Genomic DNA, 56,837 nt, shown 5'->3' with positions numbered 1-56,837 from the left:
GATACGTGGATGGAGGGCACCGTGTGGACGACACGGTGCAGCAACTACTTCCGTACCGCAGGCGGCCGCGTCGTCACCCAGTGGCCGCGCAGCGCCCGCGCCTTCTGGGCGATGACGCGCCGGTTCAAGCCGTCCGACTTCACCTTCGACGGACCGCTCCGGTGAACCCGGCCGTGGACAGCAGCGTCGAAACCCGTCTCGACCCTGCGCTTCGGCACCTGCTGGACGCCAGGACCAACCTCGCGGGCGACGTGCTCGAGACCGTCCGGGCCGGGTTGAACCGACGCCGTGGGGAAACCGCCCGCACGGTTGACACCACCGGTGTGCAGATCACCGAGATGCCCGCCGACACTGTGGCGGTCCGGCTGTACCGGGGTATCGGTGGCCGCGCTCCGGCGGTGATCTACTGCCACTCAGGGGCATTCGTGCTGGGCGATCTCAACACCGATCATCGGCAGTGTGTCGAGTTGGCCCGCCGCGGCGGTTGTGTGGTGATCTCGGTTGACTACCGGTTGGCACCCGAACACCCCTACCCGGCCGCACTCGACGATGCGCTGACGGTGTTGATGTGGGCGGTGGACAGGGCCGACGAGCTCGGTCTCGACCCGCACCGCGTGGCCGTGGCGGGTAGCAGCGCCGGGGGAGCGCTGGCCGCGACCCTGGCCCGATTGGCCGCTGCGGGGGCCGCACCCGATGTCGCCTTCCAGTTGCTGCACCAGCCGGTTCTCGATGACAGGCCGTCACCGTCGAAACAGGAATTCACCACCACCCCGGGATTCGACGGCCCCGCCTGTGCGCAGATGTGGAGCTATTATGCTGCGGCGCAGGATGTCTGGGCCGCAGCGCCGGGACGCCACGACGACCTGACCGGGATGGCGCCTGCGTTGATCACCTGCTCGGAGCTCGATCCCCTCCGCGATGAGGCCATCGATTACGCCTTGCGGCTGATGTGGGCGGGAGTGGGCACCGAACTACGCGTGTTCCCCGGGACTGTTCACGGCTTCGATTCCCTGGCCCCGGAGTGGGCGGTGAGCCGGGAGTTGTTCGCGCAGCAGGGTTCTGCGCTGCGACGGGCGCTGCATGTGAGTTAGGCGAGCTCCCGCTGGATCGCGGCGTGATACTTGTCGATGTTCGCGGGGTTGACGATCCGGAAGAAGCCGTCGGGCATCGGTGCGTGTCTGGGCGCTTCGACGGTCATGGTCCTGGTGAACAGCGTGACCTCGGGTGCGGGGTGGGTGAGGTGGTACTGGACCGTGATCCGGCCCTCCATCCCGCCGTTGCCCTCCCGGTCGTGGCCCAGGCGGCCCACCGAGGTGAACATCCACAGAGTCGGGCGCACTGCCATCGCGAGATGCCACGTGAAGATGCGCTCGCCGTCCGGGCCGCCTTCCTCCCAGGTGTCACCCACCTTGAGGGGGAGTTCGTCGAGCTTGCCCACGTAGTTGCTGCCGGGGTAGGTCTTGGTCCAGTTCGCCGGATTGGTCACGAAGTCGTACACCGTCTCCGCCGGCTGGGTGAAAGCCGTCGCCGAACTGGTGGTCACGATGCCCACGAGGTGGCCTCTCTGATCGGATGTTGCGGTAGTTCGGCGGTCAGGTCCACGTGTGCCGCATCGAAGCTGAAATACCCGGCGATCGCGGAACTCTCGGGGAGCGGATCCGGGTAGCTCCACGCCACATCGTCGATGACGGTGCCGTCGACGACTGCGGACCAGTAGGCGGCCACACCTTTGTAGTTGCAGTAGCTGGTGGTGGTCGACGGCCGCAGCAGGTCGGTCCGCACGTGCGCGGGAGCAACATACAGTCGCGGGTCCAGCGATGTCTCGAACACCGTGACCGTGTCGGTGGTGTCCACCAGCGCCACGCCGTGGGCAGTGACCGTGAGCCGCCGGGTACCCGGCCGGCAGTCCACCCGGTGGTACGGATTGGGCGGATAGTGCACGAGGGTGCGGCCCTCCTCGATCCAGGTGTCAACCGCGTCCCACGGCACTGTGACGAACCCCGGAGCTTCGGGCAGCGGCGCAGCGGGCAGATGGGCCACCGCGTCGGCGCGGAACGCATATCCGAGGGGGTGGCCGCGTCGGTGCACGAGCAGCACCTGTTCGGTGTCCAGGACGGTCTGGCCACCGCGGATGGCCTGGACCCGGCGCGGATGAGGCTCCACGAACACGACGTCGGCGGTCAGTGCCGGGGTGAACCAGCCCGACGGGTCGGCGCTCAGTGGACCGCGACCGGCGACCAGGCTCATCGTGTCCTCCGTTCCCGTGAAACCGCTCTGAACCGATCTTTACAAATCGAGAAGATAATGTCACGCTCAGCTCATGTCGTGGAATACATCTGGGAGCGGAGTTCGATGACGGTCGGTGCCGCGGCCGCCGGTCAGCCATCCCGGCGTCCACGACGCCGGCCGGCGGTCAGTCGACCGGCGGCACGTCCTCGTCTGGATGTGCTCGCGGGAACCGTCGACGACGTGGTGCACCGGGCCGGCGGCTGGTTGGCCGACCGGGCCCTCGCCGGCTGGGATGTCGAGGTGTTGGTGGCGGTGCCGGAGCTCGATGAGACTGCGGCACGGCCGTTGCGGATTCTCGGCGCGTCGGCATCGAGCTTGCGCCACGAGCCGTCTTCGAACCGCAGCACGCGTGCCGACGCGGTGGCTGTGGCCGCTGACCTGTTCACCATGGACGCCCGGATCAGAGATCGTGTGCTGCACGCCTACGACAGAGATCTTCTGGAAGTCACCGTCTGGGGCGAGGCCATTCCCACCGAATTGAGCGCCCGGTTCGCCAGCGTCGAGCATGTGCTCAGCTCGGCGGCGCAGGCGTTCAAGGCCCACGCCCTGCGCGCCGCCGCGCCTGTCGCGACGCACTCCGTCGGCGGCATCGAGCTGTTCTGCAGCGGCGCACTACGCGGTCTGGCCGACGACCTGATCCCTGCGGCGTCGGGCGGCTGAGCCCGGTGATGCGCTTCGCGTTCACCTACCCGATGCACACCCACCCCTACAACCCGGAGCTGGTCACGGGCGCCGGGGTGGCCGGCGTCGCCGCTGCCGCGGAGTCCGCAGGCTTCCACGGTTTCGGGTTCACCGACCACCCGGCACCCACTCAGCGCTGGCTGGACGCGGGTGGGCATGATGCGCTGGACCCGTTCGTGGCAATGGCCTTCGCCGCCGCCCACACCACGGTGTTGCGGCTCATCCCCAATATCGTTGTGCTGCCCTACCGCAACCCGTTCATCGTGGCGAAAGCCGGTGCCACACTGGATCTGCTCTCCGGCGGCAGGTTCACCCTCGCCGTGGGCGCCGGCTACCTCAAGCGGGAGTTCGCCGCTCTCGGTGTCGATTACGACCAGCGGACCGCGCTGTTCGACGAAGCGCTGGCGGTGATCCGCCGCATCTGGACCGAGGACGACCTCTCCATTGTGGGTCAGGGATTTGCGGCCGGCGGTATCACCGCTCATCCGCGCCCGGCCAGTGAGCCTCATCCTCCGATCTGGATCGGCGGTAACACCGGCGCCGCGCGGCAGCGCGTCGCCGATCACGGTGACGGCTGGTGCCCGTTCCCCGCGCCGCCCGGCCTGGCCGCCACCGCGCGCACCGCGGCGCTGGACAGCGTGGAGCGGCTTTCGGCTGCGGCCGATGACCTGCGGCGCCGAATCGAGTCCGCAGGCAAAGACCCTGCGGCCGTGGACATCACGTTCACCAACCTCCGGGGCGGAGATCCTGGCGCGGACGACTTCAACGCCGCGGCCTATCTGGACGGAATTGCGGAGTTGGAGAAGCTCGGGGTGACCTGGCTCCAGGTGACGGTCCCCGGCGACAGCCGTGATCACCTGGTGGAGACGCTCGCGCGGTTCGGTGAAACCGTGATTGCGGTGCTGGGTTGACGGCCGGGTGTGACCATCACCGGGGCACCGCCAGGCCGCCGCGCAGCTGTGCGAAGCCGTTGCGTACCAACGACTCTGCTGACGGTGCATCCGGGGGAGCGGCGGCCAGGAAGTCCAGGATGGCCGCCATGACCGAACTCGCCGCGTGATACACCAGCCGCGGATAGAGATCGAGGTCCGGCTCTGTGCCGGTGCGACGGGCGATCTCGGACACCATCCTGGTGGTCATCGCGTCGTGGGCCACCAGCGAGCGGGCAATCAGCGGAGGGGTCTGACTCACCAGCCGTACCACGCTGACCGTCCGGTCGACGGCCTCGGCGGAGGTGAACAGTTCGAGCACCGCGGCGGCCAGGGAGTCCAGGACATGCTCGTCGGGATCCCGGGCGTCGAGGGTGTCGGCAACACGGCGGTGCACGTCTTCGAGTAGCGCCAGGATGGCGTCTTCCTTGCTGGAGAAGTAATTCCGGAACGTCCGACTGGAGACGTGCGCGCGTGCGGCGATGGCGTCGACGGTCACCGAGTCCAGCCCGTGTTCGGTGGCGAGGTCGAGCGCAGCCTTGCTCAACGCTGCCCGGGTCTCGGCCTTCTTCTGTTCACGTAGCCCCGTCTTCATCGCGCCGCCACTCATCGGGACACTGTATTCATACCGGTTCCCGATCTGGCAAGTTTGCAGGATTTGGCAAGTTCGGGCGCGTTTCAGATGAGCCGATCCGCCGAGCTTCGCGGCGACGTCGCGGTGCCGACGTTGCGTTCGACACCGTGGACCCGGAGTTCCGGTTCGGGCACGGGTTGCGTCACCGATGATCACTAGACTCGCGGCCATGAGAGTTGGCCGATGAGTTATCCCGGCACACCCCCGCCGCCGCCGACGGAGACCCCCACCTGCTACCGCCATCCCGACCGGCAGACGTATGTCCGGTGCACCCGGTGCGGCCGCTTCATCTGTGGTGAGTGCATGCGATCGGCGGCGGTCGGCCATCACTGCGTCGAGTGTGTCAACGAGGGCAACAAGAGCGTCCGCCAGCCGCGCGGTCAGTTCGGCGGGGTGCGACCCACCGGTGGCACACCGTTGGTCACCTACACGCTGATCGCCATCAATGTGCTGGCGTTCGTGGTGCAGATGGTGTCCCCGGATCTCGAACGGCAACTGGTGCTGTGGGCGCCGGCGGTCGCCGACGGCGAGTGGTACCGGCTCGTGACGTCAGCGTTCCTGCACTACGGCATCGTGCACATCCTGTTCAACATGCTGGTGCTGTACGTGATGGGCCCACAGCTGGAACAGACGTTCGGCAGACTGCGCTTCGGCACGCTGTACGGGATGAGCGCACTCGGCGGTTCAGTGCTGGTGTACCTGCTCTCGCCGCTGAACTCCGCCACCGCGGGCGCCTCGGGTGCGATCTACGGACTGTTCGGTGCGCTGTTCATCGTGGCCAAGCGCCAGCATCTGGATGTGCGGCCCATCGTCGCGCTGATCGGGCTCAATGTCGCGTTCACGTTGATCGTGCCGCTGGTCACCTCGCAGAACATCAGCTGGCAGGGCCACCTCGGTGGGTTGATCGCGGGCGCGCTGGTGGCAGCGGCGTTCGTGTACACGCCGCGGCAGCGGCAGAGTCTGATCCAGGGCGGCCTCGTCCTGGCTCTGCTGGTGGTGTTCGTCGCACTGGTCTGGTGGCGCACCCAATCTCTGTTCGCGCAGTTCGGCCTCGCCTGACCCGTTCCTCTGCCTACGATGCGGTGGCGGGGGAGGTATTGAGCATGGTGCCGAAGAAATGTTGATGTTGCGCAAGGTGCTCGGCTACCGCGTCAGTGTCGAGGCGCTGCTGGAGACGGGACTGTGGCTGGCCATCCCGTATCTGTTGATCGGTCTGGTGCTGACGTTCCTGGATCCGGTGCCCATGCAGGTGATGCAGAGCCAGCTCGAGTTCTATCTGCCTGCCGGGGCGAATCTGGTGGCGTTCGGTGAGTCGACGGTGCTGTGGCCGATCCTGCTGCTGGTGCCGTTCCTCTGCTGAGACGCACCAGATCAGTTCCGGCGCAACACCACTGTCGCGATCGTTCCGGCGACCACGGTGAGCGCCAGCACGGTACCCGCCACCGCCGGCCAGCCGTGACTGTCGAAAGCCACACCGCCCAGCCAGCCCACGGCACTGGAGCCGCCGTAGTAGGCCAGGTTGTACAGCGAAGAGGCCTGCGCTTTTCCGGTCCCGGCCTCGGCGGCGGTCCACCCGGAGGCGACGGCGTGCGCGCCGAAGAAGCCGATGGTGGCGATCACCAGGCCCACCAGCACCACGAGGAGATGACTCGACAGCGTCATCGCGACACCGGCAGCCATCACCGCCACCGCGACCAGCAGCACCGGTTTGCGGCCGAACCGGGTGGCCTCCGCGCCGGCTCGTGAGCTGGCCCAGGTGCCGGCGAGGTAAGCCAGGAACACCAGGCTGACAAGATGCTGCGGCAGGTTGAACGGTGCTGCGGTGAGCCGGAATCCGAGGAAGTTGTAGAGGGCGACGAACCCGCCCATCAGCAGGAAGGCCTGTGCGAACAAGGCCAGTTGACGCGGCGAGCGCAGGTTGGTGGCCAGGCGCTGGACCAATCCGCGCCCGGCCGACGGCACGAACCCGCGCGGTTGGGGCGCCAGCGCGATGAAACCCACCGCGGCGAAGGCGCAGAGCACGGCGACGACGAAGACGCCCATCCGCCAGTGCACCGTCTCGGCCAACGGGCCGGCGACCACCCGGCCCAGCAGGCCGCCGATGGTGGTGCCCGCGACGTAGATACCCGCCGCGCGCGCGGAATGCCGTCGCTCGATCTCCTCGGTGAGATAGGCGATGGCCACCGCGGGAACCCCGCCGAGCGCGAGGCCCTCGAGCAACCGGCCGCCGAGGAGCAGCGGATAGGCCGGTGCGAGCGGCACCAACAGACCGAGCGCGGTGGCGGCCGAGACGGAGATGGACATGGCGCGCACCCGGCCCACTCGGTCGGCGACCATCGACCACGGAATCACCGAGATCGCGAGGCCGATGGTGGCCAGGGACACGGTGAGTGCGGCGTCCGCCGCCCCGATCCCGTACTGTTCGGCGACCTGGGGCAGCACCCCCTGTAGCGAATACAGCTGGGCGAAGGTGGCCACACCTGCGCAGAACAGCGCGGCCAGCAGCCGGCGATATTCGGTGGAGCCTTTCGGGTGCCCGGCCCACTCGGGGCGGTTCTGCGACTGGATCTCGACGGACACCCGGTCCACGCTAAGCAGCGGTCGGCAATGTGTCCAATGTATGAAAGTGATGAAGTTGATGCGCAAAAAGCATGATCAGTCGGGACGTGTCGCGCGGATGAAGGAGGCGAAGCGTTCGGCCGCAGGCGGGAGGTCGTGGTGGGCTGTCCACGCCAGCCCGACGTGTCGTTGTGCGCCGCGGTGAGACAGCGCGACGTACTCGCACATCGGCTCGCCCCGCCCGGGTCGGGGCTCGGGTACCACCGCCACCCCGAAGCCAGCCGCCACCAGGCCTTCGACCGCCGGAATCTCCATCGCCTCGAACACGATCCGCGGCGACACCCCGGCCTGGGCCAGCATCTCGTCGCTCAGTTGCCGGATGCCGAAGCCCACCGGCAGCGCGACCAGCGGTTCGGCGGCGATGTCGGTCAGCCGCACCGCGGTGCGGCCGGCGAAACGATGCCCACGTGGCACGGCCAGGCACAGTCGCTCGACATACAGCGCGTGCCATCCGAACCCGGGGCCCGAGGGACGCGGGGAGGTGATCGCGAGATCGGCCTGTCCGGTCCACAGCCGCTCCGAGATCTCGTGCGCCGCACCCTGGTGCAGATCGAACTCCACGTGCGGCACCTCGGTGCGGAAGCGGCGCAACAGTTCGGGCACATACCAACTGGCCACCGAGTGCAGGAACGCCAGCCGGACCGTTCCGGTGTCCGGGTCGCGCAGGGCGGTGATCCGCTCGACCGCGGCATCCATCTCGGCGGTGCACCGGCGGGCGTGCTCCAGCAGGATCCGCCCGTACCCGTTGAGGGTCAACCGGCGGTTGATGCGGTCGAACAGCGGGGCGCCCACCTGCTCTTCGAGGCGGGCCAGGGCCCGGGACAACGTGGGCTGGCTGATGCGTAACGCGGTGGCAGCCTCGGTGACGTGCTCGGTTTCGGCGAGCACCACGAACCACCGCAGCTCGTCCAGATTCACCGCTGGATGATAAAGCTCACCACGGGTCGTCGGAATCGAACCGGTTCTGCTTGTCGATCGCCGCCGGCGTCGGGCACACCGTGTAGCGCGCTTGGTTCCCGCCACCGCGCCGGGCATCGGCCATGCTCTGGCCGGCCAGCCCGACGAGCTCGTCCAGCAGTTCCTGCGGTGGGCAGTCGGACAGCACCCCCAGCGGTGTGCACACCACACCGATACTCGCGGTCAGTCGCGGCGGAGTGGTGGCCACAGCGCCGCGGATACGCTCGACCAGCGGTGAGGAATCCGTCGAGGAGAACGTGTCGGCCACCACGAACTCGGCGTCCCCGAACCGGCCGACGATGGCGTTGTTGCGGGTGGTCTCACGCAGGGTTTGTGCCACCGCCACGAGGGCGCGTTCACAGGCGATGGTGCCCTTGGTGCTCCGCAACAGACTGAAATTGTCCAGCGTCACCAGCAGGACCACCAGGTAGCGATCGTCGACGCGACCCCGCGCCGAGATCAGCGCCCCGGTGGCCCGGTAGAACGCCTCCCGGTTCAACAGGCCCGTCAGCCGGTCGATCTCGGTGGCCAGCACGTTGATGCCCAGCAAGTGCACCATCGCCTGACACGCGGCCGGGACCGACATGGTGACCACCGAGATGAACACCCATGCGCACACCGCGAACACGGTGTCGGTGACGCCGGCGAGCCGCTGCGCCAGCACCACCGCGGTGGCCAAGGCGACCACGATGTTGAATGCGATGAAGCGCGGCGGGTGGAAGAACGCGACGTAGCCCCCGAGGGCGGCGAATGCGGTGCAGCCCAACATGCCCGCCATCGGATGCGTCTGCACCAGACACGACGCCGCGACGCACAGGCTGCCGATCACCACGAACGCCGCCGAGACCGCCTTGGCCGGCCATCGGCGCCGCAGCCACACCGCGGCCATCACCACACAGGCCGTCGCCACCGCGATGGCCACGGCGCGGGGCACGACGCCCGCAGGCCCGGATGGGCTGAACAGCATCGCGATGTTCACGGCCCCGAGGCCGAGCAAGGTCACGGCCAACACCCGGCATGTGACGGCCTGTAGCCCCCGCGATGCCAGCAGCGATGTCAGCCAGTAGAAGTGATCGGGTTGGCGCCACCAGCGCCGTAGGGCCATCACCGGGTAGCCGCCTCCTCGCCTCGTGCGCGACCAGCCTCTGGACTCGATGTCCGAACGGTACCAAGGGATGCGTTTGGGGTCGAGACCTGCGCAAACGCGCTCGGAGTCAGCTCAGCTGCGCGCGAAGTTCGCGCTTGAGCACCTTGCCGTAGCTGTTTTTGGGGAGTCGTGCGACGAACTCATATCGCTTGGGACGCTTGAACCTCGCGATGCGCTGTAAGAGGTGCGCGTCGAGGGTGGCCTCGAGTGTGTTGTCGCCGGGTCCCTCCGGCACCGCAGCCACGATGAATGCGACCACGATTTCACCCCACTGCGGGTCCGGCGCACCGACCACACACGCCTCGGCGACGCCGGGGTGCTCCAGCAGCGCTTCCTCCACCTCGCGGGGGTAGATGTTGCTGCCACCGCTGATCACCACATCTTTCGAGCGGTCGCGCAACGTGAGAAATCCCCGGGAATCGAACGATCCGATATCGCCGGTATGCAACCAGCCCCGCCGCAGCGCGTCGGCGGTGGCGGCCGGGTTGTTCCAATACCCGGCCATGACGGCGTCCCCGCGGCAGGCGATCTCGCCGATCGCACCGACGGGCGCCGGGTGCCCGTCGGCGTCGAGGATCACCACGCGCATCCCGGACCGGGCGCACCCCACCGAGCCCAGGACGGTGTCGTCGGCGTCCGTGTGGCCGGCCGCCGAAAGCCCGGTGATGGTCATCGGCGACTCGCCCTGGCCGTAGATCTGAGCGAAGACCGGGCCGAACGCCGCCAGCGCCTTCTTGAGGCTGTCGACGTACATCGGTCCGCCGCCGTAGACGATGGTGCGCAGGTGGCGCGGACGCGCGCGCCCCGTCTCGACGAGGCGCTGGATCATCGTCGGCGCCAGGAACGCACTGGACCCAGGGTGGTGGTCGCACAGGTCCAGGAACTCGTCGGGATCGAACGCACCGGAGGGGGGTACCACCTGGCGGGCGCCGCGCAGGACATACGGCGTGATGTACAGCCCGGAACCGTGTGACATCGGCGCACCGTGGATCAGGCTGCAGTCCTCGTCCGGGGCGTCGATATCGGCCAGGTGCGCCACCGTCATGGCGGTCAGGTTGCGGTGCGAGAGCATCGCGCCTTTGGATCTGCCGGTGGTGCCGCTGGTGTAGAACAGCCAGGCCAGGGTCGCCGGGTCGGTCTCGGGTACCTCCGCGGGTTCGGCCGACAGCCGGTCCAGGTAGGCGGCGGAGCCGAGAATGTCGACCCCGATGTCGGTCAGCGGTTCCAGCGCGGCGCCGATCTTCGGCGACGCGAACACCGCGACAGCGCCGGAGTCCTCGAGGATCTGCTGCATCTCCCGCGGGTGCAGCTTGAAATTGATGGGCACCGCAACACATTCCGCGGCCCAGATCGCAAAGAACAGCTCGACGATCTCCGGGCGGTTCTCGCTGGCGATCGCGATGCGCGCACCTGCCGGGACGCGCAATGACCCGGCCAGCCGCAGCGCCCGGTCGCGCAACTCGGTCCAGGTGCTCAGGCAGGTCTCGCCGCGATAGACCGCGCCGCGGTCGCCGAACCGTGCGGCGGCCTGGTCGAGCATCTGGAACAGGTTCACCGCGGCACCCAGTCGGAGTTCAACGCGAAATCGGACAGGTACTTCGTGGAGCTCCAGCCGCCGTCGACGACGATGGTCTGACCGTTGATGAAACCCCCACCCGGAGAACACAGGAACGCGACCGTGCTGGCGATGTCCTCGACGCGGCCCAGCCGCTGGTGCGGTGTCATCTCCGTGTTGATCTTGCGGAAGCGCTCATCGGTGAGCCGGTGTTCGACCATCGGCGTGACCGTGACACCGGGCGCCACGGCGTTACAGCGGATTCCTTCGGGTCCGTACTGGCAGGCGATGTGAGTGGTCAGTGCCGTCAGGCCGCCTTTGGCCGCGGAGTAGGCGCCGCCCCGAAGCCCACCGATCACCGCGAAGGTCGACGTCACGTTGATGATCGCCGACCCGGCGCGCATGTGTGGAAGCACTTCGCGCGCCATCCGGAACGGGGCGCGCAGCATCAGGCCGAGGAAGTAGTCGAGGTCGTCGTCGGTGGTCTCGTGCAACGGTTTGGGGCTGCCCACCCCGGCGTTGTTGATCAGGAAATCGATGCGACCCCATCGCCCGACGGCGGCATCGACGATGCGGGCGGGGGCGTCGTCGTCGGTCAGGTCAACCGCGACGGTGGCGATCCGCTCGCTGTCCCCGACCGCGTTCTCCAGTTCGGCCAGTCGCCCGGCGTCGCGGCCCGTGCCCAGCACCGCGTACCCGGCGTCGGCCAGTGTGGTCGCACAGCCGAAGCCGATCCCGCTGCTGGCGCCGGTGACGATGGCCACCTGTGTCATGACGTGAGTACCTCTCGGATCCGGTGTTTGAGTACCTTGCCGGCGTCGTTCTTGGGCAGTGAGTCCCACACCACCACCTGCTCGGGAGCTTTGAAGGTTGCGAGTCCGGAGTCGCGCAGGACCATCCGCAGCTCGTCGACACCGGGCGCGGCCGCGGTACCGGGAACGATGACGGCGCACGCCCGTTCTCCGGTCCGCGGGTCGGGGATCCCCACCACGGCGACTTCGGCGATGCCGGGGTGTCCGGCCAGCATGTCCTCGATCTCTTTGGGGGAGATGTTCTCTCCGTTCCGGATGATGATGTCCTTGGCGCGGCCGGTAACCACCAGGTGGTCCCCGTCGACCCAGCGCCCCAGGTCGCCGGTGCGGAAAAAGCCGTCGCCTGTGAAGGATTCGCGAGCGTCCTCCGGGCGCAGGTAGCCGGTGAGCATCTGCGGGCCGCGCGCCTCGATCTCACCGGAGCCGCCCAGCCGGACCTCGGCGATTCCCACCCGGCCGTCGGTGTCGGCGCCATGGTCGGTGTCCAGTGAGCCCACCGTCGTCACGGGCACCTCCGTGGAGCCGTACACCCGGGTCACCCTGGCGCGCTCGAAGTAGGCCGCCGCGCGGCGGATCAATGCCGGCGGCACCGAGGCGCCACCGCAGATGAAGACCTCGAGGTCCGGGAGACGGGTGTGCGCGGTTTCGGCGGCGCGGAGCAGTTGGTCGAGGAAGGGAGTGGCGCCGGCCATGTGCGTGCAGCGCTCCCGGGTCATCAGTTGCACGGCAGCCACGGGATCCCAGCGGTCCATCAACACCGCGGTGGTCCCCAGGAGCAGCGGGCATTCGAAGGCGTAGATCGAGCCGCCGATGTGGGCGATGGGGGAGGGCACCAGGAAGCGGTCACCCGGTTTGATCTGCCAGTGCCGGCGTAGCTGACAGATCAGGGCATGGATCGAATTATGGCTGTGCAGAACACCTTTGGGTCGACCGGTGGTGCCGGAGGTGTAGAGGACCATCCTCACGGCGTCAGGGTCCAGCGCCACCGGTGTCGCCTGGGGCGGGGTGTCGAGCAAGGCCGCGAACGGGGTGTGCGTGTGGTGGTTTCCGCGGACCACCACCACCTCGGGCGGGCTCGCCAGCCCGGAGGTCACCCGGCCCGCCATCGCCGCGTAGTCGTGGCCCCGGAACTCCTCGGGCACCACGAGCATCCGGGCTCCGGAGTCCTCGAGGATGAAGGCGAGCTCCCGGTCGCGCAGCGACGGCAGGATCGGATTGACCACCATTCCGGCCAGGGTGGCGCCCAGGTAGACGACGGCGGCTTCGTACCAGTTCGGCAACATGAACGACACCACGCTGCCGACGGGCATTCTGGTTGACATCGCCTGTGCCACAGCGGATGCCTGCCGGTGCAGGTCCGCGCTGGTGAGCCTCTGCTCACCGTCGATCAGCAGTTCGCGTTCCGGGGATCGTGCGGCGGCCTCGCGCAGGTCATCGGCCAGTGTGCGGTGCACCCACAGACCGGCGGCATAGGCGGCCTCTTTCACCTGTGGGGCCTCATCCTCGTACCCGGCGCATGGTCATCGAGTGCCGGTATCGCGACGCGGGGTGGGTGTTGATGGTGACCTGTGCGATCTCGCCGTCGGAGGTGGTGTAGGTGCGACACACCTCCATGGCCGCCGATCCCACGCCGACCTTGAGTTCGACGGCCACGTCGGCGGGCATCAGGACCGCCGAGATCTCCTGGTGGACTTCGATGATGGTGCGGCCGAACATGTCCTCGATCAGCGGGAAGATGGGGCCGTTGTGGCGTTGCAGCATCCGGCCGACCGCGGCGAAGGAGCGGTTGATGTAGTACTCGGTGCGGCACACCGGAAACGATGCGCCCTCGGCCCGACGGAATCCGCGAACCGCGAGCCAACTGTCGCCGGGGGTGAGTCCGGTGCGTGCGGCCAGTTCGTCGTCGATGTCGACCATGCGGTTGGACTCGATGACGAACAGGGCGCCACTGGCGAAGGCCAGCAGATCGTTGATCGACATCACGTCCTGGGCATAGGAACCGGTCGAGGCGCGTGGCACCACCAGCGTGCCCGTCCTGGGCCGCGACGACACCAGGTTGTCGTCGCGGAGTCGGCGAAGCGCTTCGCGGACGGTATATCGGCTCACCGAAAAGCGTTCACACAAAGCGTGTTCGGTGGGTAGCTGTGAACCGACGGGATAGACGCCCTCGACGATCTCCTGCCGCAGGGTCCGGGCCACTTGCAGGTAGCGGGGATCGTCGGCGCGCAGTTCGGTCACTGCCTCACCCGCCGTAACTCGATGACCGAACCTTCACCGTCGGCGGACACGAACAGCGCTCCGTCCGGTCCGGCGGCGATACCGGCGAACGGGCCCTGCGGTCCCGAGAACGGCGGCATGCCCAGCAGTGGTTTCGGCACCACCCCCGGTGGCGGCCCGATCGGCAGGTCGGCGGCGATGGTGTGACGCTCTCCGCTGCTCAACTCGGCGGCGATCACCGCTTTGGCTCCGGCGTCGACGATGTAGAGGGTGTCGCCGCGCAGCAGCAGGCCCTGCGGGCGCTGCAGGCCGTCGGCCACGGTCTCACGTTGTGCACCAACGAGTTTGCGCACCCGTCCGGCACCGGATTCGGCCACCAGCACCGCACCGTCGGCGGTCACCGCCACACCCACGGGATCGACCAGTCCGGTGGCCAGGACGTGTGGACCGTCGGGGTGCACGGCCAGGACGCGGCCGGTGCCGAACTCGGCCACGACGGGGGTGCCGTCGGGGGTCAGCGCGAGACCGTAGAGCTGGTCGAAACCGTCTGCCAGGAACTCGCTCTCGTTCTTCGCGGGCCAGTAGCGGGCGACCTGGCCGCCCGAGGTGGTGACCACGAGTTCACCGGGTCCGGCAACCGCCAGGCCGCGCACGAAGCCCGGATAGCCCGGGGAGAACAGCATTCCGGCGGTCTCGGGAGGGCTGCCCGGTCGTAGCACGTACAGGTATGTCCCGTCGGCCACGTACAGCTCACCATCGGTACCGGCCGCCAGGTCCATCGGCCAGTTGAGCCCGCCGGGCAACACGGTCCGGGTACCGGAATGGTCCAGGATCTCGGTGATCTCACCGGTGAAGTTCGACACGAACAGCCGGCCGTCCACGAACGTGAGGTTGTCCAAACCCGGTGTCAGTTGCGCCAATACGGTGCGGTGACCGCTGCGTGGGTCGATACGCAGCACCTGTCCGCTGTGTACCTGTGTCGAGACGATGTTCCCGTCGCTGTCGAACTTGACGGCATCCGGTACGCCCAGATCGGCGGCCACCCGCTCGGGCTGGCTGTGCCGGCCGGCGCCGGGATCGATCCGCCATATCTCGTTGGCGCCCATCACCGGGAAGTACAGCAGGCCGTCGGGGCCGAACTCCATGGCGTTCGGTGACGGTACGTTGTCCAGCAGGACCCGCGGTGCGCCGCCGGCCAGGTCCAGTTCCATCAGGCGGCCGCCCTCGCGGCATTCGCCGACGAACAGCCGGCCCTGATACACGGTGATGCCATTGGCGGAGGGGATGTCGTCGCGCAGTACCCGTGTGCGGCCGCGTTCGAGCACGCTGACCCGGCCGTCCATCACCTCGGTGGCGATCAGCGTCCCGTCGTCGGCGAACGCCACGTCGTCAGGGGCGGTGATCTCCCCGCCCTTGGCGCTCACGGTGTCCAGTTGGCCGGTGTTGACGTCGAGGGCGCTGATCTGGCTGCCCGTCACCTGGGCGATGTAGACGCGCCCGTCGGGACCCGTGCGCAGGCCGTTGGCGCCGAACAGCCGACTCGGCGGCGTCACGCGCCGGCACGCCCACCCGTCCGCGAGGCGGTAGGTGGCGGCGTGCGCGTATCGAGAGGGAGGGCCGTCGTCCATCGGTCGGACAATAGCAACGGTATTTCGTCCAGACAACAGCCAAGGTTTCACGTGAATCATTGCTTGACGTGCGCCCGAACATAGGAGAATGATGCTCTCCAAATGGAAGCATCATACATTCTGGTCCGGACAAATAGGCCGAGTGGGGCCCGTCATGACGGTTGATCCCTTCGGGCTGACCGGACGCGTGGTGGTGGTCTCCGGCGCGGCGGGCGGCGGGATCGGCACCTCGGTGACCGCTCTGGTGGCCGAAGCGGGCGCCACCGTGGTGGCGGTCAGTCGGTCCAAGGAGAAGCTGGACCAGCACCTCGGACCGCTGATCGACAAGGGCTTGCCGATCGTGCCGGTGGCCGCCGACGCCTCCACCGACGAGGGCATAGGGACCGCACTGGCGGCCGCCGGTGAGGCCGACGGCGAACTGTACGGACTGGTCAATGTGGCAGGCGGCGCGGCTCCGGCCACGTGGATGCCGTCCACCCGGGTGAGCCGGACCGAGTGGCGGGAGCTGTTCACCCAGAACCTGGAGACGATGTTCTTCATGAGCCAGGCGGTGGCCGCGGAGGTACGCGCCGCCGGGCGGCCGGGATCGATCGTGTCCGTCTCCTCCATCAGCGGAATGAACACCGCCCCGTTCCACATCGCTTACGGCACCGCCAAGGCCGCCGTCGTCGCGGCCACCAGGACCATGGCCGCCGAGCTGGCGCAGTCCGGGATCCGGGTCAACGCGGTGGCCCCCGGCGTCACGGAGACACCGGCGTCGGGCACCTATGTCGACGACGACCCCGACCGCGACCGCCGGGCCATCGCGATGGGCCGCCGCGGCACCCCCGCCGAACAGGCGGGCGCCATCCTGTTCCTGCTGTCCGAGCTGTCCAGCTACATCACCGGGCAGACCCTCCTCGTGGATGGCGGGCTGAACCTGCGCTGGACCCACGTCGGCGCCGACAACACCTCGCTGTTCCTGAAAGACGAGAACTTTCGTGCCGCCATCACCCGCTGGGAGGAAGCGTGACCGATACCGACCTGAACATCGAGACGGTGGAAGAGCTCTCGACGCCGATGACCATCGGCGTCGAGGCCTACATCTCACCCGAGTACGCCCGCGCGGAACGGGACAAGTTGTGGCGCAAGGTCTGGCAGCAGGTGGGCCGGGTCGAGGAGCTCCCCGAGGTGGGCAGCTATCTCACCTACGACATCCTGGACGACTCGATCATCGTGGTGCGCACGGGCCCACAAGAGTTCCGGGCGCATCACAACGTCTGCATGCACCGTGGCCGTCGCCTCGTCGACACCCCGCCGGGAGAGAAGAACGCCCTCGGCAGGGCCCGTAAATCCTTTGTCTGCGGGTTCCACGGCTGGACCTACGGTCTGGACGGCGCCTGCACCCACATCCGGGAACAGGACGACTGGCAGGGCACCCTGACACCGCGCAACACCCATCTGGCTCCCGTACAGGTGGACACCTGGGGTGGCTGGCTGTTCATCAACATGGACCCGGACTGTGAACCGTTGGCGGACTACCTTTTTCCCGCGGCGAAGATCCTGGACCCGTTCGGGTTGGAGAACATGCGCTTCAAATGGCGCAAGTGGCTGCACTTCGACTGCAACTGGAAGGTCGCTCTCGAAGCGTTCAACGAGACCTATCACGTCTTCACCACCCACCCGGAGTTCAACCGGTTCGGTGAGTTCAAGGGCTGGGCCAAAGCGCAAGGCAAACACAGCAATATCGGTTATGACGCGCCGAAGGGGCTGGACGAGACCAAGTCCAAGATCCGGCTCGGCACCGGCGACCCGCGTATCTCCACCGCCGAGATGCAGGTCTACACCATGGAGGAGACCAACGCCACCACCACCGAGACGTTGGTCAACGCCGCCAAACGACTGGTGGACGAACTGCCCGAGGGCACGCCGGCCGACAAGGTGCTCGAACACTGGCTGACCTCGGCGCGCCGCGACGACGCCGCACGTGGGGTGATCTGGCCGGTCATCCCGCCCGACATCCTGGGCCAGAGCGGCACCGCCTGGCAGGTGTTCCCGAACTTCCAGGTGGGCCAGGGGCTGACCAGCGCACTGTGCTACAGCGCGCGACCCGACCCGAGTTATGACCCCGACAAGTGCATCTTCGAGGCGGCATGTCTGGAGCTGTATCCGAAAGGCCAAGAGCCGCAGACGGCGTGGGAGCACACCCCGAAGGACTCGCCGAACTGGCTGTCGGTGCTACCTCAGGACTTCTCGAACATGGCCGCGGTGCAGCGGGGGATGAAGTCGGCCGGGTTCCCCGGCACGCTGCCCAACCCGTACCGCGAGCGCAGCACCGTCAACCTGCACTATCAGCTGTCGAAGTACATGGGCACCGGAGCCCCTGCAGAGCTCAAGGAGTAGGCACGTGAAAGTCAACCTCGGTACCGGAGCGCAGAATTCGCAGGACTGGGAGCGGGTGCTCGCCGGAGACTTCGCCAGCCCGCCCGCAACCCCCGACTGGGAGTGCGTCCAGGGCGCTTTGGCACTCGGCGACCTGGCCGAGCCGCTCGGGTTCGACGGCATCTGGTTCCCCGAGCACCAGGGCACGCCCTACGGCATGACCCCCAATCCGATTCAGGCCCTGACGTATTTCGCCGGGCGCACCGAGCGGGTGAGCCTGGGCACGTTCGTGGCCGTGGCGCCGTGGTGGCATCCCGTGCGTCTCGCCCACCAGATCGCCTACCTCGACATCGTGTCCAAGGGCCGCTACACCACCATCGGCATCGGGCGAGGAGTGTCGAAATCGGAGTTCGACGCCGTCGGTGTTCCGCGCGAAGAGAGCCGGCAGCGGTTCAACGAATGCCTTGACATCCTGAAGCTGGCGTTCTCCGGTGAACGCTTTTCCTATGACGGCGAGATCTTCTCCTTCCCCGAGATGTCCTTGCGTCCCGCACCCTTCAGTGACGATCTGTACAGCCGGATCTACAGTTCGTCGTCGACGCCGGAGTCGCTCGAGATCCTGTCGCGCCGCGGCATGGTGCCGTTGTTCGTCGGAAACAAGCCGATCTGGGATGCCGGCCTGGAAGTGCAGAAGGTCAACACCTTCCGCGCCGAGGAAGGCCTGCCGCCCTGCCAGCCGAAAAACGTGATGTTCATGTACTGCGTGCCGGAGACCGGCGACAAGTCGGAGCTGGAGTCCAAGACGGAGGAGTGGATCTACACCGCCAACCGTGACGTCAACGTGCACTACGGTTTTGCCGACGCCTCCAACTTCAAGGGCATCAAAGGTTACGAGTCGTATGCCAACCGGGAGGCCACCGCCACCGCGGTGCTCGCCGAGTCCGTGCAGGGGGATGGCACCGGAGGCGTCAAACCGAAGGAAAAGAAGGGCCCGCCGGGATATCACGCGTCCAATCTGCTGATCGGTTCGCCCGAGGAGATCTTCAAGAAGCTCAAGGCCGCCCAAGAGGCGTGCTCGTTCTCCGAGGTCACCATCGTCCCGCAGTTCGGGAGCATGCCGTATGACGACGCCATCGACTCGGTGAAGCTGTTCGCCGAGGAGGTGCTACCCGCCGTCCACGACATGGAGGCGCCGTTGCACGCCGCGGCACTGCCGGAGAAGGCGCCCGCATGAGTTGTGAACCCACGGACACTCCCACAGACATCGACATCGACGCCCTGCGCGAGAAGTACGCGCAGGAACGTGCCAAACGGCTCCGGCCGGACGGGTCGAAACAGTACGTCGAACTGACCGACGACTTCGCCGGTTACTACGAGACCGACCCGTACACCGAGGTGACGCCGCGTGACCCGATCACCGAGGACATCGACGTTGCGGTGCTCGGCGGCGGCTTCGGCGGACTGCTGTCGGCAGCACACCTGAAAAAGGCCGGCGTCGAGGACGTCCGCATCATCGAACTCGGCGGCGACTTCGGCGGAGTCTGGTACTGGAACCGGTACCCCGGCATCCAATGCGACAACGAATCCTATTGCTATATACCGTTGCTCGAAGAACTTGACTGGATGCCCAGCAAGAAGTTCGCCGACGGCCCGGAGATCTACGAGCACTGCCGGCGCATCGGCAAGCACTTCGGTCTCTACGACTCGGCGATCTTCTCGACCCAGGTGCGCGAGCTGCACTGGGACACCGCGATCTCCCGGTGGCGCATCAGCACCAACCGCGGCGACGACATCCGGGCCCGCTTCGTGGTGCTGGCGTCGGGGCCGTTCCATCGGCCCAAGCTCCCGGGCATCCCTGGGATGCAGGATTTCACCGGACACAGTTTCCACTCGTCGCGGTGGGACTACGACTACACCGGCGGCGACAGCACCGGGGGTCTGCACAAGCTCGCCGACAAGCGCGTGGCGATCATCGGAACCGGGGCCACCAGCATCCAGGTGGTGCCTTTCCTCGCCCGGGATGCCGGAGAGCTGTTCGTCTTCCAGCGCACGCCGTCCACCGTCGATGCGCGCAACAACACCGCCACCGATCCCGAGTGGGTCAAGACCCTACAACCCGGGTGGCAGAAGGAGCGCCAGCGCAACTTCCATGCGTGGACCTTCGAAGGCATGGCGCCGGGACAACCGGATCTGGTGTGCGACTTCTGGACCGAACTGGGCCGAAACACCGCCGCGCGGGTGCTGGCGCTGGAAGATCCGGCCTCGATGACACCGGAGTTGTTCATGTCGCTCCGGGAGGAAGAGGACTACAAGATCATGGAGCGGTTGCGCCGCCGCATCGGTGATCTGGTGGACGATCCGGACACCGCCGAAGCGCTCAAACCGTACTACCGCTTCCTGTGCAAACGCCCGCTGTCCAACGACGACTACCTGCCTGCGTTCAACCGCGACAACGTGACCCTGGTCGACGTATCGGATTCCCGTGGCGTCGAGCGGATCACGGCCACGGGTATCGTCGCCGGCGGCAGGGAATACGAAGTCGACTGCATCATCTACGCCAGCGGGTTCGAGATCACCACCGAGATCAGCCGCCGCTACTCGATCGACGCCATCACCGGCCGCGACGGGCTATCGCTCTACGACTACTGGCGCGACGGGTATCAGACGCTGCACGGTATGACCAGCCGCGGCTTCCCCAACCAGTTCTTCACCGGCTTCACACAAGTGGGTATCTCGGCCAACATCGCCGCGAACTACGAACTGCAGGGTGAGCACATCGCCTACATCGTCGCCGAGGCGCTGAACCGCGGCGTGACCGTGGTGGAACCCACGCAGGAGGCCCAAGACGACTGGTGTCGGACCATCAAGGACAGCGCGGTGGACAACTCCGCGTTCGACGCGTCCTGCACGCCGGGGTACTACAACAACGAAGGCGGTGGCGGCGGCGAGGGTATCCGGAGCCATCTCGGTGAACCGTACGGCCCCGGGTTCTACGCCTTCGGAGACCTGTTGGCGCAGTGGCGCTCTCAGGGAGAGCTGGCCGGACTCGACCTCGGAACCCGATGAGCGAAGCCAGGTACCCACTGGGTTTCGAAGGCAGGGTGGCCGTCGTCACCGGCGCCGGACGCGGTCTGGGCCGGGCGTATGCACTGTTGCTCGCCTCGCGCGGCGCCGCGGTGGTGGTCAACGACTCCGGCGGCACCCTCACCGGTGACGGTACCGATGCCGGGCCCGCGGCCGAGGTGGCGGCCGAGATCGTGGCCGCAGGCGGGGTAGCGGTGGCCAGCGCCGCATCGGTGGCCACCGCAGACGGGGGCGGGGCGATCATCAACACCGCCCTCGAGGCATTCGGACGGGTCGACGTGCTGATCCACAACGCGGGCAACGTACGGCGCGCGCCGCTGGCGCAGATGTCCTACGACGACTTCGACGCGGTTCTCGACGTGCATCTGCGCGGCGCTTTTCACGTGGTGCGGCCGGCGTTTCCGGTGATGCTGGAGCGTGAGTACGGGCGGATTGTGCTCACGTCGTCGATCGGCGGCCTGTACGGCAATCATGAGGTCGCCAACTACGGCGTCGCCAAGGCCGGCATCATCGGGCTGTCCAATGTCGCCGCGCTGGAGGGGGCGCCGGCAAATGTGCGGTGCAATGTCGTGGTTCCCGCCGCGGTCACCCGGATGGCCGAGGGTATCGACACTTCCGCGTACCCGCCGATGGGGCCGGAACTGGTGGCGCCTGTGGTGGGGTGGTTGTCGCACGAGAGCTGCTCGGTGACGGGGGAGATCTTCGTGGCCCTGGCCGGTAGGGTGGCCCGAGCGGTGATCGCCGAATCACCCGGTGCGTATCGCGCGTCGTGGTCCATCGAGGAGGTGGCCGAATCCCTGGATGAGATCAGGGATCTCAGCGCTCCGGTGATCTTCCCGCCGGTGCCGGGCGGCCACGCCGACCACATCCGGTACAGCTTCTCCCGAGCGGCCGAACATGTCTAGCGGCCCCCTGACCGGGGTGCGGGTGGTCGACCTCACCGCAATGGTGATGGGTCCCTACTGCACGCAGATCATGGCCGATATGGGCGCTGAGGTCATCAAGATCGAACCACCCGAGGGTGACAACACACGCTACATCTCGGTGGGCCCGGCGCCCGGGATGAGCGGGGTGTTCGTCAACGTCAACCGCGGCAAGCGCAGTGCGGTCCTGGATCTGCAGACCCCGGAGGGCAAACGTGCGCTGCAGGCGCTCATCGAGTCGGCGGATGTGTTCATCCATTCCATGCGGGCCAAGGCCGTGGCCAAGCTCGGCTTCGCCTATCCCGAGGTGGCGCAACTGAATCCGCAGATCGTCTACACCAATTGTTACGGCTACGGCCGTCGCGGACCCGAGGCCGACCGCCCCGCCTACGACGACACCATCCAGGCCGAGTGCGGGCTGCCGGCGGTCCAGGAGCAACTGACCGGTGAGGTGAACTACGTCGGCACCATCATGGCCGACAAAGTGGCGGGGCTGACCGCGCTGTACGCCACCATGATGGCGCTGTTCCACCGTGAACGCACCGGCGAAGGCCAGGAGGTGGAGGTCAGCATGTTCGAGACCATGGCCTCGTTCATGCTCGTCGAGCACGCCAACGGGGCGATGTTCAGCCCACCGCTGGGCCCTGCCGTCTACCCACGCACAGTGGCCCCCAACCGCAAGCCCTACCGCACCAAGGACGGCTACATCGCCGCGTTGATCTACAACGACAAACACTGGAATGCGTTCATCGCAGCGGTGCAGCCGCCCTGGAGCAGCGATCTGTACGCCACGCTGGAACGGCGCGCGAAACAGATCGACGCGGTGTACGCGTTGGTGGCCCAGACCCTGGCCGAGCGCACCACCGACGAGTGGCTGACCCTGTTCCGGGAGCTGGAGATCCCGGCCGCGCCGCTGCGCACCCCAGACGCACTGTTCGACGATCCGCATCTCAACGCCGTCGGTCTGTTCGAGACCGTCGACACCGCATACGGTCCCGTGCGCTTCCCCGGCGTCCCGACCTGGTTCTCGCGTACCCCGGGCCGGGTGCACGGACCGGCGCCGGAGCTGGGCGCCGACACCGATGCGGTGTTGCGTGAGCTCGGCATCCGTACCTCGTTGTTCGGAGCGTGAGCGTGGACTTCGAGATGGGAAGCGGCGCAGAAGAACTGCGTGGGCAGCTACGCGATCTGGTGCACCGGCACGTGCCCGCCGGGTTCCTCGGCGCCTTCACCGACGATCCGGCGGATCTGGCGGTGGCACAACAGTTCTGCCGCACCCTGGCCGAGCAGGAGTTGCTGTGTATGGCGTGGCCGGAGGAGTTCGGCGGCCGCGGCGCCACCGTGTGGGAACAGACCGTGGTCCGCGAGGAGATGTGGGCCCATCACGAACCACGCGGCGCACAGTACATGGGGGTCAACTGGGTGGGCCCGATCATCATGCGCCACGGCACGCACGCGCAGCAGCGCACACATCTGCCGCCGATCGCCCGCGGCGAGGTGATCTGGTGCCAGGGCTTCTCCGAACCGGAGGCCGGTTCCGATCTGGCGTCGCTGCGCACCTTCGCTCGCCGCGACGGTGACAGCTGGCTGATCAGCGGTCAGAAGATCTGGACGTCGTACGCCACCATGGCGCAGTGGTGCTTCCTGCTGGCACGCACCACCAGGTACGTCGAAGGCGCCGCCAAGAAGCAGCACGGCTTGACGATCTTCCTGGTGCCGATGGACGACCCGGCCATCCAGGTGCGGCCGATCCGCACCATGCTGGGGCCGCACCACCTCAACGAGGTGTTCTTCGACGACCTGCGGGTCACCGACGCCGACGTGCTCGGCACCGTCGACGCGGGCTGGTCGATCGTGCAGGACGTGATGTCGTTCGAGCGGGTGGGGATCGCCAGGTACGCCCGGTGCGAGCGACTGCTTGCGCTGGCGCCCGAGGCCGTGGGTGAGCGTTGGGACGGCCTGCCCGAGGAGTTGCGCGGCCGGTGGGCGCGGATGCTGACCCATTGCCGGCGTGCCCGGTTGATGGCCTACCGGGTGGTCGCCATGCAGGCGCAGGGTCGGGTGAATCCCGGGGATGCCGCAGCGTATCGCATCGCAGTGACCAAACTGGACCAGGACAGCGCCGAGGTGTTGATGGAGATTGCGGCCGGGCTGCCCGCGACCGATCACTTCCGGGCCGAGGTGGAGGATCACTGGCGGTACGCACAGGCCTCCACCGTCTCCTCCGGCAGTATCGAGATGCAGCGGATCCTGTTGTCACGCAGCATGTTGGCGGCGCAGCGGTGAACCTCGAACTGTCCGCCGAGGCGGTGGAATACGGAAAGCAGGCGCGGCGCGCATTCCAGGCCGCCGGAGGTGATCAGCTGGTCATCGAAGCCGAAGCCAAACCGCAACTGCGTGAGACCCTGGTCGGCCCGGCACTTGCCGAGCTCGGTGCGTGGGAGCTGGAGCCGCGCGCCGACGCGGAATCCCTCGAGGCCGCCGCGGCGCTGTGCCGCAGCGCCGGGTACTGGGCGCTGCCGTACCCGGTGGCCGAGCGGTTGGCCCGCCCGGCCGATCTCCAGGTCGACGGTGTGGTGGTGGTGGACGAGGCGCGCGCCGAGGCAGGTCTGGCGGGTCTGGACAACCGTTGGGCCGCAGTCGGTATCGACGGCAGGCGCAGCGTGGTGACGGGCGTACGCGGGACGGGTGCGGCCTTCACCGGCGAGTTGGCGCTCGACCACATCGACGACAACGGCGGCGAGGATCTGAGGCTGGCACTGGTGTTGCCGTGCTGGACCCTGCTCGGCATGCTCGACCGGGCCATCGACGAGACGGTGGCCCATGTCGGATTACGCAAGCAGTTCGGTCAGCCGCTGTCCGGCTTCCAGGGCGTGCAGTTCCAACTCACCGACGCCGAGGTGGAACGAAGCGGGTTGGACATCCTGGCCAAGTACACACTGTGGAGCCTGAACGGCATGTCGGGCCTCGAGGACGCGCTGGCGCTGAGGATGGCCGCCATCGAAGCCGCAGAGGTGGTGTTCCGGGTGTGTCATCAATTGCACGGTGCCGTGGGGTTCTGCGATGAGACCACCGTGTCCTGGCTGTCGCGGTACAGCCAACCGCTGCGCAGGCTGCCGTTCGGCTTGTCAGCGACGCGGGCCCATTTGACCCGGCGACTCGGCCGTCGTGGTCTGACCGGGTTGTTCGTGCCGTGACTGCCGGTCTCGACGCTTTCCGCACACAGGTCCGGCAGTGGTGTCGCGAGCATGTGCCCAGCGACTGGCGCACGTCGCAGACCGGTGCCGACGACCACACCTTCGTTGACTTCCAGAAGGCGTGGTTCGCCGAATTGCACAGCGCGGGTTACGCGGTTCCGCACTGGCCGGCCGAGTGGGGTGGCGGGATGCCGGTGGCCGAGCAGGTCGTCTTGTACCAGGAACTCGCGGCGCATGACGCGCCGCGCCTGGTCCTGGCCTTCGTCGGGATCCACCATGCCGCATCGACATTGTTGATGGCCGGAACCGATGAACAGCGCCGAAAGCACCTGCCCGCGATCCTGGACGGTGAGATCTGGGTGCAGGGCTTTTCGGAGCCGGAGGCCGGTTCGGACCTCGCGAGCCTGCGTACCACCGCACGCCGTGACGGCCGTACTTTTGTGGTCAACGGCCAAAAGCTCTGGGCCAGCGGAGGACTGCACGCCGACTGGTGCCTCCTGTTGGCGCGGACGGACCCGTCTGCACCCAAGCGCAAGGGTATCTCGTACTTCCTGATGGACATGGCCACACCGGGTGTCGAGGTGCGGCCCATCCGTAATGCGGTGGGCGATTCGCATTTCTGCGAGATCTTCCTCAACGACGTCGAGATCCCCGAGACCAACCTGGTGGGCGCGGAGAACGACGGCTGGCGGGTGGCGCAGGCGACTCTGGGCGCCGAGCGGGGCATGACGATGCTGGAGCTGGCGGAGCGGTTGGGGCATGCGGGTTTCCGGTGGCTGGTCGAGTTGTGCCGAATCCACCAAGCCGATGATGCGCGGGTACGGGATCGACTGGCGCAGTTCGATATCGAGATCACCGGTCTGCGCGGGCTGACCCGCCAACTCGTACAGTCCGAGGGTGGCGGGCCCGCGGACGCGTCGATCGTCAAGTTGTACTACAGCGAACTGCTGCAGCGGCTCACCGATTTCGGCACCGAGATCGGCGGTCTGGACGCTCACACCCACATCCGCAAACCACTGTCGAGCGGCTGGGAATCCGGCGCCTGGGCACTGGATTTCATCGGGTCCTGGGAGTGGACCATTCCCGGGGGCGCCAGCGAGATCCAGCGGACCATCATCGGCGAGCGTGGGCTGGGCCTGCCGCGAGAGCCGAGCGCGGTATGACCGAGTTTGCCGAACTGCATGACGAATTGCGCTCTGTGGCAGCGGATTTGCTCGCCAAAGAGGAAGCCGGTGTGACCTGGAAGCTGCTGGCGCAGGCCGGCTGGACCGGGTTGGAGGTGCCCGGACTTCTCGACGGCGCGGACGCCACGTTCCGGGAGACCGCGGTGATCCTGATCGAGATCGGGCGGGCCGCCGCGCGTACGGGTTACCTCGGTGGCACGCTCGCGGTGGGGGTGTTACTGGCGGCTCACCGCAACGGTGTGCGCGACGAACTGCTGGCCGGCATGGCCGCCGGATCGTCGGCGGTGGCGGTCGCCCTCGGCGATGACCACCAGAATGCCTGCTTCACACCAGGTTTCACCGTGGCGGAGTCATCGGCGGGGTGGCGGGTGCAGGGCAGAGCCCGATTCGTTCCCGATGGCGGCGCCGGCGTCCTGTTGCTGGTGACGCAGGACCCGTCGGGAGAACCGGTGGTTGCGGTGGTGCCGTCGGGCAGCCCGGGCCTGACCGTCACGGCGCAACCGGTGACCGACCAGACGCGCGATCTGCGTGTGATCGTCGCCGAGGGGGTGACGGTGGAGGCGCGGTCGGTGTTGCGGTTCGCCGGTGACCCGCGAGAAGCCCTGCGGTTGCTGGCCGCCCGCGCCGCCACTGCGGTGGCCCTCGACAGCCTCGGCCTCAGTGAGGCGATGCTCGCGCGCACGGTGTCCTACGTCGGTCTGCGTCAACAGTTCGGCCGGCCCATCGGCTCCTTCCAGGCCGTCAAGCACGCCTGCGCCGACATGCTGGTGCAGATCGCGGTGACGCGTCAGCTGGTCCAGGAGGCAGTGGAGGCCGTGGCGAGCGCGCGCCCGGACGCCGGCGTGGCGGCGTCGAAGGCGAAAGCGTTCGCCGGTGAATCGGCCGTCGAAATCGCCGGTAAGGCACTGCAGTTGCACGGTGGCATCGGGTACACCTGGGAAAGCGGCGTGCCTGCGTACCTGAAGCGGGCGACGCTCAACCGTGCTCTGGCGGGCTCGCCGGCCGCGCACCGGCAGCTGATCGCGCAGCAGTATCTGGATTGACAGATCAAGGGTTGACCGGAGACCTCAGGTGTCGTAATACTTAGGTGTATGCCTAAGCAATCCGGCGCCGTGATGACGGGTGAACCGCTGGACGGTGTTTTCCACGCGCTTGCGGATCCCACCCGCCGCGCCGTGATCGAGAGGCTGAGCCGGGGCCCCGCGTCCACCTCGGAACTGGCCCGGCCGTTCTCGATGGCGTTGCCGTCCTTCACCCAGCACATGACGGTGCTGGAGCATGCCGGCCTGGTGGCGTCGAACAAGGCGGGCCGGGTCCGGACGTACCAGCTGACCGCTGACCATCTGGCCACAGCGGAAACCTGGCTCTCACAACAGCACTCGCGCTGGGAGCGCAGGCTCGACCAGCTCGATGAATTTCTGACCCGTGGCGGGTCTACCTGATCGACCGCCACCTGACCAAGGAGTAATTGCCATGACCGAACTTCGCCCCGTCGACGTCGACCCCACCACCGACCTGGTTCTGGACCGGTTTGTCGACGTGAACCCCAGGGCCGTATGGGACGCCTGGACCATTCCCGACCAGCTGGTGCAGTGGTTCACCCCGGCGCCGTGGTCGACGGTGGCGGTCGAGGTGGATCTGTGGCCCGGCGGGAAGATGCACACCGTGATGGCCTCGCCCGAAGGTGAGCAATACCCGTCCACCGGGTGCTACCTCGAGGTGGTCGATGGCCGTCGGCTCGTCTTCACGTCGGCGCTGGGGCCGGGGTACCGACCGGTTCCGGTGCCGGAGGGCGAGTTCCACTTCACCGCGATCATCGACATCGTGGCCGAAGGTAGTGGCACCCGCTACACCGCAACCGCGCTGCACGACAGCGAATCCGCGCGCAAACAGCATGAGGCAATGGGCTTCGCCGACGGTTGGGGCGCCGCCCTGGACCAGATGGTCGCGCTGATCAAGGCGCGTTGACGGCAACGGGCCCTCACCTGTGCAGGTGAGGGCCCGCGCCTGGCGGCGAAGGGGGTTACGCCGCCACGTCCTTGTCGCTCGCGTCGGAGCTGTCGGAGTCGGAATCACCCGTTTCGTTGGCCGAATCGTCTGTGCTGTCGGCCTTTTCGCTTTCGTCCGCCGGCTCTTCCTCGCTTGCCGGCTCCTCTTCTTCGGCGGCGGGCTCTTCCTCGGCTGCCGGCTCTTCCTCAGCGGCCGGCTCCTCCTCGGCTGCCGGCTCCTCCACCGGGGCCTCCGTTTCCTCGGCCGGCACCTCGGCCTCGTCGGTCACCGGTTCCTCGACCGGCTCGTCATCGACGACGGGCACGGCGGGCTCAACGCCGGACGGTTCGGGTGCAGCGGCCTCGTCTGCGGGCTCGGAGACCACGGCCGGCGCGGCGCCGGGCACATCCAGGGTCACCGTTGCCGCGGGCTCGGTGGTGAGGGCGGATACCTCATCGGTGGCCGCGGTTTTGGCCAGCGACGAGTTGGCGCCGAGCGCACCGGCGATGGCGCGCGGGAGGGTGATGAACAGGCCCTGGACCAGACCACCGGCAAAACTGTCCAGAGACAGCAGACCCGGGAGGAAGCTGCCGTCGGCGGCCTCGAAACCGTTGAGCAGTGCACCGGTCATGACCGCCGGGATGTTCACCACGGCGGTGACCGCGGCAAGCAGGTCCCCGGCCTCGAGGGAGTCGAGGACATCCTGGGCCGTGGCGCCGAGCGCGTTGATCGGGTTGATGATGGGCCCGAGAACACCGGTCAGCAGAGGCAATGCCGTGGTCAGGCTGAACATCGCGGTGACCACGTCGGCGGCGTTCTGAGCGATCTTCGACGGAATGTCGAGCACGCCCGACTCGAACAGGGGCAAGCCGAACCCCACGATGATGGTTCCGGTGATCAGGGCCCCGGACAGGGCGGAGACGGCCCCGCCGATGTTGCCGGCGGCGAACAGTTGCTTTGCGCGCTCGATTTCGACGGCTGCCCCGTACGGGTTGTCCGGGGAGAAGTACTCACCGAGACCGGCCACCACACCGTTGGCGGCGGCGGCCAGGGTTTCGATGTACCCGATCTGGTTGGCCGCGAGCTGCCGGAGGATCGGCGCGGGGTCGGAGAGCCAGTTCTGGCCCAGCGCGCCGGCGTTGTCGACCGCCTTCGACAGGACCTGAACCCACAGCTCGAGAGGATTGGCAAGTGACGTCAGATCGACGGCAGCCGTCGAGATGGCCGGAACGGTGACATCGGAGAGCGGAGTGCTCACCGGCGACAACGGGCTGATTGCCAGAGCGCTCGCTCCGACGACGGCGACACCCGTTGCTAGGTACGACCGGGCTGCAACGTACATGGACTCTCCTTGACGAGAACGTAAGAAATGGGCAGCCGGAATCTACTCCACAGTAAGTTGACAAAGAGTCGCTTTTCGTAAAAACAGATTCGCCTTGGATGACGACTGTCAAGTCGAGCAAATGCGTTTGCGGCATCGGAAAGCTAGCTGTTCAGACGCACTGCAACCAGGTTGGTTGCGTTTTGCAAAGCTTTGCCGGTCGCGGACATTTGTCCGTCGGTGGATCGAACGTCCACCCGGGGACTGGCGTCTGCGTCAATATCACCGCAGGTGGTGCGGTGCGGGAACTCATCTCTCGTGGTAGTTCACAACACAAGGACGAGAAGGTTGCCACGAACCAGGGGTACACGGCCCTGCGTCGCCGCGCCCCGGGAGTGGGGGCTGGCAAAACCGGCACGTCGTCGGATCGAGGGCCGCCCGGTTTCGCCGCCAGAGTGGCGCTGCAACCGGGTGGCATCCACTGCCACTTCGAAAGCAACCGTTGTCAAAAGCGGGCGCGAGCGCGCGTGTTCGTACGGGATCTGCGGCGTGCCGCCGTACAGACACGCGCGCTCGCGGAGAGTGGGGTGTCGTCGCGAGAGGGGGACCTTCAGAAGATGTTCTTGTGGGGGACGTCGGTCACCAGGCCGCCGTCCATGACGAACTCACTGCCCGTCGCGAAGGAGGACTCGTCGCTGACGAGGAACACGATGAACGTCGCGACTTCCTCCGATTTGCCGGGCCGGCCGAGCGGGGCCGTCACCATGTCGTCGGGGAAGTGTTTGGTCATCGGGGTGCGGATGAAGCCGGGGTGAATGGAGTTCACCCGGATGTTGTCGGGGCCCAGCTCCAGTGCGGCCGACTTGGCCAGGCCGCGGACCGCCCACTTGGACGCGACGTAGGGGTGCACCATCGGTGCGCCCCGCAGGCCTTCGATCGACGACACATTGATGATGGACCCGCCGCCGGCGGCTTTCATCTGCCCGACGACGGCCTGCATGCCGAGGAACGTCCCGGTCAGGTTGACGTCGATGACCTTCTGCCACTTGGCCATATCGAACTTGCCGATCTTGCCCAGTGCGACGATGCCGGCGTTGTTGACCAGTGCGGTGAGCCCGCCGTAGGTGTCGACAGCGGTCTTGACCGCGGCGTCCCACTGCTCGGCGTCGGTGACGTCGAGGTGGACGTAGCGCGCTGATCCCGATTCTGCGGCACACAGCTCCGCGGCCAGCGCTTCCCCCTTCTCGTCGAGGATGTCGCCGATCACCACCTTCGCGCCCTCGGCGACGAGCAACTTGGCGTGTGCGGCACCCATGCCCTGTGCGCCGCCGCTGATCAGTACAACTTTTCCGTCCACGCGTCCCATGAGGCGTCAGGCTACCCGACCGCGGAAAAACTAGAACATGTTTCAATTCCGTGCCTGAGCCCGCATACTGCCAATCATGACCATCCGCGTCGCACTCGTGGGCACCGGCAATTGCGGCCGCATCGCCCTGACCCAGCTGATCGAGGACCCCCGCTTCGAACTCACCGCGGTGGGGGTTTCCACGGACGACAAGCTGGGCATGGACGCGGGCGACCTCGCGGGCCTCGACGTGACGACCGGAGTCGTGGCCACCAGAGGGCTCGACGGGGTACTGGCCACCAGACCCGACTGTCTTGTCTACTGCGCCATGGGCGACACCCGGCCCATCGAGGCCACCCGGGACGTCACCGCTGCGCTGGCGGCCGGCATCAACGTCGTCGGATCGGCGCCCGGTGGGTTGCAGTTCCCCTGGGGGGTGATGCCGGACAAGGCCATCCAGCGTGTCGAAGACGCGGCGCAACAAGGCAATTCGACAGTGTTCATCACCGGCGTGGACCCGGGTTTTGCCACCGACCTGATGCCGTTCGCGCTGGCGGGCACCTGTCAGCGGATCGAGCAGATCCGCACCATGGAGATCGCCGACTACGCCACCTATGACGGCGAGGTGGTGATGAAGATCGTGATGGGCTTCGGCAATCCGATCGACCAACCGGGCATGCTGCTGCTGCCCGGGGTCCTCAGCGCGGCCTGGGGGACGGCGCTGAAGATGTTGGCGGCGGGGATCGGGGTCGAGCTCGACGAGATCACCGAGAACTACGAGTTGGAGCCCGCACCCGAGGACATCGAGACGGCCCTCGGCGTCATCGAGAAAGGCACCGTGGCCGCAATGCGCTTCGAGATCAACGGTATGGCCGGCGGCAAACCGGTGGTGGTGGTCGAACACATCACCCGCGTGCGGGAGGATCTGCGGCCGGACTGGGCCCAGCCCGCACAGCCGGGTGGTTCCTACCGCGTCGAGATCACCGGCGAACCGTCGTATGCCGTCGACATCTGCCCCACCAGCAGCCGCGGTGACCACAATTACGCGGCCATCCTGGTGGCGGCCGGCCGGATCGTGAACGCGATTCCCGACGTCGTCGCAGCTCCGCCGGGGATTCGCACCACGCTGGACATGCCGCTGGTTACCGGGAAAGGCGTATACCGAAGTTAAAGCAGCTGACTGTAAACTGTCTTCTCGTTGGACGAGAGGATGGTTTCCATGACAGCGCCAGGGACACTCAAGCGGGTCATCACCGGTGCCTCCATCGGCAACGCCGTCGAGTGGTTCGACTTCGCCATCTACGGCTTTCTGGCCACCTTCATCGCCGCGAACTTCTTTCCCAGCGGCGACGAGACGGCGGCACTGCTCAACACCTTCGCGATCTTCGCCGCGGCCTTCTTCATGCGCCCACTCGGGGGCTTCGTGTTCGGCCCGCTCGGGGACCGGATCGGCCGGCAGCGGGTGCTGGCGATCGTCATCCTGCTGATGTCGGCCGCCACCCTGGCGATCGGGTTACTGCCCACCTACGCCACCATCGGCGTGGCGGCGCCCCTGCTGCTCCTGCTCCTGCGCTGTCTGCAGGGCTTTTCCGCCGGGGGTGAATACGGCGGCGGCGCAGTCTATCTCGCCGAGTACGCGCGCGATGACAACCGTGGCAGGACGGTCACCTTCATGGCATGGTCCGGGGTGGTGGGTTTTCTGATCGGATCCGTGACCGTCACGCTCCTGCAGGCGGGGCTGTCCGCCGAGGCCATGGACGCCTACGGCTGGCGCATCCCGTTCCTGATCGCCGGCCCGCTGGGGCTCGTAGGGCTCTACATCAGGCTGAAACTCGACGACACCCCGGAGTTCACCGCCCTCAGCGAATCCGACGACGTGGCCGCATCACCGCTGCGGGAGGCAGTGCGTGACGCCGGCCCGGCCATCGTGCGGGTGATCGGATTGTTCATCCTGTTCAACGTCGGCTACTACGTGGTGTTCACCTTCCTTCCGACGTACTTCATCAAGAACCTGGAGTTCAGCAAGACCCAGGCATTCGCCTCGGTGACGGCCGCCAGCCTGGTGGCGATCGTGCTGATCCTGCCGTTCGCCGCACTGTCGGACCGGATCGGCCGCCGGCCGCTGTTGCTCGGTGCAGCAGTGGGTTTCGTGGTACTCAGTTACCCGCTGTTCCTGCTGATGACGTCGGGTTCGGTGGCGGCGGCCATCGCGGGACACTGCGCGCTGGCCGTGCTGGAATCGATCTTCGTCTCGACCGCGGTGACAGCGGGGGTGGAGATGTTCGCCACCCGGGTCCGCTACAGCGGCTTCTCGATCGGCTACAACATCTGCGTTGCACTGTTCGGCGGAACCACGCCGTACGTCGTCACCTGGCTGACCGACCGCACCGGCAACATCCTGGCCCCGGCGATCTATCTCAGTGTCGCGGCCGTCGTCTCCCTGATCACCGTGCTGACCATCAGGGAGACAGCGAAACAGCCTCTGCTGCAACGGCTTTAGCCCAACGGTAGTCCGCCTTTCCCGCAGGGGAGCGCACCACCTTCGGGGTGCGGACGAATGCCTTGGGGACCTTGTACCCGGCGATGGTGCGCCGGCAGACCTCGATGAGCTCGTCGTCGGTGACCGAGGTGCCGTCGACCAGCTGGACCACGGCGACCACCTCGCTGCCCCAACGCTCGGACGGCCGCCCGGCCACCACCACGTCGTAGACGTGAGGGTGCGCGGCGATGGCGCGCTCCACCTCTTCGGCGAAGATCTTCTCGCCACCGGAGTTGATGGTCACCGAATCGCGGCCCAGAAGTTCGATGCGGCCGTCCGCCAGGGCGCGGGCCCGATCGCCGGGAACCGACCAGCGCACACCGTCGATTGTCGGGAAGGTACGCGCCGTCTTGGCTTCGTCGCCCAGATAGCCCAGCGGGATCAGGTCGCGCCGGGCCAACCATCCTTCGCCGTCGCCGGGGGCCAGTACCCGGCTGAAATCGGCGGCCACGACGGCGGTGTCGGCCTGCGGGGTGAACACCGGTGAGGTGCCGGAGTCGTCGCCCGCTTCAGTGTTCGCGAGTGTGGTCATCTGCTGACCGGACTCCGACGAGCCCACCGCGTCGATCAGCAGGACATGCGGCAGTGCGGCCCGGATCCGGTCCCGCACGGTCGGTGACATCGGCGCTCCGCCGTTGGTGATGGAGATCAGGCCGGACAGGTCGTAGTCGCCGGTCTCGATCTCGTCGATCAGCGGTCGCGCCATCGCATCACCGACCACCGGGATGCTGAGCACCTTCTCCCGCTCGACCAGCCGCAGCACGTCGGCCACGCGGAAGCGCTCGACGTCGTCGGGGATCGCGATCCAGCCGCCCATGGTGATGATGTTGTAGGCCGCCCACTGCGCCGCGCCGTGCATGAACGGCGGCAACATCAGCAGCGACATCGCCCCGGCGGCCGCTTTCACCCGCTCGGCGATCTGCTCGTAGGACGTCAGCGCCTCGCTGCTGCCGAAGGGCCGGCCGCCCATCGCGGAGATGAAGATGTCGTGCTGCCGCCACAACACGCCCTTGGGCATGCCGGTGGTGCCGCCGGTGTAGAGGATGTAGAGGTCGTCACCGGTCGGGGCGGGCATACCCTCGGCAGGTGCCGGCGTGGTTACGATCGACTCGTAATCCACGGCCCCGGGCAGCAATTCGTTGCCCGTGTGATCGGCCACCTGGATCAGCACCTTCAGATGCGGAAGCCGGTCCCGGATGGCGGCCACCCGCGGCGCGAACTCGGCGTTGTAGACCACCGCGGTGGCTTTCGAGTCGTTGAGCAGGTACAGCAGCTCGTCCTCGACGTAGCGGTAGCTGACGTTGAACGGCGCCACCCGGGCGCGATACGCGGCGACCATCGACTCCAGGTACTCATTGCCGTTTCGCAGGTACAGCCCGATGTGGTCCTGTCCGGATTCGTGGCCGCCCAGGTCGCTGCGCTCGGTGTGGCAGCCCAGGCCCACCGATGCCAGATAGTGCGCCACACCGTCGATGCGGCCGTCGAGTTCGGCATAGGTCAACCGCCGCCCACGCCAGAGCAGCGCGGTGTGATCCGGGATGGTGCTGGCAACGGTGGCGAAAACGCTCGACAGGTCGAAGGTGTCGCGGCTCATGGCACCAATCTAGAACACGTTCTAGTCGGCGATGCGGTTAACTCTTCTTCTTCTCCCGCCACACCCGCTCGAACGGCAGCCGCCACCCGTTGGGGGCGATCAGCTGATGGATGGCGTTGGGACCCCAGGTGCCCTGCGGGTACATCTTCACCGGCGGCGGGTCGTCGAGCAGCTGAGCCGAACGCTCCCACAACGATTCGATACCTTCGGCGGTGGTGAACAACGTGTGGTCACCGCGCATGGCGTCCAGGATCAGGCGTTCGTAGGCCTCGAGCACATCGGAGACGTATTCGGTTTCCTGGGTGGAGAACTGCATCGAGAGCTTCTCCAGCTTCATCCCCGGCCCGGGCCGCTTGCCGTAGAACGACAGCGACACCTTCGATGAGTCGGCCAGGTCGAAGGTCAGGTGGTCGGGGCCCTGCGAGCCCACTCCCGAGCCGGGCGGGAACATGGTGCGCGGGGCTTCCTTGAACGCGATCGAGATGATGCGCTGCCCTTCGGCCATCCGCTTGCCGGTGCGCAGGTACACCGGGACCCCGGCCCACCGCCAGTTGTCGATCGCGACCTTGAGGGCGATGAACGTCTCGGTGTCGGAATCCCTTGCCACGCCGGGCTCTTCGCGGTAGCCGGTGTACTGGCCGCGGACCACGTTGGCGGGGTCGATCGGCAGCATGGACCGGAAGACCTTGTTCTTCTCCTCGCTGATGGCCCGCGGTTCCAGTGCGGTGGGCGGTTCCATCACCACGAACGCCATCACCTGGAACAGGTGTGTCACCACCATGTCCTTGTAGGCGCCGGTGCTCTCGTAGAAGTTGGCCCGCTGGTCCAGGCCGAGCGTCTCGGGGATGTCGATCTGGATGTGGTCGATGAAATTGCGGTTCCAGATCGGTTCGAACAAACCGTTGGCGAACCGGAAGGCCAGGATGTTCTGGGCTGCTTCCTTGCCGAGGAAGTGGTCGATCCGGAAGATCTGACGCTCCCGGAAGGTCTGGTGGACGAAGTCGTTGAGTTCGACGGCACTGGCCAGATCGGTGCCGAACGGTTTCTCCATCACCACCCGCGAGCGATCCACCAGGTCGGCCTCCCGCAACATGGTGATGACGGCGTGTGCGGCCTTCGGCGGCACCGAGAGATAGTGCAACCGCCGGACATCTGGTCCGAGCTCACCTTCGGCCTGTCGGACCGCGGCGGCCAGGGCGTCCGGACCGGCGCCCTGCGGCACGTAGGACACCCTCGAGGCGAACGCCGCCCACTCCTCGTCGGTGAGCTTGTGGTTGCCGAACGAGTTGATGGCCTCGCGGGCCAGCGCCCGGAACTCGTCGTCGGACAGGTCCTCCAGCGATGTGCCCACCACTCTGATCTTGGGGGCCAGCGCCGACTTGACCAGGTATGCCATCCCCGGCAGCAGTTTTCGCTTGGCCAGGTCGCCGGTGGCGCCGAAGAGCACGATGACATGCGGGGTCAGCGGCTCTTCTCCGCGGCGCGGGCGGGCGCTGGGCGACGGGTACGCGATCGTCTGAGGGTTGTTGGTGGCCATCTGACGGATGATCCCAGGATGAGAGGACCGGCGCAGGACGTCCGGGTGAACTTCGCCCCGCCGGAATCAACCGCGGCGGTGGCGCGCTGGATGGGGCATGAGCCCCGAGGAAATCAGCGTCGATCTTGTTGTCATCGGTTTCGGTAAAGGCGGTAAGACGCTGGCCGCGGCACTGGGCGCGCAGGGCCGGCGGGTGATCATGGTGGAGCAGTCCGCGCGGATGTACGGCGGCACCTGCATCAACATCGGCTGTGTGCCGACCAAATCAATGGTCTATCAGGCCGAACACCTCGACGCCGGGGCGTCGCACGATGCCGAGTATCGGGCTGCGGTGCAGACCACCCAGGAGCTGACCGCACTGCTGCGCGGCAAGAACTTCGCCATGCTGGACAACCTCGAGACCGTGACGGTGCTGACCGGACGCGCCGAATTCGCCGACGCCAACACCGTCGAGGTCACCGCGGACGACGGTGACCGTTACCGTCTCCGCGCACCCCACATCGTGATCGGCACAGGATCGGAACCGGTGTTGCCCGACATTCCCGGGCTGGCCGGCAATGAACGGGTGGTCACGAGCACCGAACTCCTGGTGCATGACAATCTGCCCGCGCGCCTGGTGGTGCTCGGCGGTGGTTATGTCGGGCTGGAGTTCGCGGCGATGTTCGCCGGGTACGGCTCGGCGGTGACGGTGCTCGAGAAGCACGAGCGCATCCTGGGCGGCGAGGACGACGATATCGCCGCCAGTGTCGGCGATATCCTCACCGAGGCCGGGGTCAAGCTGCTGACCGCTGCGCAGGTGACCGAAATCGACGGTGGCCGTGTTCATTTCGTGCACGACGGGGCAGCGGCCACCGTGGACGCCGATGTCATCCTGGTGGCACTGGGACGTCGGCCGGTGACCGCGGGGCTGGGGCTGGACAGGGCCGGGGTGGATCTGCGGGCCGACGGGTCGGTTCTCGTCGACGAGCATCTGCGCACCAGCCGGCCGCACATCTTCGCGGTGGGCGACGTCAACGGCGGCCCACAGTTCACCTACATCTCACTCGATGACTACCGCATCGTGGCCGGCCAACTGGCCGGCTCCGGTGTGCGCAGCACCGCCGACCGCGTGGCGGTGCCGTACTCGTTGTTCGTCACCCCGCCGTTGTCGCGGGTGGGATTGACCGAGCGGGCGGCCCGCGCGGCCGGGTACCGGGTCAAGGTGGCCGCGATGCGGGTCGCCGACATGGCGACGGTACCGCGGGCCCGCATCGTCGGTGACCCCCGCGGGATGATGAAGGTGGTGGTCGACGCCGACACCGACACCATCCTGGGCGCCGCCCTGTTGAGCCACGATTCGCATGAGGTGATCAACACGGTGGCCCTGGCCATGCGCCACGGCATCACCGCCTCGGCGCTCCGGGACGAGATCTATACCCACCCGTCGATGACGGAGGCGTTCAACCAGCTCCTGGGTGCCCTGCACTGAGGCCCGGTCGCAGAGGCGGCGACGAAGGAGTCAGGGGGGCCGGGCGTGAAGTGAGGTAATGTCACCCTCCGATAATGAGAACCTGATTCTCGAACACGTCGAAGGAGTGGGGCATTGCCGAAGGGATACGTCATCATCACCGAAGACATCAAGGACGCCGAGGCGATGAAGGCCTACGGGGAAGCCGCGATGAAAGCGATGGGTGGCGCCACGGTGCTGGCCGCCGATCGCAAGGCCGAGACCATCGAAGGTGAATGGCACGGTTCGCAGACCGTGCTCCTGGAGTTCGACTCGGTGGACGCCGCCAAGGCCTGGTACTACTCCGACGAGTACCAGGCGGCGGCGAAGCTGCGTCAGGCCGCTGCCGACTGCAACGGCGTCATCATCTCCGGGTTCTGATGTCTGACGGCGCCGGCACTCCTCCGTCGGCCGCCGCTAGGTGTTCCGGCCGCCGTTGACCCCGAGGATCTGGCCGGTGATGTAACCGGCCTCCTCGGAGGCCAGGAATGCCACCGCGGCGGCGATGTCCTCGGGCTTGCCGATCCGGCGCACCGGGGTGGCCTCGATGGTCTTGTCGATATCCCCGAGGAAACCGCGGTCGGCGGCTTTGCGCAGCATCGGGGTGTCGATGAAACCGGGCGGCACCGCGTTGACCGTGACACCGGTGGGACCGAACTCCAGCGCCAGCGACTTCGTGAGCCCATTGACGCCGGACTTGGCCGACACGTAGTGCGACATGTACGGCGTGCCGGAATGCGTGCTCGACGACGAGATGTTCACGATGCGGCCCCAGCCGGCCTCGGTCATCTCCGGCAGCACCGCCTGGACCATGTGGAACACGCCGTGCAGGTTGACGTTCACGACGTTCTGCCAGTCGTCGAACGAGATCTTCAGAAACGGTTTGAAGCCGTCCAAGCCGGCGGCATTGACCAGGATCCCCACCGGACCCAGGTCGTCGTGAACCTGGGCCAGCGCGGTATCGATCGCGGCGCGGTCGGTGACGTCGACGGCGTAGGAGTACTTCGCCTCTCCCGGATTGAGGTCGAACACCGCGATCTGGTGGCCGTCCTCGGCCAGTCGCTCGGCAATGGCTTTGCCGATACCGGAGGCACCGCCGGTCACCACGGCGACTCTGGGGGTGTCGTTGCGCGCAGGCATCGCGTGTCCTTTCCTGGGGCTGGTTGTCAGTTGTTGTTCAGGCTTTACGGCGGGGCACCCGCAGACCCAGGGCCTTTCGGCCGGCGTCCACCAGGTGTTCGCGCAGTGCGTCACGGTCGAGGTTGACGAACGTCGGGCCCGAGGCTCCGGCCATGCCGGCGAGCACCACGGCCGCTTTGACCATGCCGGCCGGCCCGGGCTCCACATCGGCCAGCAGTCGCATCTGGCGCTCGATCAGCTCGTCCCACTCGCGGCGGGTGCGCAGCATCTCGCCCACTGCGGGGTCGGCCGCCAGCACGGCCACCACCCGGTTGTCGACGGCCAACTGGGCGAAACCGGTCAGCATGTGATCGGCGCGCGCATGGGCGCCGCGAAGCTGCTCGGCGGCGCCGATCACCACGGTGAGCTGCTCGAGAATCGGGGCCACCACCGCGTCGAGCAACTGCTCGCGGGTCCGGAAGTGGTGGTAGATGGCGGCTTTCGTGAAGCCGAGCTCGTCGGCGATCATCTGCAGTGATGTGCCGGCGAAGCTGTGTCTGGTGAACAGATCGACGGCGACATCGATCAATCGCTGGCGCGTGTCGACTTCGACGGGGGAAGGGGTGGCCATGCGGTTGATCCCTTCTCCCGAGTCTGCAAAACGCTGTACCAACTTTACGATCGTATAGTAGCTTACTAGTCGATCGTAAAGGAGAGTGCCACGTGTCAGATCTCGCGAAGACGGAACTCGAGACCCTCAACTTCTTCACCGACCAGACCCTTGTCGCCGACCCGTACCCCTATATGGAGGCCATGCGCAGCGGCTGCCCGGTCCGTCGTGAACCGCACCAGAACGTCATGGTGGTGACCGGTTACGACGAAGCCCTGGCGGTGTTCGGCGACTCGGAGAACTTCTCCTCCTGCACCGCGGTCACCGGGCCGTTCCCCGGCTTTCCGGTACCGCTGGAAGGCCGGTCCGAGAGCGAGATCGCGGAGCTGATCGACACGCACCGCGCCGAACTGCCGTTCAGCGACCAGGTGACCGTGATGGACCCGCCGACGCATACCGCGCACCGGGCCCTGCTGATGGGGCTCATCACCCCCAAGCGGCTCAAAGAGAACGAAGAGTTCATGTGGGACCACAACGACAAGGTGCTCGACCCGTACCTTGCCGGCGGAAGTGGTGAGTACATCAAGGGTTTCGCCGCACCGTTCACCCTGGCGGTGATCGCCGATCTGCTCGGTGTGCCGCTGGAGGACCGGGCCGAGTTCGCCAAGCGGATGGATCACAGCCAGGGTGGCGTCGGCAGCACCGGCGAGGGCTCGCTGTCGCACAGCCCGCTGGAGTACCTGTACGAGAAGTTCTCCGCCTACATCGCCGACCGCCGCAGCCACCCGCGTGCCGACGCGCTGACCGAGATGGCCAACGCGAAGTTCCCCGACGGCTCCACCCCCGAGGTCATGGACGTGGTGCGCATCGCCGCCAACCTCTACACCGCGGGCCAAGAGACCACCGTCCGTCTGCTCAGCTCCGCGCTGATGGTGCTCGCCGAACGCAAGGACGTCCAGGATCAGCTGCGCAAGGAACCCGGCAAGATCCCCAACTTCATCGAGGAGATGCTGCGCATCGAGAGCCCCGTCAAGGGTGACTTCCGGCTGGCGCGCAAGACCATGACCATCGGCGGTGTCGAGATTCCCGCGGGCACCACCGTGATGGTGATGAACGGTGCGGCCAACCGCGATCCTCGCCAGTTCCCCGATCCCGACACCCTCGACGTCGACCGGTCGAATGCCCGGCGCCACATCGCCTTCGGCCGCGGTGTGCACTCGTGCCCGGGCTCACCGCTGGCGCGGGCCGAAGCCAAGGTGGCCCTGGATCGAATGCTGGCCCGCACCAACGACATCCGGCTGTCGGAGGAGCATCACGGTCCGGTGGGAAACAGGCGTTTCACCTACGTCCCGACGTTCATCCTGCGCGGAGTGACCGCGCTGCACCTGGAGTTCGACGTCAAATGAGGGCCCGCGTGGACGACGCCCTGTGCCGCGGACACGGGGTGTGTGAGGCGGTGTGCCCGGACGTGTTCTGGGTGACCGACGACGGTTACGCCGAAGCCCAGGAGGGTGACGTGGCCCCCGAGCACGAGGATGGCGTGCGCGAGGCGGCGCAAGCGTGCCCCGAACACGCGATCACCGTGAGCTGACCGCCTTCGGCAGTGCGGCCGGCTCGTAGCGCACGAATGTCCGGGTGAAGGTGGCCGCGCCGTGCGACATCGACCGCAGGTCGATCGCATACCGCACCAACTCCTGCTGCGGCACTTCGGCTTTGACCTCCGTGGTGCCGTCGGCGCTGGTGTCGGTGCCCAGCACCCGTCCGCGCCGCCCGCACAGGTCGCTCATCACGGTGCCCACCAGATCGTCGGGCAGCACCACCGAGACCTGATCCACCGGCTCCAGCACCGCCAGCTCGGACCGGGCGGCGGCATCACGCAGCGCCAGCGCACCGGCCATCTGGAAGGCGTGATCCGAGGAGTCCACGCTGTGTGCCTTGCCGTCGACGAGCGTGACCCTGATGTCGACGAGCGGATTCCCTGATTCCAGCCCCCTCTCCATCTGCGCGCGGACACCCTTCTCGACACTGGCGATGAACTGCCGCGGCACCGCGCCGCCGACCACCTTGTCGACGAATTCGAACCCGGTGCCTTCCGGCAGCGGGTCCACTTCGATGTCACACACCGCGAACTGGCCGTGCCCGCCGGACTGTTTCACATGCCGGCCGTGCCCGGTCGCCGACTCGGTGAACGTCTCGCGCAGCGGGATTCGCAGGTCTACGGTGTCCACGCCGACCCCGAAGCGGTGCGACAACGCCTCGAGCGCCACCCCGGCGTGCGCCTCACCCATGCACCACAACACGATCTGATGCGTCTCCGGGTTCTGTTCGATGCGCAACGCCGGGTCCTCGGCGGCCAGGCGCGCGATACCGCCGGCCAGTTTCTCCTCGTCGGATTTGGCGTGCGGGGCAATGGCGATGGGCAACAACGGTTCCGGCATCGTCCACGGCCGCAGCACCAGAGGATCGGCCTTGTCGGACAGGGTGTCACCGGTCTCGGCGCGCGTCAGCCGCCCGATCGCGCAGATGTCGCCCGCTACCACCGACGGGGCGGGACGCTGCTGTTTACCGAGCGGGAAGGTCAGCGCTCCCACGCGCTCGTCCTCGTCGTGGTCATCATGGAAGGAGTTGGCCGCCGCGTCCCCGAAGAACGCCGAAAAATGGCCCGACACATGCACAGTGGTGTCGGGCCTGATGGTGCCGGAGAACACCCGGGCGAGGCTGACCCTCCCGACATAGGGATCCTGCGTGGTCTTCACCACCTCCGCCAGCAGTGCACCGTCCGGATCGCAGGACAGGGGCTGATGGGACTTGCCCACCGGGGTGAACACCTGGGGGAGGGGATGCTCGGACGGCGACGGGAATCCCCGGGTCGCGATGTCCAGCAGTTCGTCGAGGCCCACGCCGGTGGTGCTGCACACCGGGATCACCGGGTGGAAGGACCCGCGGGCCACGGCGTTCTCGAGGTCGGCGATCAGCACGGCCTCGTCGATCTGCTCACCGCCGAGGTAGCGCTCCATCAGCGACTCGTCTTCGGATTCCTCGATGATGGCCTCGATCAACGACGGGTCGTCGAGGAGGCCCACGAGACGGTCGGGTTCCGGGCGGTACAGCGGAGCCACCCTCTCGCCGAACGCTTCTCGAGCCTCGGCCAGGACGGCCGGGTAATCGGCTCTGCCATGGTCGAGCTTGGTGATGGCCACTGCCCGCGGCATGCCGACATCGCTGCATTCATGCCACAGCGCCTTGGTTGCGGCGTCGACTCCGTCATTCGCGGCGATGACGAACAGCGCGCAGTCCGCGGCGCGGAGCCCCGCCCGGAGCTCACCCACAAAATCGGCGTAGCCGGGTGTGTCGATCAGGTTCACCTTGATGCCGCGGTATTGCAGTGAGGCCAGCGCCAGACCGACCGAACGTTGCTGGGCTATCTCGGCGTCGTCGTAATCGCAGACCGTGCTGCCCTCGGGCACCGAACCGGCCCGCGTCAGCACCCCGGCCGCGACCAGGAGTGCTTCGATCAGAGTCGTCTTGCCCGCGCCGGACGCGCCGACGAGGACGATGTTGCGGATGGCCTCCGGTGCGGTGGCAGTGGGCGCTGCGTCGCGGGACGCGTTCGTCTTGTCAGCCATGACGGTCCTCCTGCCACCCGATTGTGCTCGGATGGGGCCGCCGGCACGGCCGAATGGCGGAACCGGCTGAGATCAGGCGTTGATGACGATCGGGTCGCCCACGCTGACCGTGTCGAAGTACCAGGCGGCATTGTCGGGACTCAGATTGATGCAGCCGTGACTGACGTTGGCGTACCCCTGTGAGCCCACCGACCACGGTGCCGAGTGCACGTAGACACCGCCCCAGGTGACCCGCACGGCGTAGTTGACGTCGAGCAGGTAGCCCTCAGAGGAGTCCAGCGGGATACCGATGGTCCGGGAGTCCATCACCACGTCACGCTCCTTGGCCAGCGCGGTGAACGATCCGACGGGGGTGGGAAATCCCGACTTGCCCATCGAGGCGGGCATCTCCCTGGCCACCACACCGTCGATACTGACCACGAAGGTGTGCGCGGAGATGTCGGCCACCGCCAGCACCTCCGCCCCGGTGTTGAAGCTCAGCGGTGTGCCGGCGACGGACAACCGGATGGTCGAGTGCGCCGGCCAGAATCGCTGCGGGGTGACCCGCAGTGTGTCGGGGGTTGGCCAATCAAACTGAACCGCAGAGTCTTTCGGCTCGAGAATGGTCACCGAATCCTCGATGACGCGCCGGTTGACCGGTCCGCCGAAGGTGATGTCGACGGGATGCCCGACGCCCACGCGATCCCCTGCCGCGGGCACCACGTCGGTGACGGGGGTGGTGGGGACCGCCGCCGAGGCCGGCCCGGGCGAGCCCGTGGGCACCATCAGGACCGAGATAGCCAGAACGAGGATGAATCGAAGCGCATGCCGCACGGTGATCCTCCCTTCACTGCGGTGGACCACCGATGGTAGCGGCCCGTCACCCGGGACGTCGGTGTTTGCCGGCCGGCCGTTACATCCGGCATCGATCGGTCGGCACGGCCGTCAGCTCGGGGAATTTGGCCGTCTTGCCGTGTCCGGCGGGGAGGCTGCGGAGATTGCGCCAGACCCAGGGTACGAGCATGTTGCGGGTCCACTGGGCCTGCGCCCGCATCCGCGCCGCCGGGCCGGGTTGCTCCCCCGACCCCCGGGCAGTGGCCCAATCATGGTTGCTCCCAGGCAGTCCCAGGGCTTCAGCGGCGGCATCGGCGAACAGCTGGTGGCCGTAGGGCGAGGCGTGCATGCGGTCGATGCTCCACACCTGCGAGTCGAGCATGGACGGTGCGCTGAACAGATCTACGAGCCCGAAGCCGTGCTGGGCGGCCGAATTGGTGATGACGGCATTGATCTGCCGGAGCCTGGCGGCCAGCACCCGACCGACGGGCAGGATCCTGGCCACATCGGGGAAGGTGGTGGTGACGACGGTGGCGCCCGTCTCGGCGAGCCGGGTGTAGACGGTTTCGAGTTCCACGAGTGCGGTGTCGAACCAGCGGCCGGGCCGGACCATGTCGTTCATCCCCACGCAAAGCGTCACCAGATCCGGTGCCATGGCCAGCGCCGCGGGTAGCTGGTTGTCCAGGACATCGCGGGTGGTGCGCCCACGCACTGCGAGGTTCGCGTACTGCAGCCCCGGATAGAGCTCGGCCAGGTGCGCGGCGAGTCGATCGGCAAAGCCGCGCACACCGGTGTCGTCGTCACCGTCCCAGAGTCCTTCGGTCTGGCTGTCGCCGAGCGCCACATAGCGGGTGTACGCCATGGCGGGGACCTTAGTGGTGCTCGGTGAACAGAACGTCACAACCAGTCGCGGCGTTTGAACGTCACATACAGCGCGAACCCGATGATCAGGATCAGAGCCGTACTGGCCACGAAGCCGCCGAACGTGTCGAACCCCGGATACGGGACGTTCTGCCCGTAGAAACCGGTGATGGCCGTCGGCACCGCGATGATGGCCGCCCACCCGGTGAGCTTCTTCATGACCATGTTCAGCCGCGCATCCTGCAGCGAGAGATTGGTCTCGAAGACGGTGGTGATCATGTCGCGCAACGACTCCGTCCACTCCGACACCCGCAGTACGTGGTCGTAGAGGTCGACGTAGAGCGGGTCGAGTTCCGGAGCCTGGGTGCCGTCGGAGCGGTGATGCTGGATCGCGTTGATCACCTCACGCATCGGCAGGACCACCCGGCGCAGGTTCACCAGGTCCTTGCGCACGGCGAAGCTGCGGCGCTGGATGTTCGCGTCGCGCGACGGCGGATCGAACAGGGCGTCTTCGATGTCCTCGATACAGTCGTCGAGCACCTGCACCGCGTCGAAGTGTTCGTCGACCACCACGTCGAGCAGGCCATGGACCAGCGCGCCGACTCCGTACTGCTGGCCGCCGAGGTCGTCCCACCGCTGTAGCACCGCGGTGATGTCGTAGTGCGGCGCCAGCCGGACCGTCACCAGCGCCTGGGGCAACACGAACGCCGAGATGCGGTGCTTGGACAGCAGTGACCGCGGTTCCCCGTTGGGATCGGGTGCGGCCATCTCGACGGCGTACACCGTGAAGAAGGTGTGAGTGGGGTAGACGGTGGCCTTGACGCGCTCCGACGGTGCGACGGCGTCCTCGACCGCCCAGACGTTGAGGCCGAGTTCCTGGGCGAGATCAGCCAGTGCGCTGTGATCGGGGTCGTACATGTCGACCCACACCAGGGTTTCCGGCTCGGTGAGGTAGTCGGAGATGCGGTCGAAGTCGAAATCCTGCTGCAGGTGTCCCGAGCGCCATACCCGGCCCTGCACCACACATCCCGGCGGCGTCACCCGATCATGTTAGAGCTGCGACTCCATGGCATCGGCGATGGCGCGCGCGCCCGCGAACGGTTCGCCGCGAAGGCCGGTGACCACCCCGGCCTGGTCGGGCTGCGAGCGGTTCTGGCTCAGTTTGGCTTTGGCCTCGACGCGGAGCACGGTCACCTCGATACCGACGATGCCCCTCAGCTGGCCCTGGATATAGGGCTCCGGTGCGTCGGCCACCTGCCACGGTTGTGCGCGACCGGCTTCGTGGTTGTCGGTGAGCCGTTCCACGGCGTTGCGCAACCAGCCGGGATCGTCGTGCACACGCACCGTGCCGGTGAGGTGGACCGCGCTGTAGTTCCAGGTGGGCACGACGCGGCCGTGCTCGGCTTTGGCGGCATACCACGACGGACTGATGTAGGCCTGGTGGCCCGCGCAGATCAGGAGGACGGGGTCACCGTCGCTGATTGCGCGCCATTGCGGATTGGCGCGTGCCATGTGCGCGACGACGGTATCGCCGTCCCACAGAATCGGCAGCAGGGTCGAGACCGGGAAACCGTCTCCGGCCACCGTCACCAACTCGGCCGAACCCGCCGCGGCGACGTGGGCGCGGATGGCCTCGTCGTCGTCGAGTCGATTCGCCGGTGGAATGTACATGCGCCTCAGGGTAGTCCCCAGGACACCCACCGCTGCAACTCGATTTCGATCACCGGTCCGTCCAGCGGGATGTGTTGATACTGAGGGTATTTGGCGCGCAAAAGGGTCAGTGCGGTGCGGTTCTCCACGATCTGGGCTGTTCCGTCGATCCGGATCCACCACAGCTGTGTCCAGTCGTCGTCGTAGTGGTCGACGAGCATGCTGACGTGGGGGTTCTCCCGGATGTTCGCCAGGCGTTTGAGCCGTGTGGTGGACTTGGGCTTGCCGTCCACGGCGGTGAAGACAGTGTTGCCCTGCACTGCGAACACCACGGGCACCAGGTGCGGTACGCCGCCGGGGCCCACGGTCGCGAGTCTGGCCACCGGCGCGTCGATGAACTGCGCCGGCAGCGGGGGTTCGGCCATGGCTTCAGACTAGGTGCGTCATCATCGACGCATGCAGATCAGCGTCCTCGAGTACACCGGCGACCCGTTCACCATCGACTCCTACGTGGCGCAGCTGGCGCAGGTGCGTGACGAGGGCTTCGCCCGGCTGTGGAGCACCCAGCTGCCGTATGAGCGGGATCTGCTGACCGCGCTGGCGGTGGCGTTCCGTGAAGTCCCCGATATCGAGGTGGGCACCGGCGTCCTGCCTATCCAGAACCAGCATCCGATGTTGCTGGCGCAGCGTGCACTGACCTTGAATGCCATTGCGGGAGGCCGTTTCACACTGGGTATCGGGCTGACGCATGCTGCGGTGTCGGAGGGGATGTGGGGTATCTCCTGGGCCAAGCCCATCCGGCGTCTCACCGAGTATCTCGACGCGCTGTTGCCACTGCTCAACGGGCAACCGGCAGACGTCAGTGGTGAGCTCGTCACGGCCCGCGGCGCGGTACAGATCCCTGGTGCCCCGGCTCCCGACGTCTACGTCGCCGCCCTGGGTCCGCAGATGCTCAAAGTGGCCGGGCGGCGTACGTCGGGGACCGTCACCTGGATGACCGGTCCGCGCACCTTGGAGACCCACATCGGACCGGTGTTACGAAGTGCGGCAGGCGAAGCCGCGCGTTCTGTGCGTGTGGTGGCTGCGCTGCCGGTCAGTGTCACCGACGACGTGGACGGGGCTCGGAAGGTGGCCGCGAAGCAGTTCGCGATGTACGGGCAGTTGCCGTCCTACCGGGCGATGTTGGACCGCGAAGGCTTCGCCGGTCCAGAGGACGCGGCTCTGATCGGCGACGAGTCGGTGGTGTCGGGTCGCTTGGACGAGTTGCGGGCCGCTGGTGTCGACGAGTTCGTGGGGGCGACGTTCGACCGCTCGGCCGAGGGCCGGGCGCGTACCCGTGCCCTGTTGCGCCGCTGGGCTGGGTGACTGCGCTCAGATGCCGGTGCACACCGACGGTGCGAACGGAACCGGAATCGGCACGCAGACTCCCACCCCGAAGCCCGGCGTCAGGTCCCCGTTCCACGCCGGTGGCGGAGGGGGCGGCGGCGGTGGAAGCGGTGCTGCCACACATGTGTTCGACGGCGGGTCGTAGACGGTTCCCCAACCGCATTCGGTTGCGTCAGCGACGCCGGGTGACATCAGTGTCACGAAGGCGAGCGGCGCCAACGAGGACACGCCGATGATCTCCAAACGGTGAACTGTGCCCGCCATGGCAGGCCTCCCTCGATCGATCCCCAACCCGGGTCCAGCCGAATTTTACGCCTGTCGCGTCACAGGTCAGACCGGAATCGGCCGGCCCAAAGCCGCGCTGCCCGAGGGCAACTGCGTCGCCACCGGATTGTCGGGGGGTGGAGTTAGAATCGAACACATGTTCGATGACTTGTTGGATCCGGCGACCTGCGGGGAGATCACCCGCGCGCAGATGGTCACCGCGATCCGGCAATACCACCGCCTGCAGGCCACCACGACCGCCCGGACCTGGGCGTTCATCGCGATGCTGCTGCGCGATCACGAAGACGAGGAAGCAGCCCGGCAGCAACAGCACTGGGCGCACGACGCCTGGGCCGCGGTATGCGATCAAGTCGGCCCGGCCTTGAGTCTGAGCCCGCGCCGGGCCTCGGGCCAGATGCGGCTGGCCGAAGCCCTGGCGGTGCGCCTGCCGCAGGTGGCGTCACTGCTTGAGCACGGCATGATCTCCGCGCAGGTCGCCGCCACCATCGTCTACCGCACCGCACTCGTCGCCCCGGCGCCCAAGCCGCCGTTGATGCCGAGATCGCCGAGCGTGCCGGTGGGTTCACCACCCTCTCGGAGACCGACTTGGAAACCGCCATCGATGCGGTGATCGAAGAACACGACCCCGATGCCGTGCGCCGGTATCGCCAGGCCGTCAAGAACTGCGATGTGGCGGTTGGCAAACGTGATGACGCCACCGGCACCAAATCGCTCTACGGGCGGGTCTCCGACATCGACGCCGACCTGTCGGTGCGGATCTTGAACGCCTACGCCGACACCGTCTGCAAGGACGACCCCCGTTCCCGGGGCGAATTGCGCGCCGCGGCCTACGGGGCGATGTTCCGCCGCCAGGACCGCCTGGTGTGCCAGTGCGGCAACCCCGAGTGTGCTGCGACCACCATCCCCTCGAGAGTCGAGTCGGTGATCGTGCATGTGCTGGCCGAACAAGCCACCCTGGAGGCCGCCCTCGCCGACGTCGCGGCCGCCCGGAGCTTTCAGCCCGATGACAGCCCAGCCCCGACGGTGGATCTGGAGGCGCCGACCTCAGGTGAGCAGGGCTGGGCGGATTGGAACTGCACTGCACCTGACCTCGGGGCAGAACCACCCGCCCTCGACGACTTCACCCCCGAACCAGGCGCGGACACCTCGGGACACGCTCGACCGCTTGATGATTCGAATGAGTCGACATCGCCCGACGACGATGACGAGGACGAGAAAGGCCCGCCGTGTGCCACCCGCACCACACCGGAGCCATCACCCGGGCCCTGTGATTCGAGCGACGCCGCGGCGCCCGAGACCGGCACCGACCCGGAATGCTGTGCACCGCAGCCGGATTCGGCCGAGGCCACCCCACCCGCCGCGAGCGCCGCACCGGTGCGGCCGGCGGTCACCCTCACCGGTGCCGTCATCCCCACCGGGCTGCTGGCCGAATTGATCCGCACCGGGGCGACAGTCAAGGCCTTACCGATCCCCACCGAACAGCCCAGGACGGGATACGCATTCACCGGAACACTGCGCGAATTCGTGCAATGCCGTGACATGCGCTGCCGGTTCCCGGGCTGCAACCGCCGCGCCGAATATGCCGACATCGACCACACCATCCCCGACAGCGACGGCGGCCCCACCCACGCTTCCAACGGCAAAGTGCTGTGCCGCGAGCATCATCTCGCCAAGACGTTCCGCACCGGGCCCGAGGGATGGACCGACGAACAACTGCCCACCGGCGAAGTCATCTGGCGAGCACCCACGGGACACGAGTACCTCACCGAACCCGGCACCCGGCTGGTGTTTTCCGACTGGGACCCCACCACCGCCAAACTCCCACCACCGGCCAAACGCACGAAACGACGCAAGACCGACCCGGGCCCCACCATGCCCATACGCAAACGCACCCGAGAACAAGACCGCCAACAACGCATCGACGCCGAACGCGAATACAACGCCACCCAACGCGCCCTCGAAGATGGTGGACGGAGTAGGCCCCCGCCCGAGGGCTGGGCGGGTCAGGGCTGACCCGCACCTGCTTCACGCGCGGCCTTCACCAAAGCCACACTGGCAGCGCGCATCTCGGCGACGGCATTCAGTCGCTCCGGATAGCCCACGCGGGTGTAAGCGATGCCGCGCGGGGTGGTGACCTTCAGGTCCAGGCCATAGCGGTCCGCGCCGGTGCAGGTGGCTGCGGTGGCGTCGGGGAAGCCGCCGAGGTGCTGGGCCATCAGGGCCAGGGAGCCGGCATGGTCGGCGTTCAAGTGCGCAATCGCATTGGCCGCCTGCAGTGTCACCGGATCCGGCTCTGCCGCAGAGTAATCGGCACCGGTGGCCGAATCCATTCGGCCGTAACCGCCGACCCAGCGGACCCGGTGTACGCGCAGGACCCACAGCGCGAAGTCGCTGTAGTCGATGTAGTACTTGGCGGCGGGCACGGCAGCGATGTGAGCGGCGCGAGCGGCCTCCAGTTCAGCGCCGACGGGATGCTGCACCACCCCGGCGAGGGTGATGCGGGCATTGGCCAGTGGATCGGTATCGGTGGCCGGCGCCACGACGGCGATGCTGGCGCGTTGATCGCCGGCCAGGTTACGACCGTGCTCGGCCATGTGCGAGACGCACAGCACCGGCGCTCCGTCGAGCAAGCCATAGGTCACCAGGGACGCCCACGGGTCACCGTCGGTGGTGAGAGTGGCCAGGGTCCCGGTGTTGGTGGAGGCCGCGATGGTGCGGGCCTCCTCGGCAGCTGACGGCCGAACCGGATTGACGGGCTGGGTCAGCGGCGGCGGGATGGACGGCGCGTCGCCGGGGTCGCCATGGTCACGGTTTGCCACATGTCTCCTCGTAGGTTCAGATGGCGAAGTCGAATGTCAGACGGTACGCCGCAGCCAGGACAGCACCGGGGGCGCCACTGTCTCGACAGCCGATTCGGCGATGATCCAATGCGGGAGCATCGGGTGCACCTGGTGTGCGGCGCCGTACCGCGCTGCGATCCGGCGCGAGATCCATTGCGCGACATTCCGGTCCTCGCCGGCGCTGACACACAGAACCGGGCACGTCACGGCCGAGGACTTCACTCTGGTGGACGAGGCGCCCAGGGACATCTCACGGAACACCCGACCGGAGTCGCGTACCAGGCGCGGCAGCAGGACGTCCTGCTCGGCACGCGCCAGCGTGCTCAGCGGCACCTTCCGGATGGTCGACTCCGACGGCAGGAACGGCCGGCCGCGCAGAATGTCCGGAAGCAGCGGCACCAGATGTCGCAGCACTCTGGCCTGCGGCACGAGGATCCCCGGCGGAATCGAGGCGAGCAGAACAAGTGCGGCGGGATCACGGGCCGCGGCGACCTTCTGGCCGAGCAGGCCACCCAGGCTGTGTCCGATCACGATCGCCGGTTCCCCGAGGGCGTCGTAGGCGGACAGGGCCACCGCGTAACAGTCGTCGATGCCGGTGCGGGTGAGCACCGCATCGTCGGAGGGGTCGCGGCCGGGCAGGGCGGGGGCGTGGCAGTCGTAGCCGGCGGCGGTGAAGTAGTCGATCCACGGGCCGAACAGCGACGGGCGGCCGAAGAAGCTGTGCAGAAGCAGGATCTTCCGGGGATTGGCGCCCATGGCGCCAGTATGCCTGCGATCGGTCGGCGGTTAGCCGGAATCGATGAGCGCCTGGTGGGCGGCGTTGTACCCCGGGATGAAGGTAATGCCCGGCCCACCATGGCATCCCGCGCCACCCAGATACAGCCCCTCGACAGGCAGAGGCTGGTCGACGTAGCCGCGCGGCCCGGGGCGGTTCACCCCGATCTGATCGGAGTGCAGCAGCCCATGGCAATAGTCCCCGCCGGGCGCGCCGAACATGGTGCCCATGTGTCTCGGGGTGAAGGTGGTGTGCCGGATGATCGACCGTTCGAAGTTGGGCGCCAACCGGGTGATCTTGTCGATGACCCGCTGGCCCATCGCCGCTTTCAGTTCGCCGTAACCGGCTTCGTGCTCCTCGACGGGGAACCACAGCGCGAATGCCGACGCCGCATGCTTGCCCTCGGGCGCCAGTTCCGGATCATGCACCGACGGAATCTGCAGCGCGATGGCCGGATCACGGGGAACGTGGCCGCGGCGGCTGGCTTCCCACTGCTCCTGCAGCTCCTCGGGAGTGCTGAACAAGCCGATGGCGGACTGCATCGCGGGATCGTTGAGTACCTCGTAGGGTGCGGCGAATTCGGGGATGCCGTCGAGGGCGAAGTGCATCTGCAGATAACTGCCGCGGTGGTCGATGCGGGCGTAGCGGTCGCGCACCTCGACCGGCATTGTGCCGCCATCGACAAGAGAAACAGTCACATCGGGAGCCAGGCTGGAGATGACGATCGGAGCCGTCAGCACCGACCCGTCCTGCAAGCGCACGCCGCTGACGCGGCCGTCGGTCACGAGGATCTCGTCGACCCGGCTGCGCAACCGCACCTGCCCGCCGTGTGACTCCACGCGCTCGCGTAGGTGCACCGTGAGCGCGCCGATGCCGCCTTTGAGTTTCTTCATCAGCACGGCGCCGGCGTCGGGTACCGCCAGTCCGTAGGCCAGCGCCGCGGCGCTGCCGGGTGTCTGCGGTCCGCGGTAGGTGGTGTTGACGGCGAGGAAGGCGAGCATTCCGCGTAGCGCGCCGTGCTTCTCCCGGTCGGGGAGGTAACGGTCCAGTACGTCGGACACCGAGGCGAACAGCATGTCGTTGATCGCGGCGCGCTCGAAATCGTTGGTGGCGCACGCGAACATCTGGTCGAACGTCTTCGGTGGCCGGCCGGCATCGAACCGGCCGAGGGCCCGGGTGGGCGCCAGGCTCCACGCCATCAGGCCGGCCATGCCGTTGACGGCCTCGGCGCCGTGCACGTCGTTGAGATGCGTCATCAGCTGCATGGGGTCGGTGTAGTAGACGACGGGTGCATCGCCGACGCCGCGCAGCGACACCGACATCACGTCGACGTCGATGGTGGGCAAGGTGTCCAGGCCCAGCTCTGCGCTCACTTCCAGTGAGGTGGGGAACTGCAGCGAGCCGGCGATCTCGAACCGATAGCCAGCCCCGTTGTCCCGGAAGAGTTCGACCGTCGAGGCCATGCCACCGGCGTAGAGCTTGAAGTCCAGGCAGACCGTGCGCAGGCCCGCTGCCGCCGCGATGGCCGCGGAGGTGAGCCCGTTGTGCCCGGCGCCGACCACAATCACGTCAAAATCGGGCATGACCGGGCTCCCTCACGTCAAAGTTTTGTCAATTATGACGAAACCAGGTCGTGCACGATGCCGGATTCGAGGGATGACAACGCGGTCTGACACAGCCGGGACAGTTCGTCGAGCGATCTGTCCTCGCCGACCATCCAGACCTCCATGGCACCGAACACCGCTGCGGCGATGCACCGGGCCGCGACGGTCAGATGCAGACGCCGGTCTCCGGAGCCGTTGCCCCGGTGAGTGCGGCGCAGATGCGCTTCGACAGCGATCGCGAAGTCCGCTTCCACCTGGCGGATGTTGCGCACGATCCGCTCGCTGTCCAGTTCGCCGGCGCGCAGCCGGGCGATCTTGGTGACGGCCTCGGCGTCGTAGGGGAAGGCCGCGATGGCGGTGTTGACTGCCACCAGGACGGGTTCGTCAGCGGGCCGGGAGGCCAGCGCGGCGCGAAACCACTGCAGGCCGGCGTCGAAGTCGGCGAACAGCAAATCGTGTTTGGAGGTGAAGTGCCGGTAGAAGGTCCGCAGCGAAACGCCGGCATCGGCGGCGATCTGATCGGCCGACGTCGCCTCCACGCCCTGGGCGAGGAACCTGACGAGCGCGGCCTGGCGCAGCGCTTCGCGGGTGCGTTCGCTGCGGGCTGTTTGTGCAGGTCGGACCATCGCCGCCACGCTACCGGAGCTGACCGAGGCCCCCGCGGGATGGCATATTTGCCGAAACGGTCAGTTTTTACGGTTCGCGTAACCACCCCTTTATCAGCTAGCGTCCACTATCGCTAGCTGGGTGTCCCCTGTAGGGTCAGCCGGCAGGGGAGCGTCATGTGTGACAACGAAGACGACTGGTACAGGATCGCCGTCGCGCCACGGTGCGTCGGCAATGGAGTCGCGACGGCATCTGCGTCGTAAGCACAGATTGGCTGGAAATCAACTGATGAAATTCTTCTCGAAGCTGCGTGGGAATTGGGCGCGTCGGCTCGGTGTCGCGGCGGTGGCGTCCGCGGCTCTGCCCGGACTGCTCGGCGTGACCGGGATGACCGCGACGGCAGGGGCGTTCTCGCGCCCGGGCCTGCCGGTGGAATACCTGATGGTGCCGTCGCCCTCGATGGGCAAGGACATCAAGGTCCAGTTCCAGAGCGGCGGCCCGAACTCGCCGGCGGTCTACCTCCTCGATGGCCTGCGTGCCCAGGAGGACTTCAACGGCTGGGACATCAACACCCAGGCCTTCGAGTGGTACCTCGACTCGGGTCTGTCGATCGTCATGCCGGTGGGTGGACAGTCGAGCTTCTACACCGACTGGTACGCCCCGGCCCGCAACAAGGGCCCGACCCAGACCTACAAGTGGGAGACCTTCCTGACCTCGGAGCTGCCGAACTGGCTGGCCGCCAATCGTCAGGTGCGTTCCACCAACAACGCCGCGGTCGGCCTGTCCATGGCCGGCTCGGCGTCGCTGATCCTGTCGGTGTACCACCCGAACCAGTTCACCTACGCCAGCTCCATGTCCGGCTTCCTGAACCCCTCCGAGGGCTGGTGGCCGTTCCTGATCAACATCTCGATGGGTGACGCCGGCGGCTTCAAGGCCGACGACATGTGGGGCAAGACCGAAGACCCGAACAGCGGCTGGAAGCGCAACGACCCGATGGTGCAGATCCCGCAGATCGTCGCCAACGGCACCCGCATCTGGATCTACTGCGGTAACGGCCAGCCCAACGAGCTCGGTGGCGGCGACCTGCCGGCCACGTTCCTGGAGGGCCTGACCATCCGCACCAACATCACCTTCCGTGACAACTACATCGCGGCGGGCGGTAGCAACGGTGTCTTCAACTTCCCGAACAACGGCACCCACAACTGGAACTACTGGGGCCGGGAGCTGCAGGCCATGAAGCCGGACCTGCAGGCGCATCTGATCGGCTGACCCGAATCACGAGAAGATCCCCCAACTGTCACAGTTGGGGGATTTTCTCGTTGTGGGCCGTGTTCTCCGGTTACGTTCACCCCGGCGCCGTGCGGCGTAAACCGGCGCGTCACGTGGTAGTCGAATGACCATCGGAAGGTTCGGCCATGACATCTGTCCTCACGTCCAAGCGCCTCCTCGGCGCTGTCTCGGCCAGTGCTCTGGTCCTCGCGATGGCTGCCTGCGCACCGCCGGAGAAGGAGAGCTCCGGCGAGCAGACCGACGGCGGCGTCAATGCCGCGGAAGCCACCTCCGCGGAGGACTTCGGTGGGCTCGAAGGTCTGGTGGAAGCCGCCAAGGCCGAAGGTGAGCTCAATGTGATCGCGTTGCCGCCGGACTGGGCGAACTACGGCGCCGTCATCGACGCGTTCAGCCAGAAGTACGGCATCAAGGTGAACTCGGCTCAGCCCGACGCCTCCAGCCAGGACGAGATCAACGCCGCGAACCAGCAGAAGGGCCGCAGCACCGCGCCTGACGTGTTCGACCTCGGTCAGTCGGTGGCGCTGGCCAACACCGCGATGTTCGCCCCGTACAAGGTCGAGACCTTCGGCGAGATCGGCGACGAACTCAAAGACGCCGACGGCCTGTGGGTCAACGACTACGGCGGCTACATGTCGATCGGGTTCGACTCGGCGAAGGTGCCGCCGGTCACCAGCGTCAACGATCTGCTCAAGCCCGAGTACCAGGGCAAGGTCGCGCTCAACGGAGACCCGACTCAGGCCGGCGCGGCGTTCTCCGGTGTCGTCATGGTGGCGGTGTCCCAGGGCGGATCGGCCGACGACATCGCCCCCGGCGTGGAGTTCTTCCGCAAGCTCAAGGAGGCGGGCAACTTCCTGCCCGTCGATCCGACACCGGCCACCATCGAATCGGGTCAGACCCCGGTGGTGATCGACTGGAACTACCTCAACGAAGCCGAGACCAAGAAGCTGCCGAGCTGGCAGACGCTGGTGCCGCAGGACGCCGCCGTGGCCGGCTACTACTACCAGGCCATCAACAAGGACGCTCCGCATCCCGCCGCCGCCCGGTTGTGGCAGGAGTTCCTCTACAGCGACGAGGGCCAGAAGCTCTACGCCGAGGGCGGGGTGCGACCGGTGCGGGCCGATGCGTTGATCAAGAGCGGGGTGCAGCTTCCCGAGATCGAGGGGCCGACGACGATCCTGACCAAGGAGCAGACGGACGCGGCGTCGAAGTACCTGGCGGAGAACTGGGCCGCGGCCGTTGGCTGACACCACCGTGCTGGTCCGCCGGCTGCGGGACGGGCTGCCGCTGCTGCCGTTCTTCGCCTTCGTCGCGATCTTCCTGATCGTCCCGACCGTGACGGTGATC

General features: G+C 67.2%; 58 protein-coding genes (2 of these 58 only partly in view). 30 read left to right on the top strand and 28 right to left on the bottom strand.

Annotated elements, in window-relative coordinates; genetic code table 11:
* Positions 1-165, top strand: the final stretch of a protein-coding gene (locus NL241_RS31740; protein ID WP_494396057.1) for a flavin-containing monooxygenase. It extends 1,302 nt beyond the left edge of the window; 165 of the gene's 1,467 nt are visible here — the last part of the coding sequence; the start codon falls outside the window, past its left edge; the stop codon is at positions 163-165.
* On the top strand, positions 162-1,091 hold the full coding sequence (locus NL241_RS31735) for an alpha/beta hydrolase (protein WP_494396056.1): 930 nt from the start codon (positions 162-164) through the stop codon (positions 1,089-1,091). Before NL241_RS31740 ends, NL241_RS31735 begins: the two co-directional genes overlap by 4 nt.
* Here the strand turns inward: NL241_RS31735 and NL241_RS31730 are convergent.
* Together NL241_RS31730 and NL241_RS31725 are read right to left on the bottom strand one after the other, a co-directional pair.
* Complete coding sequence (locus NL241_RS31730) at positions 1,088-1,552, bottom strand: SRPBCC family protein (RefSeq protein WP_494396055.1); 465 nt, start codon at positions 1,550-1,552, stop codon at positions 1,088-1,090. The two genes, NL241_RS31735 and NL241_RS31730, sit on opposite strands and share 4 nt — an antisense overlap.
* Positions 1,540-2,247, bottom strand: a complete 708-nt coding sequence (locus NL241_RS31725; protein WP_494396054.1) for a DUF427 domain-containing protein — start codon at positions 2,245-2,247, stop codon at positions 1,540-1,542. Before NL241_RS31725 ends, NL241_RS31730 begins: the two co-directional genes overlap by 13 nt.
* Before the next feature lie 105 nt (positions 2,248-2,352).
* Here NL241_RS31725 and NL241_RS31720 point away from each other — a divergent pair, with 105 nt between their 5' ends.
* Positions 2,353-2,949, top strand: a complete 597-nt coding sequence (locus NL241_RS31720; RefSeq protein WP_494396053.1) for a hypothetical protein — start codon at positions 2,353-2,355, stop codon at positions 2,947-2,949.
* A gap of 8 nt (positions 2,950-2,957) precedes the next feature.
* Positions 2,958-3,881 carry an LLM class F420-dependent oxidoreductase gene (locus NL241_RS31715; protein WP_494396052.1) on the top strand — a complete coding sequence of 308 codons (924 nt, stop codon included), beginning with the start codon at positions 2,958-2,960 and terminating at the stop codon, positions 3,879-3,881.
* A 16-nt stretch (positions 3,882-3,897) separates the two neighbouring features.
* On the opposite strand, the gene NL241_RS31710 is transcribed toward NL241_RS31715, so the two are convergent.
* A complete protein-coding gene (locus tag NL241_RS31710) occupies positions 3,898-4,509 on the bottom strand; it encodes a TetR/AcrR family transcriptional regulator (protein WP_487690479.1) in 612 nt (203 codons plus the stop codon).
* Positions 4,510-4,716: 207 nt separating this feature from the next.
* Between NL241_RS31710 and NL241_RS31705 the strand changes: the two genes are divergently transcribed.
* Together NL241_RS31705 and NL241_RS31700 are read left to right on the top strand one after the other, a co-directional pair.
* Positions 4,717-5,592 (top strand): rhomboid family intramembrane serine protease, encoded by an 876-nt coding sequence (locus NL241_RS31705; RefSeq protein ID WP_494396051.1) that lies wholly within the window; start codon positions 4,717-4,719, stop codon positions 5,590-5,592.
* 64 nt (positions 5,593-5,656) lie between these two features.
* A complete protein-coding gene (locus NL241_RS31700) occupies positions 5,657-5,893 on the top strand; it encodes a hypothetical protein (protein ID WP_494396050.1) in 237 nt (78 codons plus the stop codon).
* A gap of 11 nt (positions 5,894-5,904) precedes the next feature.
* On the opposite strand, the gene NL241_RS31695 is transcribed toward NL241_RS31700, so the two are convergent.
* From NL241_RS31695 to NL241_RS31660, 8 genes are all read right to left on the bottom strand, one after another.
* On the bottom strand, positions 5,905-7,113 hold the full coding sequence (locus tag NL241_RS31695; protein ID WP_494396049.1) for an MFS transporter: 1,209 nt from the start codon (positions 7,111-7,113) through the stop codon (positions 5,905-5,907).
* 75 nt (positions 7,114-7,188) lie between these two features.
* Positions 7,189-8,070: a LysR family transcriptional regulator gene (locus NL241_RS31690; RefSeq protein ID WP_487690485.1), complete on the bottom strand. Its 882-nt coding sequence runs from the start codon at positions 8,068-8,070 to the stop codon at positions 7,189-7,191.
* A 16-nt stretch (positions 8,071-8,086) separates the two neighbouring features.
* Positions 8,087-9,214: a GGDEF domain-containing protein gene (locus NL241_RS31685; RefSeq protein ID WP_487690626.1), complete on the bottom strand. Its 1,128-nt coding sequence runs from the start codon at positions 9,212-9,214 to the stop codon at positions 8,087-8,089.
* A gap of 109 nt (positions 9,215-9,323) precedes the next feature.
* On the bottom strand, positions 9,324-10,811 hold the full coding sequence (locus NL241_RS31680) for an acyl-CoA synthetase (protein ID WP_494396048.1): 1,488 nt from the start codon (positions 10,809-10,811) through the stop codon (positions 9,324-9,326).
* Positions 10,808-11,584: an SDR family NAD(P)-dependent oxidoreductase gene (locus tag NL241_RS31675; protein ID WP_494396047.1), complete on the bottom strand. Its 777-nt coding sequence runs from the start codon at positions 11,582-11,584 to the stop codon at positions 10,808-10,810. The genes NL241_RS31680 and NL241_RS31675 overlap by 4 nt, the downstream gene beginning before the upstream one ends.
* Entirely contained in the window at positions 11,581-13,110 is a 1,530-nt protein-coding gene (locus NL241_RS31670) for an AMP-binding protein (RefSeq protein WP_494396046.1), read from the bottom strand. Before NL241_RS31670 ends, NL241_RS31675 begins: the two co-directional genes overlap by 4 nt.
* A gap of 10 nt (positions 13,111-13,120) precedes the next feature.
* The gene (locus NL241_RS31665; RefSeq protein ID WP_494396045.1) at positions 13,121-13,861 is read right to left on the bottom strand and encodes a GntR family transcriptional regulator; all 741 of its coding nucleotides are present in this window, start codon (positions 13,859-13,861) and stop codon (positions 13,121-13,123) included.
* Positions 13,858-15,468: an SMP-30/gluconolactonase/LRE family protein gene (locus NL241_RS31660; RefSeq protein ID WP_494396044.1), complete on the bottom strand. Its 1,611-nt coding sequence runs from the start codon at positions 15,466-15,468 to the stop codon at positions 13,858-13,860. Before NL241_RS31660 ends, NL241_RS31665 begins: the two co-directional genes overlap by 4 nt.
* 154 nt (positions 15,469-15,622) lie before the next feature.
* Here NL241_RS31660 and NL241_RS31655 point away from each other — a divergent pair, with 154 nt between their 5' ends.
* The 12 genes from NL241_RS31655 to NL241_RS31600 are packed head-to-tail and all read left to right on the top strand — an operon-like array spanning position 15,623 to position 28,185.
* Positions 15,623-16,480: an SDR family NAD(P)-dependent oxidoreductase gene (locus NL241_RS31655; protein ID WP_494396043.1), complete on the top strand. Its 858-nt coding sequence runs from the start codon at positions 15,623-15,625 to the stop codon at positions 16,478-16,480.
* A gap of 47 nt (positions 16,481-16,527) precedes the next feature.
* On the top strand, positions 16,528-17,850 hold the full coding sequence (locus NL241_RS31650; protein ID WP_487690627.1) for an aromatic ring-hydroxylating oxygenase subunit alpha: 1,323 nt from the start codon (positions 16,528-16,530) through the stop codon (positions 17,848-17,850).
* Positions 17,851-17,854: 4 nt separating this feature from the next.
* Positions 17,855-19,063 (top strand): LLM class flavin-dependent oxidoreductase, encoded by a 1,209-nt coding sequence (locus NL241_RS31645; RefSeq protein WP_494396042.1) that lies wholly within the window; start codon positions 17,855-17,857, stop codon positions 19,061-19,063.
* Positions 19,060-20,895: a flavin-containing monooxygenase gene (locus NL241_RS31640; RefSeq protein ID WP_494396041.1), complete on the top strand. Its 1,836-nt coding sequence runs from the start codon at positions 19,060-19,062 to the stop codon at positions 20,893-20,895. The genes NL241_RS31645 and NL241_RS31640 overlap by 4 nt, the downstream gene beginning before the upstream one ends.
* Positions 20,892-21,818 carry an SDR family NAD(P)-dependent oxidoreductase gene (locus tag NL241_RS31635; RefSeq protein WP_494396040.1) on the top strand — a complete coding sequence of 309 codons (927 nt, stop codon included), beginning with the start codon at positions 20,892-20,894 and terminating at the stop codon, positions 21,816-21,818. The genes NL241_RS31640 and NL241_RS31635 overlap by 4 nt, the downstream gene beginning before the upstream one ends.
* Positions 21,811-22,968, top strand: coding sequence for a CaiB/BaiF CoA transferase family protein (locus NL241_RS31630; RefSeq protein ID WP_487690501.1), 1,158 nt, complete (start codon positions 21,811-21,813; stop codon positions 22,966-22,968). The genes NL241_RS31635 and NL241_RS31630 overlap by 8 nt, the downstream gene beginning before the upstream one ends.
* A 2-nt stretch (positions 22,969-22,970) precedes the next feature.
* Positions 22,971-24,122, top strand: coding sequence for an acyl-CoA dehydrogenase family protein (locus tag NL241_RS31625; RefSeq protein WP_487690503.1), 1,152 nt, complete (start codon positions 22,971-22,973; stop codon positions 24,120-24,122).
* Positions 24,119-25,033: an acyl-CoA dehydrogenase family protein gene (locus NL241_RS31620; RefSeq protein WP_494396039.1), complete on the top strand. Its 915-nt coding sequence runs from the start codon at positions 24,119-24,121 to the stop codon at positions 25,031-25,033. Before NL241_RS31625 ends, NL241_RS31620 begins: the two co-directional genes overlap by 4 nt.
* Positions 25,030-26,196: an acyl-CoA dehydrogenase family protein gene (locus NL241_RS31615; RefSeq protein WP_494396038.1), complete on the top strand. Its 1,167-nt coding sequence runs from the start codon at positions 25,030-25,032 to the stop codon at positions 26,194-26,196. The genes NL241_RS31620 and NL241_RS31615 overlap by 4 nt, the downstream gene beginning before the upstream one ends.
* A complete protein-coding gene (locus NL241_RS31610) occupies positions 26,193-27,260 on the top strand; it encodes an acyl-CoA dehydrogenase family protein (protein ID WP_494396037.1) in 1,068 nt (355 codons plus the stop codon). Before NL241_RS31615 ends, NL241_RS31610 begins: the two co-directional genes overlap by 4 nt.
* 48 nt (positions 27,261-27,308) lie before the next feature.
* Positions 27,309-27,659 (top strand): ArsR/SmtB family transcription factor, encoded by a 351-nt coding sequence (locus NL241_RS31605; RefSeq protein WP_487690507.1) that lies wholly within the window; start codon positions 27,309-27,311, stop codon positions 27,657-27,659.
* A gap of 31 nt (positions 27,660-27,690) precedes the next feature.
* Positions 27,691-28,185 carry an SRPBCC family protein gene (locus tag NL241_RS31600; RefSeq protein WP_487690508.1) on the top strand — a complete coding sequence of 165 codons (495 nt, stop codon included), beginning with the start codon at positions 27,691-27,693 and terminating at the stop codon, positions 28,183-28,185.
* A gap of 55 nt (positions 28,186-28,240) precedes the next feature.
* On the opposite strand, the gene NL241_RS31595 is transcribed toward NL241_RS31600, so the two are convergent.
* A complete protein-coding gene (locus NL241_RS31595; protein WP_494396036.1) occupies positions 28,241-29,548 on the bottom strand; it encodes a hypothetical protein in 1,308 nt (435 codons plus the stop codon).
* A gap of 589 nt (positions 29,549-30,137) precedes the next feature.
* On the bottom strand, positions 30,138-30,893 hold the full coding sequence (locus NL241_RS31590; protein ID WP_487690510.1) for a glucose 1-dehydrogenase: 756 nt from the start codon (positions 30,891-30,893) through the stop codon (positions 30,138-30,140).
* Positions 30,894-30,969: 76 nt separating this feature from the next.
* On the opposite strand from NL241_RS31590, the gene NL241_RS31585 reads away from it, so the two are divergent.
* The gene (locus NL241_RS31585) at positions 30,970-32,043 is read left to right on the top strand and encodes an NAD(P)H-dependent amine dehydrogenase family protein (RefSeq protein WP_494396035.1); all 1,074 of its coding nucleotides are present in this window, start codon (positions 30,970-30,972) and stop codon (positions 32,041-32,043) included.
* Between the two features lie 48 nt (positions 32,044-32,091).
* On the top strand, positions 32,092-33,372 hold the full coding sequence (locus NL241_RS31580; protein WP_494396034.1) for an MFS transporter: 1,281 nt from the start codon (positions 32,092-32,094) through the stop codon (positions 33,370-33,372).
* Here NL241_RS31580 and NL241_RS31575 read toward each other — a convergent pair.
* Together NL241_RS31575 and zwf are read right to left on the bottom strand one after the other, a co-directional pair.
* Positions 33,332-35,005: an acyl-CoA synthetase gene (locus tag NL241_RS31575; RefSeq protein ID WP_494396033.1), complete on the bottom strand. Its 1,674-nt coding sequence runs from the start codon at positions 35,003-35,005 to the stop codon at positions 33,332-33,334. The two genes, NL241_RS31580 and NL241_RS31575, sit on opposite strands and share 41 nt — an antisense overlap.
* A 37-nt stretch (positions 35,006-35,042) precedes the next feature.
* On the bottom strand, positions 35,043-36,542 hold the full coding sequence (gene zwf, locus NL241_RS31570) for a glucose-6-phosphate dehydrogenase (RefSeq protein WP_487690516.1): 1,500 nt from the start codon (positions 36,540-36,542) through the stop codon (positions 35,043-35,045).
* Positions 36,543-36,639: 97 nt separating this feature from the next.
* On the opposite strand from zwf, the gene NL241_RS31565 reads away from it, so the two are divergent.
* Positions 36,640-38,010, top strand: a complete 1,371-nt coding sequence (locus NL241_RS31565) for an FAD-dependent oxidoreductase (RefSeq protein WP_494396032.1) — start codon at positions 36,640-36,642, stop codon at positions 38,008-38,010.
* Positions 38,011-38,124: 114 nt separating this feature from the next.
* On the top strand, positions 38,125-38,409 hold the full coding sequence (locus tag NL241_RS31560) for a DUF1330 domain-containing protein (protein ID WP_487690519.1): 285 nt from the start codon (positions 38,125-38,127) through the stop codon (positions 38,407-38,409).
* A 36-nt stretch (positions 38,410-38,445) separates the two neighbouring features.
* Here NL241_RS31560 and NL241_RS31555 read toward each other — a convergent pair whose 3' ends face one another.
* Both NL241_RS31555 and NL241_RS31550 read right to left on the bottom strand, forming a co-directional pair.
* Positions 38,446-39,168, bottom strand: coding sequence for an SDR family NAD(P)-dependent oxidoreductase (locus NL241_RS31555; RefSeq protein ID WP_494396031.1), 723 nt, complete (start codon positions 39,166-39,168; stop codon positions 38,446-38,448).
* A 37-nt stretch (positions 39,169-39,205) separates the two neighbouring features.
* Entirely contained in the window at positions 39,206-39,778 is a 573-nt protein-coding gene (locus NL241_RS31550) for a TetR/AcrR family transcriptional regulator (protein ID WP_494396030.1), read from the bottom strand.
* 173 nt (positions 39,779-39,951) lie between these two features.
* Between NL241_RS31550 and NL241_RS31545 the strand changes: the two genes are divergently transcribed.
* Both NL241_RS31545 and NL241_RS31540 read left to right on the top strand, forming a co-directional pair.
* The gene (locus NL241_RS31545; RefSeq protein ID WP_494398426.1) at positions 39,952-41,163 is read left to right on the top strand and encodes a cytochrome P450; all 1,212 of its coding nucleotides are present in this window, start codon (positions 39,952-39,954) and stop codon (positions 41,161-41,163) included.
* On the top strand, positions 41,160-41,348 hold the full coding sequence (locus tag NL241_RS31540) for a ferredoxin (RefSeq protein WP_487690524.1): 189 nt from the start codon (positions 41,160-41,162) through the stop codon (positions 41,346-41,348). The genes NL241_RS31545 and NL241_RS31540 overlap by 4 nt, the downstream gene beginning before the upstream one ends.
* Here NL241_RS31540 and NL241_RS31535 read toward each other — a convergent pair.
* From NL241_RS31535 to NL241_RS31510, 6 genes are all read right to left on the bottom strand, one after another.
* Positions 41,335-43,383: an elongation factor G gene (locus NL241_RS31535; protein WP_487690526.1), complete on the bottom strand. Its 2,049-nt coding sequence runs from the start codon at positions 43,381-43,383 to the stop codon at positions 41,335-41,337. The genes NL241_RS31540 and NL241_RS31535 overlap by 14 nt on opposite strands.
* A 72-nt stretch (positions 43,384-43,455) precedes the next feature.
* Entirely contained in the window at positions 43,456-44,196 is a 741-nt protein-coding gene (locus NL241_RS31530) for a L,D-transpeptidase (protein ID WP_487690528.1), read from the bottom strand.
* A 79-nt stretch (positions 44,197-44,275) separates the two neighbouring features.
* Entirely contained in the window at positions 44,276-45,058 is a 783-nt protein-coding gene (locus tag NL241_RS31525) for an SGNH/GDSL hydrolase family protein (protein ID WP_487690529.1), read from the bottom strand.
* Between the two features lie 35 nt (positions 45,059-45,093).
* On the bottom strand, positions 45,094-46,098 hold the full coding sequence (locus tag NL241_RS31520; protein ID WP_487690531.1) for a magnesium transporter CorA family protein: 1,005 nt from the start codon (positions 46,096-46,098) through the stop codon (positions 45,094-45,096).
* Positions 46,099-46,107: 9 nt separating this feature from the next.
* Positions 46,108-46,728, bottom strand: a complete 621-nt coding sequence (locus tag NL241_RS31515) for an FMN-binding negative transcriptional regulator (protein WP_487690533.1) — start codon at positions 46,726-46,728, stop codon at positions 46,108-46,110.
* Positions 46,729-46,733: 5 nt separating this feature from the next.
* The gene (locus NL241_RS31510; protein ID WP_494396029.1) at positions 46,734-47,132 is read right to left on the bottom strand and encodes a TIGR03668 family PPOX class F420-dependent oxidoreductase; all 399 of its coding nucleotides are present in this window, start codon (positions 47,130-47,132) and stop codon (positions 46,734-46,736) included.
* 31 nt (positions 47,133-47,163) lie between these two features.
* Between NL241_RS31510 and NL241_RS31505 the strand changes: the two genes are divergently transcribed.
* On the top strand, positions 47,164-48,072 hold the full coding sequence (locus NL241_RS31505) for a TIGR03564 family F420-dependent LLM class oxidoreductase (RefSeq protein ID WP_494396028.1): 909 nt from the start codon (positions 47,164-47,166) through the stop codon (positions 48,070-48,072).
* A gap of 6 nt (positions 48,073-48,078) precedes the next feature.
* Here NL241_RS31505 and NL241_RS31500 read toward each other — a convergent pair whose 3' ends face one another.
* Positions 48,079-48,357, bottom strand: coding sequence for a hypothetical protein (locus tag NL241_RS31500; protein WP_487690538.1), 279 nt, complete (start codon positions 48,355-48,357; stop codon positions 48,079-48,081).
* 157 nt (positions 48,358-48,514) lie between these two features.
* Here NL241_RS31500 and NL241_RS31495 point away from each other — a divergent pair, with 157 nt between their 5' ends.
* Positions 48,515-48,988, top strand: coding sequence for a DUF222 domain-containing protein (locus NL241_RS31495; RefSeq protein ID WP_494396027.1), 474 nt, complete (start codon positions 48,515-48,517; stop codon positions 48,986-48,988).
* A complete protein-coding gene (locus NL241_RS31490; RefSeq protein ID WP_494398425.1) occupies positions 48,919-50,391 on the top strand; it encodes a DUF222 domain-containing protein in 1,473 nt (490 codons plus the stop codon). The genes NL241_RS31495 and NL241_RS31490 overlap by 70 nt, the downstream gene beginning before the upstream one ends.
* Here NL241_RS31490 and NL241_RS31485 read toward each other — a convergent pair.
* From NL241_RS31485 to NL241_RS31470, 4 genes are read right to left on the bottom strand one after another with little or no spacing between them, the layout of a single operon-like run.
* Positions 50,382-51,197: a HugZ family pyridoxamine 5'-phosphate oxidase gene (locus NL241_RS31485; RefSeq protein WP_494396026.1), complete on the bottom strand. Its 816-nt coding sequence runs from the start codon at positions 51,195-51,197 to the stop codon at positions 50,382-50,384. The genes NL241_RS31490 and NL241_RS31485 overlap by 10 nt on opposite strands.
* Before the next feature lie 36 nt (positions 51,198-51,233).
* Positions 51,234-51,974, bottom strand: coding sequence for an alpha/beta hydrolase (locus NL241_RS31480; protein ID WP_487690543.1), 741 nt, complete (start codon positions 51,972-51,974; stop codon positions 51,234-51,236).
* 30 nt (positions 51,975-52,004) lie between these two features.
* Positions 52,005-53,576 carry a phytoene desaturase family protein gene (locus tag NL241_RS31475; protein ID WP_487690545.1) on the bottom strand — a complete coding sequence of 524 codons (1,572 nt, stop codon included), beginning with the start codon at positions 53,574-53,576 and terminating at the stop codon, positions 52,005-52,007.
* A 32-nt stretch (positions 53,577-53,608) separates the two neighbouring features.
* Entirely contained in the window at positions 53,609-54,223 is a 615-nt protein-coding gene (locus NL241_RS31470) for a TetR family transcriptional regulator (RefSeq protein ID WP_487690547.1), read from the bottom strand.
* A 268-nt stretch (positions 54,224-54,491) separates the two neighbouring features.
* On the opposite strand from NL241_RS31470, the gene NL241_RS31465 reads away from it, so the two are divergent.
* From NL241_RS31465 to NL241_RS31455, 3 genes are all read left to right on the top strand, one after another.
* Entirely contained in the window at positions 54,492-55,472 is a 981-nt protein-coding gene (locus NL241_RS31465) for an esterase family protein (protein WP_487690549.1), read from the top strand.
* 146 nt (positions 55,473-55,618) lie between these two features.
* A complete protein-coding gene (locus NL241_RS31460; protein ID WP_494396025.1) occupies positions 55,619-56,737 on the top strand; it encodes an ABC transporter substrate-binding protein in 1,119 nt (372 codons plus the stop codon).
* A gap of 10 nt (positions 56,738-56,747) precedes the next feature.
* Positions 56,748-56,837, top strand: the 5' end (the start) of a protein-coding gene (locus tag NL241_RS31455; protein WP_494398424.1) for an ABC transporter permease. Its footprint extends 756 nt past the window's final position; the window shows 90 of its 846 coding nt (coding positions 1-90); it begins with the start codon at positions 56,748-56,750; its stop codon lies off the right edge, out of view.

Source organism: Mycolicibacterium sp. SMGY-1XX, from assembly GCF_059132455.1.
Note: the sequence above shows the minus strand (reverse complement) of the source record. Positions and strands in the feature narration are given on the sequence as shown.

Coding starts and splice junctions, on each gene's coding strand:
- NL241_RS31475 (WP_487690545.1), bottom strand. CDS start 53,576: ATGCCCGATTTTGACGTGATTGTGGTCGGCGCCGGGCACAACGGGCTC.
- NL241_RS31500 (WP_487690538.1), bottom strand. CDS start 48,357: ATGGCGGGCACAGTTCACCGTTTGGAGATCATCGGCGTGTCCTCGTTG.
- NL241_RS31545 (WP_494398426.1), top strand. CDS start 39,952: ATGGAGGCCATGCGCAGCGGCTGCCCGGTCCGTCGTGAACCGCACCAG.
- NL241_RS31515 (WP_487690533.1), bottom strand. CDS start 46,728: ATGTACATTCCACCGGCGAATCGACTCGACGACGACGAGGCCATCCGC.
- NL241_RS31595 (WP_494396036.1), bottom strand. CDS start 29,548: ATGTACGTTGCAGCCCGGTCGTACCTAGCAACGGGTGTCGCCGTCGTC.
- NL241_RS31700 (WP_494396050.1), top strand. CDS start 5,657: ATGTTGCGCAAGGTGCTCGGCTACCGCGTCAGTGTCGAGGCGCTGCTG.
- NL241_RS31705 (WP_494396051.1), top strand. CDS start 4,717: ATGAGTTATCCCGGCACACCCCCGCCGCCGCCGACGGAGACCCCCACC.
- NL241_RS31600 (WP_487690508.1), top strand. CDS start 27,691: ATGACCGAACTTCGCCCCGTCGACGTCGACCCCACCACCGACCTGGTT.
- NL241_RS31715 (WP_494396052.1), top strand. CDS start 2,958: ATGCGCTTCGCGTTCACCTACCCGATGCACACCCACCCCTACAACCCG.
- NL241_RS31565 (WP_494396032.1), top strand. CDS start 36,640: ATGAGCCCCGAGGAAATCAGCGTCGATCTTGTTGTCATCGGTTTCGGT.
- NL241_RS31550 (WP_494396030.1), bottom strand. CDS start 39,778: ATGGCCACCCCTTCCCCCGTCGAAGTCGACACGCGCCAGCGATTGATC.
- NL241_RS31575 (WP_494396033.1), bottom strand. CDS start 35,005: ATGAGCCGCGACACCTTCGACCTGTCGAGCGTTTTCGCCACCGTTGCC.
- NL241_RS31685 (WP_487690626.1), bottom strand. CDS start 9,214: ATGGCCCTACGGCGCTGGTGGCGCCAACCCGATCACTTCTACTGGCTG.
- NL241_RS31720 (WP_494396053.1), top strand. CDS start 2,353: ATGACGGTCGGTGCCGCGGCCGCCGGTCAGCCATCCCGGCGTCCACGA.
- NL241_RS31650 (WP_487690627.1), top strand. CDS start 16,528: ATGACCATCGGCGTCGAGGCCTACATCTCACCCGAGTACGCCCGCGCG.
- NL241_RS31555 (WP_494396031.1), bottom strand. CDS start 39,168: ATGCCTGCGCGCAACGACACCCCCAGAGTCGCCGTGGTGACCGGCGGT.
- NL241_RS31535 (WP_487690526.1), bottom strand. CDS start 43,383: ATGGCTGACAAGACGAACGCGTCCCGCGACGCAGCGCCCACTGCCACC.
- NL241_RS31540 (WP_487690524.1), top strand. CDS start 41,160: ATGAGGGCCCGCGTGGACGACGCCCTGTGCCGCGGACACGGGGTGTGT.
- NL241_RS31480 (WP_487690543.1), bottom strand. CDS start 51,974: ATGGGCGCCAATCCCCGGAAGATCCTGCTTCTGCACAGCTTCTTCGGC.
- NL241_RS31660 (WP_494396044.1), bottom strand. CDS start 15,468: ATGGACGACGGCCCTCCCTCTCGATACGCGCACGCCGCCACCTACCGC.
- NL241_RS31675 (WP_494396047.1), bottom strand. CDS start 11,584: ATGACACAGGTGGCCATCGTCACCGGCGCCAGCAGCGGGATCGGCTTC.
- NL241_RS31465 (WP_487690549.1), top strand. CDS start 54,492: ATGAAATTCTTCTCGAAGCTGCGTGGGAATTGGGCGCGTCGGCTCGGT.
- NL241_RS31635 (WP_494396040.1), top strand. CDS start 20,892: ATGAGCGAAGCCAGGTACCCACTGGGTTTCGAAGGCAGGGTGGCCGTC.
- NL241_RS31505 (WP_494396028.1), top strand. CDS start 47,164: ATGCAGATCAGCGTCCTCGAGTACACCGGCGACCCGTTCACCATCGAC.
- NL241_RS31525 (WP_487690529.1), bottom strand. CDS start 45,058: ATGGCGTACACCCGCTATGTGGCGCTCGGCGACAGCCAGACCGAAGGA.
- NL241_RS31710 (WP_487690479.1), bottom strand. CDS start 4,509: ATGAGTGGCGGCGCGATGAAGACGGGGCTACGTGAACAGAAGAAGGCC.
- NL241_RS31585 (WP_494396035.1), top strand. CDS start 30,970: ATGACCATCCGCGTCGCACTCGTGGGCACCGGCAATTGCGGCCGCATC.
- NL241_RS31590 (WP_487690510.1), bottom strand. CDS start 30,893: ATGGGACGCGTGGACGGAAAAGTTGTACTGATCAGCGGCGGCGCACAG.
- NL241_RS31630 (WP_487690501.1), top strand. CDS start 21,811: ATGTCTAGCGGCCCCCTGACCGGGGTGCGGGTGGTCGACCTCACCGCA.
- NL241_RS31460 (WP_494396025.1), top strand. CDS start 55,619: ATGACATCTGTCCTCACGTCCAAGCGCCTCCTCGGCGCTGTCTCGGCC.
- NL241_RS31640 (WP_494396041.1), top strand. CDS start 19,060: ATGAGTTGTGAACCCACGGACACTCCCACAGACATCGACATCGACGCC.
- NL241_RS31580 (WP_494396034.1), top strand. CDS start 32,092: ATGACAGCGCCAGGGACACTCAAGCGGGTCATCACCGGTGCCTCCATC.
- NL241_RS31510 (WP_494396029.1), bottom strand. CDS start 47,132: ATGGCCGAACCCCCGCTGCCGGCGCAGTTCATCGACGCGCCGGTGGCC.
- NL241_RS31495 (WP_494396027.1), top strand. CDS start 48,515: ATGTTCGATGACTTGTTGGATCCGGCGACCTGCGGGGAGATCACCCGC.
- NL241_RS31725 (WP_494396054.1), bottom strand. CDS start 2,247: ATGAGCCTGGTCGCCGGTCGCGGTCCACTGAGCGCCGACCCGTCGGGC.
- NL241_RS31605 (WP_487690507.1), top strand. CDS start 27,309: ATGCCTAAGCAATCCGGCGCCGTGATGACGGGTGAACCGCTGGACGGT.
- NL241_RS31610 (WP_494396037.1), top strand. CDS start 26,193: ATGACCGAGTTTGCCGAACTGCATGACGAATTGCGCTCTGTGGCAGCG.
- NL241_RS31655 (WP_494396043.1), top strand. CDS start 15,623: ATGACGGTTGATCCCTTCGGGCTGACCGGACGCGTGGTGGTGGTCTCC.
- zwf (WP_487690516.1), bottom strand. CDS start 36,542: ATGGCCACCAACAACCCTCAGACGATCGCGTACCCGTCGCCCAGCGCC.
- NL241_RS31470 (WP_487690547.1), bottom strand. CDS start 54,223: ATGGTCCGACCTGCACAAACAGCCCGCAGCGAACGCACCCGCGAAGCG.